Source organism: Paenibacillus artemisiicola, from assembly GCF_017652985.1.
GTDB lineage: Bacteria > Bacillota > Bacilli > Paenibacillales > Paenibacillaceae > Paenibacillus_Z > Paenibacillus_Z artemisiicola.
The window spans coordinates 1-55435 of sequence record NZ_JAGGDJ010000032.1; the positions used below are offsets into that span (position 1 = coordinate 1).

Below are 55435 nucleotides of genomic sequence, written 5' to 3' on the forward strand. Positions count from 1 at the left end.
ATCGCATTCACCTGGCCTATGCTTCCGATGTGGTGATTGCTGACGGCTTCGCCGATTATCGCATTCACCTGGCCTATGCTTCCGATGTGGTGATTGCTGACGGCTTCGCCGATTATCGCATTCACCTGGCCTATGCTTCCGATGTGGTGATTGCTGACGGCTTCGCCGATTATCGCATTCACCTTAATCCAACAAACCGTACTTCAAATGCAGCGGAAGCGCCGCCGGGCGTTCGCTGCGCGGCTCGACCTGGACGCGCCGGCCTTCCTTGGACGACGCCAGAATCGCGAGCTGCAGGTCCAGCACGTCGCTGGCCAGCGCGCCGCTGGCGCGGTGCGGGCGGCCCGTGCGGATGGCGTACGCCATGTCGGCGATGCCGATGCCGCGGCTGTTCTCCGCGAAGCCGTGCGAATACGGGAACGCATGCGTCTCGCCGTTGCGCTGCTGAATCGTGACGGCACCGTTGAACGCGTTCGGGTCCGGCACGATCAGAATGCCTTCCGTGCCGTAAATCTCCAGCCGCGGCGTATAGCCGAAGCTTTCCTTGGCGGCCTGCAGCGTCGCCGTGACGCCGCTTTCAAAATCGATCAGCGCGCTCGCGTGCATCGGCGCGCCGATCGGCACCGTCTCGCCGAACCGCGGCGAGCGCGGATTGGTGACGGTATGCTCCGGTTTCACCTGGCCGACGGAACCGCTGACGCCCCGCGCCGGGCCGAGCAGGTGAATGAAAGCGGTTAAATAATAAGGCGTCATATCGAACAGCGGGTCCCACCCGAACTGCAGGTAATTATGAAAATTCGGATGCATGCCGTCGTATGCGTTGCCCATGAGAATCAGGCCGCTTGCCGCGTAAGGCGTACCGATCCAGCCGTCGTCGATGACCTTCCGGCTCGTCTGCAAGCCCGCGCCCAAGAACGTGTCCGGCGCGCAGCCGACGCGCAGCCCCTTCTCCTCCGCCAGCGCCAATACGCGGTCCGCGTCCTCGCGATTCATCGCGAACGGCTTCTCCGTGTACGCATGCTTGCCCGCGTTCAAGATCTGCAGGTTCACGTCCGCGTGCACCTGCGGCGCCGTCAAATTGACGACGATCTCGATCTCCGGGTCGTCCAGCAATTCCTGAACGGTGCAAGCTTTCGGAATGCCGTATTCCTCCGCGCGCTTGCGCGCCATCTCCGGCACCAGGTCCGCGACCGCGGCGACCTCGAGGTTGCCGAACGTTTTCGTGCAGTTTTCCAGATAGATGCCGCTGATGACGCCGCAGCCGATGACGCCGATTTTCGTCTTCTGCATTACCCTCACCTTTCATCTGCGTATTCGTATTACCTATTCCGCCTCCGTTCGCGTATTCCTCCCCGCGGCGCGAAAGTCTTTTGCCGAAACCTGCCGACCCCTTGCCGCGTTTCGTCTCGAAGAGCCGCATGCGTCTGACCCGCGCGCGATCGTTACGTCTTCGCGTACGCGTAAGCGACGATTCCGTCATACTCGACGACCAAGCCTTGCGCGTACCACGGCTCCGTCTCTTCGTTGCTCAGCGTGAAGGAAAATTGCCGGTCGCCCTGCCCGGCCGCGATCACGTCGATGTCGAGCTTCCGCCCGTTTCGGTCGTAGATTTGCCATAACGGCGCCTGAGCGTAGTAATGATAGCCGCCGCCTTCCTCGAACACCTGGTTGGACAAGAACATGCCCGCCGAACGGTCCATAGCCGGTCGAATCGAGACGGTAAACGTCATGCCCCCGTTCAGGAACGCCGTGCGTTCGAGAACAAAGGCCGTCTGCCGCGATTCCGCCAGCCGAATCCCCCACGCTTTCGCTTCGCGCATCCACGCCGGCTCGAGCGTCAGGCGAATCGGCACGGACCGCTGCACCAGGTCTAATTCGTAGCCCTGCCGGTTCACGACTTGCCGGTATACGCCGTCATCCGCGTGACGGCGATCATGCAACGCCAACGCCGCCGCGCAGCCCAGCAGGATGATGCAAGCGCCTAATGCCATTGCGACGGCGAATTTTCTTTTCATTTGCGAACGCCTACTTTCTTCGGGATCGATTGAGCCCCCCTATAAGCAGGAGCACGGCGCCGACGGCCGCCGCGACGAACAGAACCCCGACCGCGCTTACCCCGGACATCGCCATCCTCTCCTTCCTGCACGTTCATACGCGCCGCGAGCCGCGATCGTTGCTATTCGCTTCCGAATTCCGGCTTTCGGCCTATGAAGATACTCTCGAAGATACTCTCGAAGATACTCTCGAAGATACTCTAATAGAGGCGATAGATCGTGATTTACTTCCAGGAACGAACGTGTATAATACAACTTGTCGAATTTGTGCGAACATGCCGGATTTGTCCGGGAACGATGCGGCCGGACGCCGGACGGGCATGCGGATTGAACCGGGTACCGGCGGCCGGTCCGCACGAATCGATACGTTGCATTTTATCGGGCTGCTGCTCATTTCGGGAGGCTTTATGCTGGCACTTGCTTCGCTTATTTTCATCGTTACCCTCGTCTTCGTCATCTGGCAGCCGAAGGGACTGAACATCGGATGGTCCGCCTGCGGCGGAGCGGTCATCGCCCTGCTATGCGGCGTCGTGGATGTCCATGACGTCTGGACCGTCACGCAAATCGTCTGGAACGCGACGCTCACGTTCGTCGCCGTCATCTTGATCTCGCTGATCTTGGACGAGGCCGGCTTCTTTGAATGGGCGGCGCTGCACATGGCCCGGGCGGCCAAAGGGAACGGCAAGCGCATGTTCGTCTACGTCGTCCTCCTCGGGGCGGCGGTCTCGGCGTTCTTCGCGAACGACGGGGCGGCGCTTATCCTGACGCCGATCGTGCTGGCCATGGTCCGGGCGCTGAAGTTCGACGAACGGCTTATCCTCCCTTTCGTGATGGCCAGCGGTTTCATATCGGATACCGCGTCGACGCCGCTCGTCGTCAGCAACCTCGTGAATATCGTGTCGGCCGATTATTTCGGCATCGGCTTCGCCGAGTACGCGGGCAAAATGATCGTGCCGACCTTGTTCTCCGTCGCCGCCAGCCTGGTGATGTTGTTTCAACTGTACGGACGAAGCATTCCTGCCCGCTACGAGCTGACGCAGCTCAGACCGCCGAAAGAAGCCATCAAGGACATGCGGTTGTTCAAGGCGTCGTGGATTATTCTGGCGGTGCTGCTGATCGCTTACCTGTCGAGCGAATGGCTCGGCGTCCCGGTCTGCCTGATCGCGGGCGCGGCGGCGGCCGTCTTCCTGCAGCTTGCCCGCCGGAGCCGCGTCATTCACACCCGGAAGCTCGTCAAAGAAGCGCCGTGGGCCGTCGTCGCGTTCTCCATCGGAATGTACGTCGTCGTGTACGGGCTCCGCAACGTGGGCTTGACGGACGAGCTCGGCAAGCTGTTCGACTGGGCCGGCGAACAGGGGCTGTTCGCGGCGACGATCGCCTCCGGGTTCATGGCGGCCATCCTCTCTTCCGTCATGAACAATTTGCCGACCGTCATGATCGACGCGCTGGCCATCGAAGGCGCGCACCCGACGGGGATCATCCGCGAGGCCCTGATCTATGCGAATGTCATCGGGTCCGACCTCGGTCCGAAGATCACCCCGATCGGGTCGCTCGCGACCTTGCTGTGGCTGCACGTGCTGTCCGGCAAGGGCGTGAAGATCACCTGGGGCGCATATTTCAAAACGGGCATCGTGCTGACGCTCCCGGTCCTGTTCCTTACGCTGGCCGGCCTGTACCTCTGGCTGAAGCTCGTCGGATAACCGGGCGGCAAGCAACCGGAGGATGACTTTATAACAAAGAACGTCAATCGACCAAACGGGGCCGAAATCGGCCCCGTTTTTTTGCGCTGCCATGATGCCGGATAGCCGCTCTTTCATGGGGCCTTGTCCAATCACGCGAGAACCGTATTTCATAGAATAGAGCATGTCGGACAACAAAGGAGGGGAAATCCATGCCTGCATATTCGACAGGCGTCGTGACCAATACCCGCGACATCGGCACGGCCGCTACCACGATCGTGTTGAACGTCAGCAATATCGATCCTACGGCGACGTCCGTGACGGTCAAAATCGTGGCTTCGGTCGACTCGGATTTCTTTTATACGGCTTACGTGTCCGGATTTGTCGTCCCTGCCGGCGGCTACGAGGTCATGACGTTCAACATTGCCGGCAACGTGGCCTACGAAGTGCAAGTGTCCACGTTATCGTCCAGCCAAGGTCCGTTCGCCCTCGTGTCGGTTTACGGTCTCGATGAATTCGGCAATCTGGTGGCCAATCAACGCTTTGCGCCGGAAGAGCTGAGCAGCATTCCCGCAATCGACCTGGGTGCTTAAGAAAGAATGAAAAGGCTGCCGAATTCAAAGAGACTGCCGGTTCGGCAGCGTCTTTTTTCCGGGCGCCGTTGCGGAGACAGTGAAATGAATCTACGCTCAACGCGAGGATTCCGAGGCACGGAAAATAAAGACGGGGTCCAAAAGCCCCCGTCTTCCTTGCTATGACTTTGATGCTAAACAGGTGGTCCCCAAAAATAGCATCCTGTTGCACTGGACCGACCCCTATCTCCTGTAACGAAAGCAATCGAAAAAAACCTATTATCTCGCAATTCGAGACAGAAAATAAGCATATTCCAATGGCCTAATATAGATCAGATTTTTGAATGTAAACCCAGTAAGCTCTTTGTATAGATCTTTTTGAGGTTTTCCGTTAAGTTCAATAATCCATAGCTTCCTTTGTTCATCCAACACAAAATCAACACTCAGTTCGCCCAATGAACCTAGATGCGTTTCTGCGTCTTTTGCAGCTTGCACGCTTACCTCAACCAGAGAGCGGAAAATGTCTTTCATTTTATCCGGCGAAAAAAATCGCGGAAGAATGTCTGCAGCATCATAAATGGTATCGCACATGCTCGTATTATAATATTTCTTATACGCGACTCTACATGTTTTGGCGGTCACCATCCATTCTCCGAGAAAGCCTTTTTGAACAAGAACCCGAATATCAAAAAACTGATGATCAAGCTGACTCGAGCGAACCCCCTGCTGAACCACGTAATTTTTTTGGCCGAAACGTTCATCCAATTTTTCCTGAATGCTTTCATGCCTTCTGCAAATATATTTTGGCGTCAAGGTGTGCAAGGCGATATGAACGTCTCCATTTTCCTTTAACTCCACCCGATGCACGGATTCCCCCTTAGATCCGTATGCAGGCTTCAGGTAAACGACCTTATATTTCTCTAGCAGCTCCGATACATTCGTTTCGTCATATAAAAATGTGTCCGGTACATAGGATTTAAGATCCGACTGTTTAAACTGGTTATAGAGCTCCCATTTATTAAAAAAATTGATGTGGTTAAAGCATTTGTTCCTGCCGATCGCCTTCTCAAGACGGTGAATGGTCGTCCCTTTTTTGTTGTAACAACGATTATAGACGACCTGAGGGAAAGGGACCACACTTTGTTTCCAAATGCCCTTTTTCAGACTAAGACCGATAATCCGCTTTTCTTTCCAAAGGATATCTGCCGGAGTAAAGGCGAAAAGTTTCATATTCAGATGATTGTAACGTTGTAATAGCTTTAAAATTCCTTTTCTACTGCTTCTGCGACTTACAAGTATACCAACAGATGAGCGCTTTTCCAATCCCGTCACTCCCCGGCTGTCAATCTCTCTATTGTCATATGCCGATAGAGACACAATGGAAGGGAGAAATAACATAGACCAATAGAAAATCAGCGAATATAGCACTCTATTAGCCTATTTTAAGATTACTAGGTAATTGCTGTGTTTCTATGAGTAGGCTTTTAATATGCTGGATTAGTTTAATAAACAAGGAGCTGACAGAATGGGTAGATGTAAATGTCCGCCTGGACCTCCAGGACCGGAAGGACCTCAAGGCCCTCCAGGACCAATAGCGGAAGGACCGCAATTGCTGCAAGGCCTTGCGGGAGCAATCGGAGCAGCAGGGCCTGCCGGACTTGCGGGAGCACTTGGGCCGGCTGGATTAGCGGGACTTGCGGGAGCAATCGGAGCAGCAGGGCCCGCTGGACTTGCGGGACTTGCAGGAGCGCTTGGAGAAGTTGGCCCCGCTGGACTTGCGGGACTTGCGGGAGCGCTTGGAGCAGCTGGATTGGCAGGAGCAACAGGACCGGCAGGACCGGCAGGACCGGCAGGACCAGTTGGAGCAGTTGGACCAACAGGCGCAGTTGGCCCCCAAGGTCCGTCAGGACCAGCAGGGGGAGGATTGATTCCATTTTCAACGGGAATTATCCTTAGCGGCGCAGCAGTTGTATCGGCCTCCCCGATATTGATGGGTTTTGGCAGCAGCACGGTTGAAGTGATTGATGGTTCTGGAGAATCGACCATGCCGCCCGAAGCGGGTGGGTTTGCGTTCCCCATTCCTTTTGCGGGTACGGTTCAAAATTTGCAAATCAGCGCAGATCTATTGGTTGCCTCCGTAGTTTCCATCAATACGCTCGGACTGCAATATGATTTTACCGTATTCCGTTCACCGTCTGCTCCTAACAATGGGATCGACCATCTCTCTTCGCCTTACCTGACAACTCCGTTAACAAGTTCGGTCAGATTCGGGTTTCCGAATAATATCGTTACAGCGGGTACCTTCCGATCCGCGACGAATATTAATTTGGGCTCTCTAGTAGTTGCGCCTGGCGACCGTATCGGTATTCGTGTAAGGACGCTTGCTTCGACGGATCCTTCGGCAGCAGACATCACCCAGCTCTCTTTTAGCGCCAGTCTCTCTTATACTCCTTTTTAATAGCCGCGTTTTACTGCTTTACGCCGTCTCTGCCCATTAACTTCATGATGCTGCCGATGTATTTTCGGCAGCTTCTTTGTTATCTTTTGACAGTGCGGGCACTCTATTTTAATCTATAACCGGTTCCAAAAATCGTCTCTATGAATCTCTTTGCTATACTATATGTTTGTTTTAAACCATGGTGACCAAATTTATCCCAAAGAAACAATAAAAGCTTAGCTGGCTTTTGATTCAGAGACCTCACCATAGAGAAGAGCTACCTTCGACCCGAAGCCGTTGCACGCTTAGCGCGTTACGCGCGTCGTCCGGATTACGGAAGCGTATAGTGATTTCCAGTTTCATACCCGGACAGCACGCGTTGAGAACATGACGCATGGCTAAAAATCAGAACCTGCCCTTCAATGTGCCGAAAATCGGTTTGAGGTTATATCCGCGGAGTTGACAAAAAAGCATGTCTATTGGTAAGGCAAACCTCGTTAAATCACTCACGATGCTCACCAAATAAAAAACGGGGCCCAAGAGGCCCCGTTTTCCTTGCTATTGCTGAGTTTTGGCCAGCGGCTTACATCATGCCGCCCATGTTGGATCCATTCCCACAGCATTTCTGTTCTGTTTTATTTCCTGAAGAAAAGCTTGGATATAGAATGATTAGGTGAATAGTAATCCATTATGTTTCGAACTTAACCGCATAATATGTGGGGATTACCGTGAGGTTTTATAACTTTGTGAGTATTCTTTGCTGGATGCTGCTCCTGAAATAAAACTTAATGATAATGATCATTATTATTAAAATTATTATGTTTATAACCAACTAACTCTAAAAATAATCCTTCAGGTAGTTCATCCTTGTGTTGAGCCAGTTCGTCAAGTTGACTTTCTGAAAGACCTCTAATTCCTATTCGTCCGACTGGTTTACCTTTTGAAATGTACAATCTCATCTCAATCATGTTTTCATTTAAAAAGCCAAATTGATTTGTCCACTGAATAAACTCTTTCTTTTTGGTATTGATTAATTCTTCTTCGGATTTTTCACGCTTATCATCCGTAACGGATTTTCTCCAGGCCGATACACCAATAATTACGAATATGGATAAAGGAAAGACTGTTAAAAACATTATAGGGATAAGTAATTTTTGCTTATCAAAATTTTGTAACACAATAATTATGCCATAAATAAACGATGATAAACCCCAAAAAAAGGGGACTACTCTCGTTATTATTATTTTCGAAAATAAACTCGGGTTGATTGGAAAGCTCATTTTCCAACTTTTTAATCGAATAACGAAAAAGGCGATTGCATACCAAAATATTAATAATCCGACTTGGATTAAGAACCATCTCAGCATACAATCACCTTCTTCACTTAATTATTATTTTCTTCTTCCTCATCCAATTCCTTCATAATCAGACTAATCTCACGAAGGGCTGGAGTTGTATTTCGTGCATCAGTAATAATTAACTTAAATTTGTATTGAAGAAACATCGCGCCAACCGTGAATTCCCCATAAAATATTCCATCCTTATTTATTAACGGAGCAAGCTGTGTATCAGAAACATTCCCTGCTCTAAGCGGATGTAATCTTGCCCGTGGAGCTGTATGTTGGATACGCTCGTTTGTTCTTTCTGTAAGCAACTCGAAACTAAACGTGCAGCTTTGTCCAACCTCAAGTACTTCGGTAGGCGGTTTCACAAAATAAAGTGCATATTTTTCAGCATACATAACGTCAACCTGAATCCAAGAAGCATCTAGGCGGATTCCTTTTACGTCGTCGGGTGCAACTGTTCCATAATCAGTTTTTTGTGTAACTCGAGAGATGAAACTAGGAGTAAAGAGTATGATGTCAAATTCATTGTTATGGAATAGATTATGCCATACAGTTTCTGGTGTTACAATTGAAGGGTTCTCACCCCACATCAAGCCAGGAATACTTCTTAGGGATAATTTAACTGATTTTGGCTGTTCTTCGTTCCCAAATTCGTTTTTTGAATAAAATTGGATTTCCAAGAATTCCTTTGGGTCGATATCCACTCTTCCCCACTCAATAAAGTCAGTTTCTCCAATTCCTATGGGTTTCCATTCATTTTCATGCCTTCCCATTATCCTATAGTAAGTCGATGCTCTAGACCCGAGTGTCTGCGTTTCGAAACTCAACTCAAGTACATCCGGTTTTACTATTGCAAGTAGGCGCGTTTCAGGAAGTATGCTGTCAATATTAAAAATCGTATTTACTGGCTTTACAGGTCGCCCATAAATATCTTTCGCAAATGCTCTAAGAGTATGCTCTCCAGGCAATAAACTGAGGTGCCGGTTTTCTTCTGAGTATTGTACAGGTGGATTGTCATCAACAACAAAATATAAATCATCAATATCAGAGCTATCTGCTTTTATGTCCACAACAACATCACCCGAGAACACCAGACGATGTGAGGATTTCTTTTCACCTCTAGCTGGGTTAACTTTAATTTTCAACTTTGAAAGGGAGGGAAGTTGTTGGGTTAGTGTAGTCATCGGAAGATCCTGTAATCTAAAGCCTAATTCTTCTTGATTGCTCTTCACTAATTTCGCTTCTTCTAAACTTCTTCTTACAGGAATCGTTATTGTAGCTGCTTCTCCTTTTGTTACAGGTAATGGTTCAAACTTTATCTCTCTAGAGACATCAGGGTCAAAATAATCAACAGAAATATCCGCTATACCTGTTTGATACGAATTTACTTTTACAGTCACATCTTCATTTACACTTTCCGGAAAGAATACATATTTCGACTCACCAATCCCATAATACAACACGCCGGTTTCATTAAGAAATGGGCTAACTTGCTCAATGCTTGAATCAAACTCGCCCGCCAAATATTTTCCATCCTGATCCAGAATTGTTGTATCAACGGGGCACTTAATCTTCGCCATAAACCCATTATTCAAGTTTTCTGATACGCGATCCAATAAAGCTTCAGGTTTTTCACCTGTCTTGTTTGAAATTGACCACTTAATAAATTCAATGACGTCATGATTTGATGCCATTTCATGATGTTGCGCAGAAATATAGAAGACATTAGCTACGTGACTTGGATATGCGCTAAATACGGGAACGACACCATCGCCGTTTTTAAAAATTACATCCTTTTTAAATAAAATTCTTTCAATGACAGGAAGACCGGATGTAGGTTGTTCAGGCACTTGATATATAGTTGGGAATGAAGTACCAATTAAACAATCATGAATAATATTATCTGGAATAGGCTTTAGCATTGAATCGTGTACTGGCTTAATATATGTGTTGTACACATCTAAAGGATCGCATCCAGATTCTATATATTGTTTCTGAATGCTTTGCAAGGCGTTTATATAAAGTGAGTCCTCTTCTTTATCATTTGATATAAATTTACCATCCTCATGAGCAAAATAAGCCTCACTCGGTAGCAATTGGTATACGGATGGGAACTGTCTTGCTAACCATTGCGAATCCTTATCAGTAAATAAGTTATGTAAATGATATAGTTTTGGAAAAATGCCAGGTTCCCCATAGGTTAATGCCTTATATGCATCAGCAGAACCAAGCCAAGGTGTACCCAATGTTACAAATCTTTCTATATTTTCACTTAGTCCGAGTTCATCTAATGCAAGAATTGCTAGTTTTGCGAGCATGCCACCCATACTATGGGCAACCAATGTAATTGGACCATAGTCATTGGCGAGCTCAATTATTTTAGCTTTTAACCTATCAATATGTCTTCGAATATCATGACGCCAATCATAAGTAAAAAAAGTCAACTCATCTGGCCCGAATGCATCTAGAACCCCTTTATAAACCTCTACTGTTTGTATTTGAAATGCATTGACAATTCTAATGGGATTTCCAAAGCTTAATTCATTATGAATGGACAAACTTGTAATATCCCCTGGATTTTTAGGAAACCATACTTTTCTGTCCTTCTCAAATAACTCGGTTCCTTTTATGCCTGGTACAAATAAAATCTGTGCCATTGCGACTCCACACTCCAAATCTGCAGATTCATAATCTAGTACTATACTCCCTGATTATGGATTAGATAGCAATTGGAACATATATTCCTATCCCAATTAACTTAATTGATTTGAATTAGGAACAAATGTTCGCATATAATATAGAAAACAAATCTGCTGAGGATGATGAATTTTGAATGGATTTGATCCCATCATTGCTTTAAATGTTCGGATTGCACTGCTTGCAGCTTTGGAAAGTGCTGAGGAATTCGTTGAAGAGACAAAAGGCCTTACCCAAGCAATCGGTAAGATCGTTGGAAAGTGTATTCTTTTTGAGTTGGAGAAGTCCAAACAGATTATGAAGGAAAACAAAATGTGGGCTGATGATACGCCTATCAGGGGATATCGGTATCGGTACTTGCTTCAAGGGAGACGCGGAGAACATGAAGTATCGGAGGCAGAAATAAATTTACATCTGGGAATTGTTCAACGAACATTGGAGCACAAAATAAGTAATCGCAAGTAACTCAACTAAAAAAAAGAGAAGGATACAAAATAGCTCCCGCATCACTCATCGAAGTGAGGAATGATACGGGAGCTATTTTATTATTTGTACAGGTAAACTTTTTGTGTCATTCCATCCCACGACACTTGGCCGCCTAGGAGTTCCGCAACTGAACGAATGCCGACGTAGGTTCGACCATCAATCAACTGGAATGCGGCGACCGCCTTGCCGTCAACGTAAGGCTTTGCTTCTAAGGCGCTCCATTCGACATTCGCACCGAGTGCCTTGCCGAGATCCCGCAAAGGAAGAAAGACGTGGCTGTCGAGCATTCGGCCATACGAAAGAAGCTTGTCGTTAACGACGACCTTAATCGTATCTTCGGCGGTCGGTTGTGGGATTCCGGGAATTCCGGCATATTTATCAAAAAATGCCTTCTCCATGGCATTAATATCGACGTTGCCTTTAATGCCATCAACCTCCCCCGACGATGTGTATTGAAATGCCACCCATTGCGACCAGATGCTATTAGCCATTGGTGTCGTCGCGCCATAATGAGCGATCCAAAGCGACCATTTCCCGAGCGCATTACCGAGATAGGTGCGAGCAAAGCTTCCGCCCGAATAGATCATCGCCGAATGCCCCGTCAAACGTTCGACCTCCTGGAGCCATGCCACGCACCATGTGGTCAACGCCTCCGCGCCGATCTTCGAAGCCTGCCCTTCGACGTCCAGCGCATGCGGAAAGTCCGCCTTGATGTCTTTGACCACGTTCGCAAAATGCGCGGCCTCCGTAACTGCGCTATTAAGCTCTGGATGGGCGTAATGATAGAAACCTGTCTCGAGCCCCGCCGCGGCCGCTCCAAACGCGTTAGCAGGGAAGGCGAGGTCTTTACTAGCCCCGCCCTCCGTCGCCTTGATAAACGCGCCTGCAACGCCTCCGGCCTTGACCATTTTCCAGTCGATTGGTCCTTGATCGTTTTGATGGTGCGAAACATCGATCACTTTGACATTACTTGCCGATCTTGCTTGCATCTTCGCTTCCCCCTTGATTTGGATTGGTCGTCTTCAGACGTCCTGTCGCTCGCTGAATTTTTTGTTCCAGTTCGCTGCGTACCCACTTAAGGACGGGCTCAATGATCCAGTCCGGGAAGTAGTCCGCCCACCCCGCACGCAAAGCGTTTGCGGTCATGCTCTGTAGCGTGTGGTACAGGACGCCGAACGAGAAGATCCCGAAAATAATGCCATCCGCACCAAGCACTTGGTCCAACAGATGGCCGCCGGCGGGAAGCAGTAAAATGAAAAAGGTCCGGAACAAGCCGTCAAGTCCGTACTTGCTGGCGTACGTCATGTCTTTCTTTGCGGCCCGCGTGCCGGAAAGCCAGTCCATTGCGATGAAGAACACCAGCGCGACCACGATCGTTGTGACCGCTCGCCCCGTCCCATACAAGAATTCAAATGTCGGCACGCCAAGCGCGCCGACAAAAGCAGCCAAGCCATTTTGGATTTTAATCACCGATTCCATCCCCTCAAATTTTATAAGGCCCCGATTTCGGGGCCTCTCCGTCTCTTTATTCTGCGGTTTGCGCTTGTGGACGACGCGGCATGTCCGGATTCAGGTTTAAGATTTCCGCATGCTGATCCAGCGTAATCGTCCCCGCAAGCAGGGCGTCGTCGATCGTCTCCACATACAAGCCCGATGGCTGGAGCGCACCACCAACCTCCAGCGTGCCGGCGGCATACGCTTTGACGTCCGGCTGGTAGCTGGCCGGTGCCGTGGATAGCTGCCGGGTTTGGTCCAAGAAAATCGCCTTGCTGTACTGCTTCACGATGCTGAAAATGGTTGTCATGATGGTAATCTCCTTTTTCGTAGGCGCTCCGCTTAGGCGGGCAATGACGTTGCGACGGTTTCGAACAAATCAAGCAGCGCCTGCGTGGTATCGGCGCTGGCTTGCTCCAGTTCACTGACTTTCGTCTCGGTATCGTCCAGTCGTTCGGACAGCTTTGCTACTGGATCTGGTAGCGGAGGAGGCGGTTGATATGTCCCGGGGTCTTCCCTCGGATAATCGATGGACACTCCCAAAGCGTAGCAATCGGCGAAGTATTGCGCCTCTTCCTGTGTCATGAGCACGAAGCCGCTGCGGAACGGATTATGCTCGGCACTCATGCTGACGTCTTCACCGGTGACCACAAAGCCCCATCCGCCGTTCTCCAGCTGGTAGACCTCGATCGATGGCGCTTGTTTTGGCATCGTTTCTTACCTCCTCGCATAAATGGCGTCAGCCGTGAGAGTAGGGCTGCTGTAAAACCAGGCGCCAGCTTGTCCGCCGCCGACCATGACACAAGAGCCGTCGTCGAAGCTTACCCATCGCTGGTCTGTGGAGCCTAGGGTCAGGGCGTTGCTCACAAAGGTGATATTCTGCTTCATGATCGTAACCGGCTCGACGCCCCGCAGGTCGAAGCGTACGAGGCCGACCTGCGTATATCGGTAGACGAACGGGCCGCCGGCATACAGCAGCTCGGAATAGTTGATCGCGGTCGTCCCGCCGTCTGGCGGTGCTGCCAGGACGACCGGCAAGAACTGGTTCGCGGCGATACTGAACGCGACGTCCGACGCATTTGGCTGGACGGTGTCGTTCCGCAAGTAAACCCGGTCGCCGCCGTAGTACTGCATGTCGGAGATATGCGCGCCGCTGAATTGCTGGGTCCGCAGCGTCGTCCAGGTGTTCGTGGAAATGGTGTATTTCAGCATGGAGAACTCGTTATTTACGCCCGTACCGATGACCGCATAGATCGTGTTGCTGTCGATCATGCAAATCCGCATATCCGGGCTCGTGTAGATGCCGGATGGGTACGCGCGGACGGTCCACTGGTTGTTGGTCAGGTCCAGGTATCCGAACGTGTTCTTCGTGTTCCCCAGCTGCAGGTACATCTTGGTTCCAACTATGCAACCGTGGAGGTACCCGCCTGGAGCAGCAGGAAGAACGGCATTCATGACTGTAACGGACCCATTCGTCTTGTCCAGGCGCTGAATCGACGTACTGCCCGGCTGGAGCAAGTACGCGTACCGTACGCGGTCACTGACTAACAGGAAGTTGCTATTCCCGCCAGCAGTCAGCACTTGGGTCAGGCTGCCTACGTTGAAGTTGATATTCGGGCCGCGGGCCGCCGTCAGAGCCTTGACCTGGTTTTGCAGGTAGTTCAGCCGGGCGAAGATGCTAACGCCGGGGCCGGGGTCAGCGCCGGTTTCGTCCGGGTCACCGATGTAGGTCGGCAGATTCGCCGTGCTGTTCCCCAAACTCTTCAACCAACCGAAGATTGTCGTCACGCCTGCGCTGTCCGTGTTCGCCCCAATCAGGTCCGTCTTGCCCTTGATCGCGGCGTCCGTGGTGACGATCTGCGCCAAACGGGCCATGATAGAGCCCGATCCATTCGCGGCGTCTCCGTTAGATCCAAGAAGCCCGACGATCTGGGCGAAGCGCGCGAAGGCTGTCGATGTCCCAGAGGCGTCCGAATTCGCGCCGAGCAGATTGGAGAGGGATACCAGGCGCGAGAAAAGCGTTAGCGGGCCGGCGGTGTCGGAGCTTAGGCCGATACGCTGCGCGTAGGTCTCCGTGTTCTTTAGATGAGCGAAGAGCGTCGGTGCGTTGGGCGCATCCCCGTTTGTTCCGACTCCCGTCTTCACTGTGCCGAGGTCGGCTTCCAACGTGTCGACCGCCGCATAATTTCGCGCGAGCTGCGCAAACACGCTTGCGGCCCCCGCCGCATCTGTTGTGTTGCCAACCTTCGCGGCCAGTGTAAGCAGCTGGTTTAAAATCTCAGCCGTATCCGTCCCCGCAGCTGCGACTTGATCGATCGCCATGGCCAGCGCGTTCATATCTCGTGGCACATCCGCATACATGGATTCTTCAATAAGCGGCAAACCAAGATTCGGTGTCGTACTCACGTGCATTCTCCTTTCAAGCTAAAGATTCGCCGTCTTTAATTCGCCATAGGTGTAGCTGCTCAATTGCGCGTAGGTAAAGCTCTGCAGCTGCTCATAGCGGTTGTAGAGGAAAACGTACACGATCGCGAGGTGGGCCGGCTTAATTTGTTCCAGCGCGGCTTTCACATCGTCCATGCTGCCCGGTACCCCGAGCAGGTCGTTGAACACGATGGCGATCGTCCCATTGGCGAACGAAACGTCGGCGCTGCCATGTGTCCAGCTCGATACGACGAGCTTGATCAGCAGCACATCCACTTTGCCCGCGCCGCGCATCTTCGATTTAATTACGGAGCGCCGATCAAGCAGCGATTTCGAAAGGTCCGTCTTAATGCCGAGGTCCTTCTCGTAAATCACAAGCCCCCATGTTGCCGTGTCAATGTTCAACTGGGCTTCAAAATCCGTGAAGGAAGTATCGATTTGATCGGCCTCGCCGCCAATGGACGCGCAGAGTTCGTTCATGAACGGATCTTGACGCACCAGCTTGTGCAGCTGCCGGAGTAGTTTCACGCTATGCAAGGATAACCCCTCCGACGATCGCGACATGCTTCCCCGGAATGGCGATGTTAGTGGTGCCACCGTTAAGCTGCAGACCGGCATAATCCTCCACACCTTCGCTATTTAAGACCGCCTCGCCGACTTTCGCATAGGACACGTAATCGGCCTTCAGGGCGATGCTCTTCAAATAACTTCCCACGGACGATTGCATATGCTGGATGACATCCGCGTCCGTATAACCCGGCTCTTTTTGGACCTGGACCGTGATATTGACGGGCAACCCTTCCGCGCTGATGACGTAACAGTGCGCTCCTATGGGAGCCTGCCCGTTCCCAAGCCCTTCGCTGTTCGGGTCGATGTACGCTTGCACTTGAGCAATCAACGTTTCGCTCGCCGGCTGCTTGTTCTGGTCGATGATGACGACCTCCACGGTGTTCACCCCGCGCGCCAGCGGATACACATCCACATCCCCGACGCCGCTGATTTCCTTTGCCCATTGCAGATAGTGGAAGACGTTGCCGCTCGTGACCGGCATCTGCATGGCAATGTAATACCGTTCGCGGAGGCTTTCGTCAGATTCGGCCTCAAACCCGTCGTGCGTCGGCGCGCTGTTGTTGACGCCCGTAATGCCCGTCAGCGTGACCGGCATTTGCGTGATTTGATTGGCGGGCACATTCCCGATCGCCCCCGCCGCCGCGCAGCGAACGGGAACCGCGCCGGTGCCGACAACGGCCACGGTTGCGGTCGCCGCGAACTGAATGCCGCTTTTTGTTTCGAATAGGTCCCCGATGCTCACGGTGCCATTACCGGCGGCTTGCACGATGCCGATCGCAAACGTGGACGGCGTTCTGGTAATCCCTTTCCGCTGGAACACAAAGGCGGCCAGCAAATCGCCGATCAGGTTATCGACATCGAGCAGCAGCGCCGAATCGCGCTGACGCTGCTCGAGCTCGCCTAACTGGATCGCAACCGAACTGAGCAGATCGTAAACCAGGTACCCCGGCGTTTTATCGTAGCTGTCGCCTACGGCGTCAAGCAGGCGCTGCAAAAGGCTGTCAGAAGGCTCGGCCATCGATTACCATTCTCCTTTCCATGGTTACAGTTAGTCCCCGCAAGGTTTGCACCTGTAAGGACAAGACCGCTTCGTTCTCCGCCCGCGTGACCATCGCATTGTCAATGCCCGTGATTTCCGGATGGAGCAGCACCTTTTCTTCCAGCTGGCGCCTCAGTTCCGAGTTGATGACGCCAATCGGAATGTCACGCCGGCCGATAAAGTGCTTGAACTGCATGCCGAATCCCGTGTCCGTGTAGATCGGGTATTGGTCAGGCTCGGTAATGAGCAGCATCATCACCCATTGATAGATCGCCTGCTCATGGCTCGCTTCGACCGGCTTGCCGTCCTGCAGGACGAAGCGCCGGGTTTCGAAGTCAAATAAAAACACGCGGCCAAGCGGCGCGGCGCCTGACTGCGTGTTCGGTCCTACGGGAAGTAACGTCACGTTCGGAAACATCATCTGCCCACCTTATCCATGACATAATAGATTTGCCCGCCTTCAGAAGGCAGCACGATCACCACGTCCCCGGCCTGCAGCTCGAGCTCGTACAGCCGGCTGGCGACGATCAAATCCGCCGTATCCAGGATGATGTCATCGGTCAGTGACAAGCTCATTTCTGGCAGCGGCGAGATGACCGTGGCGAGCGCCACCCCGGAAGGCGGCTTATTGTCCCGCTCTTTCAAGAGGCGAGCGACGCCAACCGCCCAGGGCTTCATGCTGTCGCCTCCAATTCCACGCTTACTTTGTGAATGCCGCCGGCAACGGAATGGCTGGCGCTGGTAATCAAGTAGCGGCCCACAATCCCCGTAATCGGTTCGTTAAAATCCATCATTCGGCCGGCTTTGATGTCATCGTGGCCAGGCAAGGTCAGCGAACAGCTTTCGTGGACCCGGTTCGCTTCGGCCAGCGCTGTCTTCGCGATCTGGCGGGCCTGCGCGGCGTTTTTGCCCTCCAAGGTAACGACTTGCGTCAATTGGCCATAACGGACCACGCTGGCGCTGTCTGCTGCCTCCGCGAACACCTTAACGGACTCTTCGTCCTCACTGGCGACGAGGACCTTGTTCTTCATGTCCTCGATGCTCGTCGAACGTGATGATTCGGATATGAGGGCGGAAACCGGGATCAGCGGGGAACGATCGCTTAGGCGGATCATGGGCTTAATCAGCAGGCCCGCCCGCGAGCGCACCGTCAGCGTATCGCCGTTCATCTCCATGTAATACGCTGTCCCCGTCTCTTGCTTCGCCTGATCCAGCAAATCGGTAAGGATTTCGCTCACGACGTCGCCCTTATAAATCTTGGTGACCAACGTCTTGATGCTGACGATATCGTGCTTGATGCCGAACTTTTCGCAGAGCTTGGCGATTGCACTGCTCACGCTGATCTTCTTGAACTGGATCACCGTTTCGTTTTTGTTCAAGTACCAGGCGAAATCATAACAGGTGACGTTTTTCCCGAATCGGCCGGTCGGTTCTGATCCCGTCACGACGTACTGTCGAAGCAGCGTATGTCCATTCAGCAGGGCAATGACGTCCCCTTCTTGGATAAATGTCCGCGAGGGGAAGCCCGCCGCATCATTGGCGGCGTAGCTGAAGCTCAGCTCTTCTCCCAAGGTGTCCATATGACTGGACCAGGCTATATTTCCGGCCAGCTCGGTAAAGTCGAGCAGACGGCCGCCGCGGGTCACTGCGAGCCGGTGTGCCATCTACCTAACCTCCCTCACCGACGGGATGACGAATTCTTTCAGTTCTAGCGTATAAGGAATGTCCCCTGCCCGATCCACCCCATAGGTGAAGTTTTCAATGAGGCAGGCCATGTTCAGCACTTCAAGCCCCTCTTTCGTGGTCACGATAATCCGGATCGGCTGCCGGCTGCTCTTCCAGCGATTAATGATGTTTACGCATCGCCAGCCGATAATGCTTGCCGAAACGAACGAATACTTCCGGACCGGGAAGATGGAAGCCAGCGAAACCGCCTTCAGCCCCCGAAGGCCGGGAAGATTCAGCTTGCCCACGCCGCTTGCGCCGCCAATGACATCGAATTCCTCATTCCCGCCCGGGATCGGAAGGGAAAATTCCGAGGGCGGCATCGGCAGCGTCAGCACTTCGGCCATGTTGTTCATGCTCAGTACCACATTCACGCGTTTCCCTCCCTACATGTTTGCAAGCGCGAGCTTGATTTCCTGATGAAACAAGCTGCCCAGTTCGTCCAGAAATTGCGCATTGCCAATGACATTCCCTTGGATGGTGATCTGGACCTTCACCCCGCCACGGCTGCTTTCGATCATCTTTTCCGACTTGTCAGCCGGGATGACCTGCGAGCCATTCGGCAGGTTGATGATTTCGCCGCCGCGCTCGTTGACCTGCGCCAGGCCGCCTTGGAAATAGCTCGTGCCGAGCGCAAACGTCGAGATTTTAGGGATATTGATCCCGAAGGACTTGCCGCCGAACTTCGGCACCCAATCCGGAATCGTGACCTTGATACCGTTAACCTGGTCGATGAGTGTATTCACCATCGAAATGATGCCGTTGATCGGCGCCTTCGCATAGGTTTTCATCAGGCCGAACGTCCCTTTGAACACTTCCACGATGCCATCCCAAGCACCCTTCCAATCTCCCTTAAACACAGATTTGAAGAAGGTGATGATCCCGCCAAAGATCATCTTGACGTTCGCGACCGCATCGCGGAAGCTTTGCACAATGCTCTGCCCGAGCGGAAAGCTTTCGAGCCAGGCCGCGACCTTCGAAACCGCGCCGGTGATGGTGGTCTGAATCGTTCCCCAGATATCGGAGATGTTCGCGCCGAGTTTCTGCGCCCACGCAATCACCTTGTCCCAGTTCTTGTAGAGCAGGACCCCAGCGGCGACAGCCAGCCCAATCCCGATCGCAATCAGGCCGAACGGGTTCGCGCTCATGACAGTTTTGAAAATCACCTGCACAAGCGTCAGTTCTTTCGTCACCTTCTTGTACGCGTCCAGCATTTTAACGAGCTTGTTCACAGACTGTTGCGCGACAAACGCGGCAGTGAGACCGCCTATAACCGGAATGAGCCAGTTCGCGTTGTCTTTCGCCCAGGACAGTCCGTCCGCGAAATCGGCAATCAAGGACGATCCGAGCGCAAACGCCTGATTGATGCCGGCTTCGATTTCCCCGGAATGGGAGCTGAACCATTGCCCAAATTCGCTCAGCTTCGGCAGCAGTTTTTTCGTAATGGGGACCATGACGGACATTTCGAGCTGACGCCCGATGCCGGTAAACGCCTCAGACGCGCTGTTATACTTGATCTTGTTGATGCCGTCCATGGTGGTCTTCGTCATTTCAAACTTCTTGTCCGCGGTCCCCAGCGCGGCAATGACGTCCTTCTCCATGTCCTCGAACTGTGTGCCAAACAGCGCGACGCCGATCGTGTTCTTCTTGACGGGATCCTTGATCGACGAGATAGACTGTACGATTTGCTTGAACGCTTTCTGCGCGGCCGGGCCGCCTTTTGCGAACGTCTCCGACATCTTGGTTCCATTGAAGCCGAGCGCTTTAAACGCCTGCAGCGACGACTTGGACATGTCCTTGGAGCGAATTTCGAATTCTTTGACCGCATCGCCGACCTTGTCGAGGTTGAACGCGCCTTTCTCGAGGCCCGCCCCGAAAATGTCGAACATTTGGTTAGCGCCGAAGCCGAGGTTCTTGAAATACACGCTGTATTCATTGGCCGTGTCCAGCAGCTCGCCGGACTTGTTGAGCCCCTTCTGCGCCCCTTGGGCGAGCAGGTTATACGCCTGCGTGGACGAGATGCCGAAGTTCTTCATCATGGTATCCGCGACTTTCACGGAATCCGCAACTTCCTCCCCGAATACATCCCGGTAGGTCACGGCCAGCGCCGTCGTTTTCTTCAGCTCGTCCCCGACTTGCCCCGTCACCTGTTTCGTGGTGGTCATGGAGGAAACTAAATCCTTGAAGCTTTCGCCGAGCCCCTTCTTGTACAGGTCCGACGCGCTTTTCTCCATGTTGGCCAGTTCTTGCGCGCTTGCGCCCGTTGCGGCTTGGAAATCGGACATCGTGGCCGAGTAGTCCTTTACGAAATCGATACTGCCTTTCACGGTCTCGATCGCCGCATGAATGCCAAGGAAGGCGGTTGTGGTCACCGCCGCTTTCTTGACGACACTCGAGAAGCTGGAGACGGCCGAGGACTTGAAGTGCTGGACATTGTTGTCCAGCAGCTTCATCGCCCGTGCCTGCTTCTTGGTTTCCTCGCCCGTCCGCCGCATCGGGCCGGAGAACTTGTCCTTCAAGTTGAGAATCGTATTAATTACTTTCTTTGCCAATCCTTCACCCCCCGGCAAGTTGCTTCAGCAGGGCCGCTTCCGCCTCGCGATACTGGTTCATCCAGTGGAAATAGACGGTCTTTTCCATTGGCGTGAGATTGACCAGCCGTTCGTGATCGTGTCCCCGAACGACAAAGAAACCGATCATCGTCAGCTCAGCATCGCCGTCAATTAGTTTTTTACGCCTTTCGCCGCCTCTTCCGGCTTGGCGTAGCCGCCTAGCATCATCGCTCTACCAGCCAATTCGTTGATTTCGTACGGTTCAAGCAGCCTAGCGACGATTTCGAGGTTATCTTTGACTTCGTATGCCGCCAGCAGCTCCGGATCGCGGAACAGCGGAATGGAATTGTAGACGACATACGTATTCGAATAGACGTTATCGGCGGTATCGCCTTGCATATCGATCGCCTTATAGACAACCTCCCTGGCCGGCGCTTGCATCGTCGTGGTTCCGCCCAAGCTGTCGATATAGACTTCCTCCGAGCGGTTTACCCGCTCCGCTTTCGCTGCTTTCGCCGCGATCAGATCCCCTAGTGTCAATTTCGTGTCCCGATGTTGTCCCATGATTCATGTTCCTCCTGGAGGGGAGCGCCGCTCCCCGTTAATTTTTGTTGAATGCCTTACAACAGCTCGAGCATTTCGTAATCGCTGAATGTGAACGGCAATTCTTCCGTCGCGACGGCCTTCGCCTCCGTAGAGGAACCGAATTCCGAGAAGACCACCCCGGTCAAAATCGCCCGCTCCGCTTTGCCCGTTGATTTATTCGCGATCTTGACGACAATCTTGATGTCTGGAAAAACCCCGGTCTTAAATGCCTCGGCGAGAATGGACGCGCCGCGGCTGTGCATCTTGTTCAGCGTGAGAGTCCCTTCGCCCCCGAAGCCCAAATATTTTTTGTATGTGCGGGGATCGCCCAAGAACGTGACGTCTTCAAATTCGCCGGTCAGCTTGTACTCGGCCAATTTGGTGTCGTCCCAGATTTCGTTATTGATCCAAACCGTCAAGTCGTTTCCGCTGACGACATTGTTTCCTTTATTCATCGCGCTTCACTCCTTACTGCAGATAGATTTCAAAGCTCAGATCTTCCATCGCGTCCGGAATCTTGACGTTCCCGCCGAGGAAGACGCTGCTTCCGAAGGCATTGTTTTTGACCATCTGATCATCCCAGCCCGCCGCCTCGGCTTTCCCGCTCTGCACCCAGGCTGCACGCTGCTGCGCGACATTAACGTCCGCCTTATTGGCGAACGCATCATCGAGCAGCGAGTCGGCGGCAAGGCTGGCGAAATACGCGTTCACAGCCGAGATGAACAAGACCTGATTGTCGTATTTGTTCTTGAACTTGCCGAGGTAGCTGTCCTTGAAGGAAGCCGCGATGTCTGCCTTCATCAAGTCCATCGTCTCGACAATGACGATCTTCTTGAAATCGTCCGTCACCCCCGGCGTCAGCGTCACGAGGGAATTGACGCCTCTTGCAATGCGAATCTTCCCATCATCATTGAAGAGTACGAGTTCCCCGTCGCCGATCGCCGTGTCCAGGTCTGCCGGCTCCGTCACCCCAACAAGCTCGGACAGCTCCAAATAGGTGCTGGATTGCGTCAGCGGCAGGCCGGTGAGCACGCCGAGCAGGCGGGCGATGTATTTCTCGCCCGTGACCGTCGTGCCGCCGGCATACGTGACATCCTCGTTCGTAAAATTGACAATGCGCGACGAATCCGGGTCCGCAGCTTGGTATACGACCGCTTTAATCCCTTTCTTGATGCTCGCCGGCAGTTTCGCGAACGTAACGAGGTCGTTTTGCTCGTCCGCATCCCCTTCGGCCAGCCCGATCCAGTTGAACTTGCGCGAGCCGATCGCGGCCACGGCATCCGCGACAGCGGCCGTGCTGGCCGTTGCCACCGGCACGACAATCACCTTGCTACCACCGCCGGCGAGCACGTCCTTGATGTACTTCACGTTCGCCGCGGTAAATTTGGCGGCATCGATGTCGAGCGGCGAGCTGTATTCCTTCACCGCATGCGTCGCATCCGTGTTGTCCTTGACAATTAAAACGGCGATCTGCGCGGAAGAACGCGCAATCACCGTTTGGGCCAGCTTTTTAAATTGCACGTCAATCGTGGGTAACCCAATTGTCACAGCCATCACCCTCCTAATTCAATCGAAATATCCAGCATATCCGGGCCGTTATCCGTTTCCCGGTCGTCCACTTCAAGCGTGTAGACGTCAAACGAGAATTGAAGCACACCATCCACCTTGACGGCATCCGCTTCAAATATTTGAACGACAAACCCGTCCATAATGGGGAAATCCCCCACGAAGGCGACCTCAAGCTTTTCCTGAACGTCCAGCAGCTCGATTTTCACCTTGTTCGGGTCCGTCGGAAAGTAGTAGATGACGACAGGGATGGTACGTTCCCGCAGCTTCGCGCCGGCCATGGAAGCCGTTACGTCTTCAAAATCCACGTAGAGACAAGGCCGCGGATACCCTTCGCGGATATCCTTGCTCTGAATCTCCACATCCGGCAAGATGTCATTCAGCTTCGCATTAATCGCCTTTGAGATCTGCTTGATCGTGACCATGTTACTTCAATCCCTTCTCCAACATCTCATCGATAAAGGCATCACAATCGTCGACGAATTCCTGTTCGAAGGCTTTGCGCGTTTTCTCGAAAACCCGCTTCCCCGGCGTGAATCCCACTTCTTCGCCGCTCTTCGTGACGTTACGATGACCGTATTCGATGAGATGGGCATGCGGCGATGAACCGTACACACGGACGACCGTGGCATCCCCTTCGAACTTATACACCTTGCCGCGCTTGATGCCTTCCACATAGTTGCCGGTCTTCTTTTGCGTCAGTTCCTTTGCCTTGTCGAGCGTCGCGCGCCTGAGCTTGTTCCCTTCGGTCTGGATGAATTTCCGGGTTTCCTTCGGCATCTGCTTTTCAGCCATGACCAGCAGCTGGTCCGCAAAATCAAACAGCTCCGTCACGTCAAAATCCTCGCCCCGGCTCATCCAATCACTTCCTCGCAAAATAGTTCAAGCTTCTCGTGACGCATGAACGGGTCCAGGATGAAACGGATGTTGAACCGCTGGCCGCGGTACAACATCCACATGTCCGGGGTGATGAATTTGCCCGATAAGTACCGGACGATCACCTTGTGCGTCACTTGGCTGAGCACCGTTTCGATGCCCTGCTGCCGCTGCAGGCTGCCGGTTTGCGGGATGATCTCGGCGTGAACCGCCTTCAGCATCCGAGGCACGTAATCCATCTCGTTCAGCTCGTTGGGCAGCTTCACCATCGCCCACACTTCAAGCTTTTGATTCAACCGGCCGGCGTCCATGGTTCACACCTCCGGATTCCCGGCGCTCAGCTGCGTGATGAAATGCAGGATGATCGCCGGGATCTTCAAATCCCCTTCCGCCGCATTGCGGTTCTCATAGAACAGCGAAACCAGCATCTTCACGACGAGGTTATATAGTTCGTTGTCCGACTGCGGTTGAACGCCCGCCTTCAGCAGGAATTGCTTGGCCGCTCCGATCAGGCCCTCGATGATGAAGTCTTCATAGTCGTAATCGATTCGGAGGTACGCCTTCACGACGGATAGGGTAATCTCGTTATTCATGGCCGTCGTCTGCGTGCCCGCTGCCCGCTTCCGGGTTCGGTTCCGGCGGCGTCTCGTCTTGCGGCTCCGCTTCGGCTGCTTCGTTTTCAGCCGCCGCGATCGACACTTCCACCGAGTAGGGGACGAGGATGATTTTCATGCCGCTGTGCTCCTGCTCCTGGCGAATCTTTTCCGCCAGATCGGCATGCTCCGCTGCGTTCAGAGGAACCGTCGCCTTAAAGAGAATGACCGTCTCGCCGGCGGCGTTCTCCGCCTGCAGCGCGTCGATTTTCTCCGCTTTTACTTTCCTTGCCATGGTTACCCGCTCCTTTCATAAGGGGGCCGTTTGGCCCCGTGAATTAGCTTGCTACGCCCTTTTTGATGATGACCACGCCGTTAGGATCGATCAGCTTGCCGTCCGCGATCAGGATGGCTTTATCGACCCATTCGTTCGTGTCATGGTCGAAGTACCGGAACATGGTCATCTGCATATTCGAGTTGAATCCGTAGTTGGCCAGGTTGCAGTAAATGGCGACCACATCGCCCGTCGCGGCATCCGCGAACGGCGAGATGACGTCATCTTCGACCTGAATCACGGCCTTGCCCGCAAAGCGTTCCTGCGCGCCTTCCGTGATGCCGTAGTTCACGCGGCCGATCGGCTGCCCATTTTCATCCGTCATGCCGTTGATATAGCCTTCGAACGTCCCCGACGCCATAAGAAACGTCGCGCCGGCCTTGTACGAAAGCGGCATTTTGGCGAGAACCATTTTGGCCCATTGGCTCCAGTCGGCAAACTCAGCTGGCGTCATGCTGACGACTTGTGCCGCCGGCACGCGCGGGTCCGCGGTTATGCCGAGCATTTTGCCCGTCCCATTGCCCTTAATGACGCCGAGGTCAATTGCCTTGACCATCGCTTCTACGATCAGATCCGTGATCGTCGTTTCGAATCCGTCCAGGGACACCGTGTCAGCCAGCAGGGAAACCGACACCTTGCATTCGAGACCGAAGTACGAGAACGAAAGCTTGGTATTGGCCTGCACCTTCTGTTTGTCGGAGGGGACGCTTTCGCCGATCCACGTCGCAATCGGCTTCAGCGAAAGAATCGGGATGTCCACGCCGCCTTTGACATTCATCTTGCGGACGCGGCTGAAGACCTGGCCGTAGACCGTAATCTTGCGAATGACTTCGTTCAGGATCGTCGTCGGGATCACCGCCGAGACATCCGCGGTCGACGTCATCGCATTGGCGCGCAGCTCCGGCCGGACTTCGCCCGTTTTGGCGAACGCCATGAACGCGCTGCGGTATTCCGGCGTGCCGTACGGATCGGCGTTCTCCTGCGAACGTTGTTGCTGCTGCTGTGCACCCGCTCCCATGCCGTAGGCGGCCAGCACTTGCGCATGGCCCGGGTTTTGAGCACGGAATTCTGGCACTGGCGATGTTACGCCTGGGGTAGCTGCCGACGGCTGCTGGCTGCGATGCTCCTCGTTCTCGTCATCCGGAAGCGCGTCAATCATGCTGCGCAGCTCCGCGATCTCGCTATTGAGCGTTTCCGTCTCCGCGTTGATGCTCCGCAGCTCCGCGATCTCCGTCGCTGCGCCTGCACGGGTAACCAGTTCAGCCTTCCGTGCTTCCTTCTTGCCCAGCATGGTTCTCAGTTTCTTTTTCATGTGCGTTCACCTTAGCCCTTCAATAAAATTTGTGTTCTGAGACGCATGATTTCGAGCTCGTCTGCCGAGTTATCCAACCGGGCCGACCGGGCATTTTCCAATGCCTCTTCGGCGTTATCCAACGCGATCTGGTCACGAGCATGTATGTCAGTTCCCGAATAGGCCGGGAAGTTGACGGCGCTGACTTCAATGACACGGCTGATTTTGGAGATGCGCCGCGTCGGCATTTTGGAATCAAGGTCTTCCCACGATTCCGATCCGATGAAAAAAATAAAAGACATCCCGTCGATGTCTCCGCGTTGTACTGCACTATATAAAGACCGGGACTCCGAATTGTTCTCGACGTCCAGATTCGCGCGAATGTAAAGCCCCGTTTCGTCCGTCTGCAGCTGCATTGTAGAGTTGGCATTGTTGCGCCGGCTTCTGGCCAGCGGGATCTTCTGCAAATCGTGATTGGTACAAAACAAGACGTCATCGAAATTGCAGCCATCGAAAGCCCCGCGCTCGATGACCTCGTAAAACCAATCCCCGATCGTGGTCCGCTGGCCGTAGACCGCGGCATGCCCTTCAATGTTCGTGCTGTCCTCGACGGCCCGGATGTCCTTGACGCCGAAGCTCCGCTTCACCGCGCCGGGCGGCAGCTTAAGTTTTTCCGGCATCCTCGTCCCCTCCTTTTGCAGTTGTATTCTTGCCGGCCATCTGGTACGCGTTGATGAGTCGCGTATCCACGTAGTTCAGCGACTGCGTCCGGCGATCGCCGCCTTCAATCGGCGGGTAGCCGATGATTGCGAGCTTCTGATTGTCTGTCAGTAGCCCTTGCTCGCCGGCCGTCTTCAGTAAATTCAGCTTGGCATTAGTGGACAGGTACATCATGTCCTTGCCGTAGAAGACGACCTCGTTCCCGACGTCCAGCTCCCGCGTGGTGAAGATCGTCTTACTGAACGCTTGGCCGAGCCCGAGCACAATCGGTTCAAGCGTCTTTTCATAAAACGCCTGGTACTGATCGTCCGTATAGTCGCCGGAGATGATCGGCAGCGACACGCCATACCACCGAAGGATTTTGCTGTCCAGGAAATCCAGCGTGCTTTTGTCTATCAGCTTGGGGTCGATGTTCAGCGGCGTGTAATCGCCCTTCATGTCCATTGAAATGATGCCGGAATCGCCGTCTTGAATCGCCTTTTCAAGCCGGGCCCGCTCCGTCTTCTGGCCATCCGTATCCATCATGGTATTGATTTTCAAGATGCCGCGCACGGACATGCTCGTTTTGACGCCCTTCTCCAAGCCCTGGAGTAGGGTGTCATTAATCTGGAGCACTTTCAAGAGTGGCGCATGATCAGGCCCGCCATTCACGCCGCCGCCCATCATATCGTTTGGGCCGAAACGCCTCCGGATATGGATGACATCCGAATAGAGCAGCATGAAGTCCGTCCCCGAACTGAAGGTGAAGCGGATCAGCAGATTCCCGAGCTCGTCATTCAAAAACTCCACGAGCGTCGGATTCAGCGGGTAGAGCGCGCGATAGATGCGCTTTTCGTTGCCGGTGGGATCCCGCGCTACGTCATAAACGGGGAACACGAATGCGTTCTCGTTCAGATACAGCAGCCAGACCACTTTTTCAAGAAACTCGCGCGTCGTCATGAGCGGATTCGGTGCGAATTTAAAGAGCCGGTTAAGCGGACCGGTTGGCGTCGACTGCATGCCCGCATCATCGGTCCGGATATGCCGCGGCTGGAGTTTGCTGATTTCGGTTGCGATCGCGGCGATGCAGTTTTGCACGACATCGGAGAGATAAATATCCTGACCAAACTGGGTGAAGATGGGGATATACCCGTTCAGCATCTTCGCCCGCGTCGCTTCCTTGATTTTGGTGAATAGCCCTTTAAAGTTATCGATAAATGCCATGTCATCACCTCGATTCATTCACCAGCTGAAGGAATTCGGTCCGATTGTCCATGTAGACTTTGTACACGAAGATGAGCGTCAGCGTGCCGTCAATCTTCTTGTCGTCCTTGCCTTGAATCTTGACCGGGCGAATCTCCATCTTCCCGTTCATCTCGACGGCCGTGTTCTCCAAGCACCATCGGTCTATGGGATGCTGGTTGTAATTGATTAGCTTGCTTTGCAGGTCCGTCCGTACCAGCTTCATAGGCTCGCTTAAGCTGCCCCAATCCTGACTGATGCGCACTGTATCAAATCCAAGCTCCTCCATCTCCTTCACCCAATAGACCGCCGACCACTTGTCGTACCCGACCTTGAAGAAACGAATGCCGTAGTCCTGAAACAGGCGGTAAAACCAAGCCGTGACATGCCGGAAGTCGTTCTCGTTGCCGGTGGATACGGTAATGAGGTCCTTCGCGCACCAGGCTTCAAATTTGACGCGGTCCTCTTTCGAGAGCGCCGGGATCTTCGTTTCCGGAATGAAGTAGCGCTGCAGGGTGTATTTCTTGCCGTTCTTCATGAGCAGCGCCCGGGCAGAAGCGAGGTCTCCGGACTTGGACAAGTCAACCCCGCCGATGGCGAAGGCCCCGCGGAATTCCTCGATGTCAAATTCGTCTTCACTCGTGATGTCTTCATCGGTCAGCCAGGCAGCTGCATTGTTCTGCTTGATGTTGAAGTCCTTGGCCAGAACGAACGCCCGCATCTCCTGATTGGTCCGTGCTTCGTCCACCATGCGCCGCGTGAAGCTCCATTTCTTAATGGTTCCGAGGCCCGGGTTGCTCTTCACATGCGTCTTCTCATCCTGCCAGACTTCTTTTTCGCTGTCCTGCGTGTACAGCCAGATCAACCAGCGCGGCCGATCCAGCTCCCCGTTCAGCACCCGGCGTGCTTCAATCATCCGGCCGTCGAGATAACCGTCATTGGTAAATCCTTCAGTTGTCAGCTCAAAATAAAGAGGCTCATCCTGGGTGGATAGAGCCTGACGAATCGGCATGACCGACGTATTGTCTTTCATCTCGTGGACTTCATCGACCGCGCCGACGCCGATATTCCGGCCTTCCTTCGCGCCGGTCTTCGCTGAAATCTTCCGGATGCTTCCCTTGTTTTTGAAGCTGAACTTCCCCTTGCGGGACACGCGTTTTCGGTTTCCGAAGAAGATGCCTTTGATATTCACCCTCGTTACTTTTTCAAGCGAAGGGCTTTCCTCACGCATGGCATTGATCGCTTGGAACATTAAGTCCGCCTGCTCATAATCGTTGCTTGAACAGAGGATTTTAATGCCTTCCGGCCCGCAGAAGAATTCGGCCAAATTAATCGCGCTGACGAGCGGGGTCTTGCCGTTTTTGCGGCCGACCAGGTACAGCACATCTTGATGAAGGCGTATCCAGCGGCCGACCTCTTCGTCATACATCTTGAACGAATAGATCGCTTCGATGAACGCCTTTTGGAAGAGCATGAGCTTGAAGGGCTTTCCGGAAAACGGCGCCTCGTAGTGCTTGCACTGCTCTTCGATGAACTTAATGCGTTTGTGCGCATCCGCCGTTTCAAACCGAATGTCTGGGTTGTTCAGATTCTTCTGGAGGAGCTCGAACGTTTGCAGCAGCTCCTGCCCGACGAGAATTTCGCCGGATCGGCACTTCTCCAAATATTCGATTAAATAACTCATTCAAAGTCCTCCAACTCATCATCATCTTGGGTTTCATTCTTCGACAGGACCCCATTCAGCGTCTTAATGATGACGGCGTAGGAATTGATGTTCTTCAGGTACTGCCGCGCCGCTTCAACCGGCTTCTGAAGGTCCGGATTCTTGGGATGGATCTTCACCATGCCGGTAATCTCCAGCGCTTTCCGGAGGACGTGATTTTCCGCTGAAAGGAACGCAGCATCATCGATCAGGCCGGAGACCAGCTTGCTTTTGGAGGGGTCAACATCAGCGAAGATTTCGAGCAACTTGTCCCGTTCTTGGCTATATACCTCGTTTTTTTCCACCGTATTTTTCACCTCGACCGATTTCGAAATTTTAAGCGTGTACCAAAAACGTGTCCCCTATACGGTAGTGATACTCAACTCATCATTTTTTGAGAGGGGGAGGCATAAAAAAAACGCCGTATCCGGCGTATTTGAGTTACTTATACTTTTGAAGGATTTCTTTTAACTGTTCAAGCTGAACTGAATATTCCTCTTTTGCACTCAACATTTTGATGATTCTAAGTATGGCGCTTTGAATAGAAAGATAAAATCCTATTTGATTCTCATTCATTATGGTTATTAATTCACTTAATAATGGTTTAGCATGTCCTCCTCCTTTTAATATTTCCTCTACACCATCAACATAGCATGTAACAACATTATTCATAACGCCTTTACTTTTCCAATGTAACCCTTCCAGCTGGTTTATTCTCCCACTAAGAACAAAATAATTATTCTTTATATCACTCTCAAGGCTTTCTCCTGCTTCTTTAGTAGAGATTAGACCTGAGGAAATGACCGAAAGCTTCGTGTCAACAATAGCGAATTTCTGGGATACAGCAGTTTCAATATTTTTCATTGAAGCGTCTTTTATATCAGATAAGAATGTAAGCTTTATTTCTTCGAGTTGGTTAGTAAATTGGCTAGATAGCAACTCAGTTTCATTTTTTTTTGCTCTAATATTGTTAAATAAATTAGCACCTAAGAGAAAAGTAATTAATGTGATCGCTAGCCCCAAAGACCAATAAACAGTATTCAATATTTTTTCATTTGCGTCTACTTGAGCCTCATAAAGCATTTTATATGCTTCGGCTTCTGTTAATCCAGCTTTAGCGGAATTACTACTATTTACGTCTATCGGGACTTTTGTAGCAGCTGCCGCTCCAACAATGTTTGAAAATATTGCAAACATCAAAATTAATACTGCACTAGTTAATATGAGTCTTTTAGGTCTTGTCACTTACTCATCCCCCAAAATTAATATGACTAATCATATCTCATTTATCTATATATTACCAACATATCTATTTCGAATATTGGGTAAACCACTTGTCAATGTACCCCTGCCATTCAGCCTTTCGGTACCATCTGTCTTCGTCAGCATCCAGCAAGGCCATGCATTGTTCCCGGCTCATCTCGCAATAGATTAGCTCAGCTCCCATCTCATCAGCTAGCCGTTCCCTCTTAAACTTATCCGCAAATCCACCTACCACCCATGCTGTACCCCACTTGCCTAGTCTTGTTCTGATATTGTCTATCAACAGGTTATGTATACCGATCACATTGCCGAATAGGCTGTCCGGCTTATCGTAATATGGTAGCCCAGAGACTGCTTCGTACAGCCTGTCCATATCTACGACCAAATCGCCACGCGTGAGACGCTGCCGAACAAATTCTTTCATCCCCGCAAACGGTGGTCCGTACACGAGGAACACCTCTTTGTTCCCCTGGTATCCGAAGCGCTTATGCTCTTTATTGTGGCAGTCGTAGCATATTAATTCGACTTTATCCGGGTTCAAGCTAATGTTGTAATCATGCACATTTTCCGGTGTCAGCTCTATTTTGTGATGCCCAATAATATCGACAGCACGCAGTATCGCCTGCCCGCATCGTTGGCATTTGCTGCCACGCTCTAGAATCAGCGCCATTCGAAAATTCCGCCATTTTAATGAGGTATAGAATGTATGAAGGATAGCATGCCTTGCCATGTCACCACGCCTGTTCTTCCATGTTTTTTATTTCAAGTTGCTGCTTCTTGATACGAAGTGCTGCTTCTTCTTCAGCCAGCGCCTTCGCGCTCAGCTTAAACTTCATGTCAATTAGCTTGGCCTTCTTGTCCTGCATGCGCGTAATCGCCTCTTCAATCGACAGAACACGTTCAAGCACTGGATGCTTCTTCGCTTTTCGTTCAACCTCTGCCAAGATTGGTTCAAGAACTGGAACCATGGTCAAACTACCTTCAGCGTCGAATTCTGGCATCTCTCCATGCTTCTTATTTCTAACGATTTGACTGGTCGTCTGCACGGTATCGCCGCCCCAGCCTTCGAGCGCTTTCGCCCGCAATTGAAGTGCTCGTCGAATACGAAGATCGAGGAAGCGAATCTCATTGTTCAGTTGGCCGACAGGATTCGTATCTACCTCGAAGAACAGCTCACGTTCAAGATTTTCCAGGGTGTCGTCCCAGATGGTTGCATAATCGCCATGCTTGACTGCCTTTTCGTTTCTCAATGGTCCTCCAGGACCGCCTCTGTTGCCTTTTGCATTTTGGTTACCCTTCTGACCACCCCGTTTTCTCGGCCCTTGAGGGAGATTTTCCCAGCGATCAACGCTTTTCCACTTTCTCACTTGCTCATTGGATATGCCGAGCGCGCTTGCAATAGCCGATGGCTTGAGTGTCCGATTGCTATCCAGCCAAAGCTTCAACGCTTTTTTTCGCAATGGATTCCGCTCTCTTGACAAGTCATTTCACCGCCTTCACGATATTCGAGTTGGTTTTCACGTTTTTATGTCATTAGTAACGCCTTCTCCTCGTCTGCTTCGTTAATGAAGAGACCTCGAATTGGCTGTCTTTCCCCTAAGTTCTGGTACTTGAGTGAACCATAATGAATATTTTGTTGCACTCAACAAATCGTCAATTCCCTACTCTGCCAAGCCTTATTCGCAACTCAAATAATGAGTGCCACATAGGAACAGTTATGATGCGCTCAAATTAGCGTAACCGCGAAATCGCCGCGTCCATCATGTCTTGCGTCATGCCAATATAGTCTAATGTGTAGGCTGGATCGCGATGTCCATACATTTTCATTAGTAACGCTAGGTTACGCGGATCAGCATTGTAGAGCTGGTAGCCCCATGTCTTTCGAAGCGTATGACATCCTATTTCTTTCAGCTTGAATTCTTTAGCGACTTTATTCAGCATCCGGTATGCCGTGCTCCGATCAATTGGATGCTTTCGGAGTCGCAGCTTCGTCTTCACTTGTCTACTCGGAAAAAGAAAATCGTTATCATCTTTATCTGCTATAAAGCGATCCAAGTCTTGACGAATGGATGGATGAATAATAAACCGCTTGTCATGCGCGTTTTTCCTTTCAATCAATTTCACATGCGTTCCGCGAACCATCCAGACTTTCATAATTAATAAATCCGAAACCCGAAGTCCGCTATATATGCCAAAACAAAAAAAAAGGTAATCCCTGAGGCTCCGTATCCGAAGATATTGTTTTACTCCCTCGATTACAGCAGGATCTCGTATCGGCTGAACAACATTCACATACACCACCTCGATAATGAATTAATAGCTATCTCATAAACCTAATTCGATTCGAGGAAATTCTTTCGCAATAGATGGGACTCGTAGAATACAAATAACCAAATAAGCAATTGTTGGAACTTTTGTACTACGTTATACTAATAATCATGAATAGAGAGATTCGGAAAGTAGCCATTACGAATAATATGACTCAATACAAGATAATGGCATAGAAGGTTCCACAAAGTCGCCTTAAGGAGATATGACATGAGCAACCATAACAATTCTGATCATGAGGATGATCCTGAATTACCAGAAGAACCTGATTTCCCTGACGCTCCCGACGTTCCTGATGAGCCTGACTTTCCTGATGAGCCTGATTTTCCTGATTCTGATTTTCCTGATGATTCTGATGATTCTGATGATTCTGATGATCCTTATGAGGAACCTGAGTTTCCTGAGGACCAAGATGCACCTCCAACCAATACAACAACCGACGACGGTGTAAATCATCCAGAGAAAGGAAGAAGAGTTTACAAAAGTCGGAAACTTACAATTTATAAGAGGGACGATGTTCTAAATTGGATCATTCATGAACCAACTGAAGAAATTAAAGAGGCCCAATCAAAAGTTTTATATCTCCAAAGCTTAATGCTTACAAAGGTGCATAGAATTTTATGGAACAAATGTTGTTCCAATATACTGTCAAGTTTTGTGTCAGCTGCAGCTAACGCTGATTCAAAAAAAGATGTAAATAATATTTTTAAATCCACTACTAATTACATTATTGAACAAACAAAGGATAAACGAGTTTCAATTCACCGTAGCCCATTTATTGAAATATACATGAATCCTGACGGTGATTTATCTCAACATTTCAAAACATCAATGCCTGACGAATGTAAGCCAGCGTATGTTGAATACAGAAGACTAGTTACGATGGCTAAAGTAACACTCTCTGGTAAACAAAGAAGATTAGCAAATACTCAACTAGTCACTGCAATTTCTGCTGTTTTTTTATCACATACAACTGCCCCCATAAATCCAAAGAAGTATTTTAAAGACATTGAAAACTTTATACTTGCCAGGGCAAACGCATCGGCCAAATTGATTTATTTTTTATTTATGACAATCCTTTTTATCTTAATTTCATTAATCTGCTTTCTAGCATACTTTCGATTTTATCATCAAGATATTAAAACCTCACATGCTATCATAGGGTGTGCTGCCGGAGTTCTCGGCTCCTTTATCTCGGTCGTTCAACGGATTGATAAACTTAACATTGATTCAACAGCTCCCAAACGATCCTTCATTTTGCAAGGAGTTGCTCGCCTTTTCTTGGGTTTGCTATTCGGTGGAATTGTGATTTTACTAATAAAATCTAAGCTTGTACCTATGTTGAGTGCAACTTCCCTCTCATCAATGTTCATTTTGGGTATAATTTCCGGTTTCAGTGAAAGGTTTGTCCCTGATTTTTTGGACAAGGTCTCCATTAAAACAAGTGAAGAAAAACCAAAGAAAAATGCTAAAAACCAAGAGGACTATGCTTAAGGGCTAGTCCCTTTTCAACAACATATATAACCCCAATGCTTGTCATATCCTGGGGGTTATGTTAAGTTAATAATGACTCGTGGGAAAGCATCCCCGAGTCATTTCTTTTTTCTGAATCGTTTGTAGAGCAACACGCACACAGCAACAATCACTTCACTTTTCCTCCTTTCACGCATGGCCGCCTACTACATAACTGCTTCACTCCGTCCCAACTTCCCCAAACGCAGCCGCGGCACATAATCGGTTGCAGCTTCTTCAGTTCGCCAATCAACTTCCTCGATTTTGTATGGCGCACCGGTCACGCCCCCTTTCATGCAAAAAGCCGCTACCGGCGGCCAGTGGATACATTGTGCGTAAGTCCCTCATAACAGCCCATGATTCCACTCATGAACTGTTATAAAAAACTTAATGGGTATCGAACCCCGCCCCATCTCCACACGCTTGACGATTAACGTCTAAGGTCAGATGACCCACCGCATGGCCGAGTCCTACATATAATAAGGGTACAGTAGGTATCACCCGGAGCAATTAATGATCGCTCCTTTGTGATTCCACTGTACCCTGTAACAAAACTCATTTATTTCCCGCCATTCACACGGGTTACACTCATTTTCAGCCTTACTCATGCCAAAACTTTAGTGTCTCAGCTACCGACTCGATCCCTTTATTTAACTTCCGGTCGACGGTACTATCGCTCATCATTCCAGAGAAGAAGAGAACGGTTGCCTTATGGGTATTTCCCTTAAGAAACCGAAATTCAACAATTCGCTTCGCTTCATCATCCAGGATAAGGCCCACGGCTTGTTCAACTTGACCAATAAGTCTTGAGGCCTCTAAATACTTTGGAGTCGTGTTTTCCGTGCCATTAACCAGGAGCCGCATTTTCTTATAACTCTCAAGCAGCTTCTTGGTAAATCGTACTTCAATATCCGTCACCGACGGGAACAACTCCAACTGTTCAAACATTGCCAACATTCCCCTCGTCCTCTCCATATGGTATATTTGAGAGAGAAACAAGCGTTCGCCCCTGGTGCCCCGTTCCCCAACGATGCCAGGGGTATTTTAATGTGATTTTTGGAGTATCTCTACGGTAGGAATATCCGCCGGCGCCCAATTTAAGGATGTCAGCTCATCCTTTAAAACCCATCTAAGCTCTTCGTGCTCACTAGCCTGGGGAATCCCCGTTACGATTCGTGCATAATACGTTTTTAGTCGTATATTTAATGCCGTAACGGAATGCACGGCCTCGGTTATGAACTCCCTGACTTCAATCTGACAATTTAGCTCTTCGCTAATCTCTCTGGCAAGAGCTGCCTCCGGTTCCTCGTGCTGTTCAATTTTGCCACCGGGAAACTCCCACATGAAGGGCATACTCATTCGCTCTGATCGTTTGGCACATAGGATACGTTTTTGATCATCGACGATGACTGCACCAACGACATCAATCGTTTTTGTCATACGAGCCAGCCTCCAGCTACCTGCAATAATTTTTGTACATCCGTTTGAAGATCAAGCGCATGCATTTTCCGATGACAATTAGGGCACAGGGCTACCGTGTTCTCAACAGTATCTTCCCCGCCTCTCGATAACCATTTGACATGATGCGTTTCAAGGAATGGTTCGCCTTTTTTATTATGGAAGGGAGCTACATCCCCGCATAGCTGGCAGTGCCCGTTAGCCCTTCGTTTTGCGTACTCCGAGACATATGGATCCCGGTAAAAAACATTCACCGTATTTTGCATCATGGTCGATGACTTTCGAGAATGTAGAGCCCGCTCTCTAAGCTCATCGGATGACAATCTCCTTGCCTGCTTGTCCTGATGCACTTTAACTTCATCAAGAATCTCAGTGGAAGGATAAAATCGTAGGGCCTCATCTTTGAGCTTTACGGGAAAAATCCATACCGTCCTTAAGCTTTTATCACTGTCCAGTTGCTCCTCCGTGTAAGGTGAATCAACTAATTCAACCCGCCCCCTGTAGGTATATTCTTTCTCTCTAAAGACCTCGAACAAATAGACATTTACTCCATTCGTTCTTGATTCGTTTAATGTTTTGTTTTGCATAAAATCCAAGCTTTGGTTCCCCTTCTGCCCCATCCCTGTGTAATGAAAGACCTCACCGGACCATCGATCGTCATACGTAGATTTAAGATGGTTGGAGACTATTACAAGGGAATTTGTTTTCAGCGATCTCCGCATACCTCCTTGCTCTGAACATTGAAATAGCTCAACCAACCGAACATTGTCTATAACATCTCCAGGGTGAAGATTATGAAAGGCCATACTTCCCACCGTCCCGTTTTTCAATATTAATGTCAAAATATCAAAAACGGTCAAAGAAGTATACCCAATTCAAAAAGTACTTACCAATTCAGTTTCTTCATTCAAAAACCAATTCCAGTTGGCCTCCAATTACGTCGTCTACAAAATGGTAAGGTTCAGAAATACCTCCCAGGCTGCCGCGGTCTAAGATGCTGCCCGCCGAACTGCACCACGTATACGCTGCATTACAGAATGGTGAAACAACAAAGGATTTTAATTGGCCGTCGAGCATGCCGGCAAAACGATTGTCTTCGGTCAACGCAACGAGTTCTATTCCTGCATGGCAATTCTGAATAGCCTTCTTAATAAGAGCGTGCTTCTGTTCATACTGGGTCAATTCATTCTCCCCCTAACTGGTATGGTGCCGATCCAACGACACGAACTTGCTAAAGTTCTTCAGGAACGCCAGCTCCACCGTACCGACCGGCCCGTTCCGGTGCTTGGCAATGATGATCTCAATGATGTTCTTCTTCTCGGTTTCCTTGTCGTAGTAATCGTCCCGGTAAAGGAACGCCACGATGTCGGCATCCTGCTCGATGGAACCAGATTCCCGAAGGTCGGACATCATCGGCCGCTTGTCCTGTCTCTGCTCGACTGCCCGGCTCAACTGCGAGAGCGCCACGACCGGAACATCAAGCTCGCGGGCGATCTGCTTCAAGATACGCGAAATCTCGGCCACTTCTTGCTGGCGATTCTCCTTCCGTCGCCCTTTCAGCGTAATCAGCTGCAGGTAATCAATCAGAATCAAGTCCAGGCGGCCCAAGCGCTTCTTGAGGCGGCGGCATTTCGCGCGAATTTCGGATATGGAGATTCCCGGTGTATCATCCAGGTAAATTTGCGACTCTGACAGTGGTCCGGCTCCAAAGGTGAGCTTGTCCCAATCGTCCGATTCCAGCTTTCCGGTTCGCAAGCGAGTCGCATCGATATTGCTTTCTGCACTTAGGAACCGCTGTCCAAGCTGCGTATCCGACATCTCTAGGCTGAACACGGCAACGTTCGCCTTCGCCCTAATGCCGGCATGCTGCGCAATGTTCAAGGCTAGTGCCGTCTTCCCGACCGATGGCCGCGCGGCGACAACGATTAAGTCCTGCCGCTGGAACCCTGCCGTCATCTTATCGAGATCGCCATATCCGGAGGGAACGCCCGTCAACCCATCAGCACGCGGGCTCATAGCCCGGCTTTCAATTTGCTCGTAAGTGTCCATCATGACTTCGGACATTGGCTTGAAATCATTGCCCTTTGCCGTATGATCGAGCATGATGGCGGCGGCCTGATCAAGCTGCGCGGCGATCATGTCGGGGGCTGCACCCTCCAGCAATGAATCATGAAGATCTCGAATCAACTTGTAGCCCAATCGCTGCAGACTAGTCTTCTTGACCTCGTTCGCGTAGTACGCGGCATTCCTTTCGCTCGGCACGCTGGAAGCAAGCCTGGATAAGTAGCCGATGCCGCCGATCTCAGCCAAGTCAGCGCTTCCCAGCCTTCCCGTCAAGAGCACAAAGTCGATCGGCTCTCCCTCTTCGCGCAGCTCGCGGAGAGCAGCATAGATTCTCTCGTTCGCAGGATCGTAAAACGCATCGGACGGCAGAATCGCATCGACCACATCGAACATGTCATTTTCGATCAAGACTGACCCGATGACCGCACGCTCAGCATCCAGGTTGTAGAACAGGGGCATATCAGCGAAGTCGAGATGCAAGCAGCTCACGCACCTTTCGTCGTTGATCCGCGGTCGGCGGAACTCCGGTAGCTTGGATTTGGCTACTCTCATCGACAGCAGCCCTGCCGGCCGTGCGCATGAATGCGTGATAAAGCTCACCCTCAGCAGACTCCGTCGCGACCAATGCGCCCGGATGCGGCGGATATTTGCTTTCAGGCTTGGCCGCGTAGTGCACCAGACTCTTTACCGCCTGATCGAAATGCGTATCCCCCAGTACTTCGTGCCATGACCGCATCTTGACAAGGTCTCCGGCAAACTGCGGATAAAAGCCCACAATCTTGTCAAACAGCATGCCGACTTCCTGGAGCGTCATGATTACCCCTCCCTCGCCATTTCGGCAAAACTCTTTCTCGGCTTCGTTGGTGTTCGCGCAGCCTGCAACGAACTCGAATTTAACCTCCGAGCCTCGAACTGATCATCAATGGCCTTTGCCTGGTCGATCGTCCGGGCGCCCGAGTGGAAATAGTCATCAAGAATTCGGGTTATGAACTTGAAGTTGTATCCCGTCGAAGCAGCTCCAGCTCGTTCAAGCGCCCGAATAATGACGGCCTCTTCAAGCCCATCCTCGTCGATGTACTTCCCCAGCATCTGCGCTTGAAACGGATTGCATGGAAACCCGAATATCCGGTTATGAGCTGCGTAAAACGACTCGTATGCGGAAGATGAAGCAGAAGAAGAAAGATAATTAAATAATGCCGCACCTTTTACCTCATGGTTTACCGCATACTTTGCCTCATGGCTTACCTCAGGATTTACCTCACGACTTACCTCATTATTTGAGGTAAAACCGATGATTTGATATTTCCCCGCCTTCTGCTTCCCTTGGGGCTTGTAGTCGATTCGACTTTTCTGAATCAGATAATTGCGATGTTTAACTAATGTGTTTTCGGAAATGCCTACCTTCGCCTGTAACAGGGGATTGGCCACGGCAAACCACTCTGGATATCCGCTCTTATTTGCAATCATCATGAGATGCATCCACAAAGTTTGTGCGGATGGTTCCAACGGATTTGTTTCGAGCCAATCCGTGAAGGCAAGCAGCTCTTTGGTTAGATCCACGTGCTCACCCTCTCGCCATCGTCGGGATCTCGCTTACATCGAATCCCCCGACGACAAGGGCAATGCCCTTGTCGTCTTGCTAATCCCCAATCACGTTGGCCGCGGGCCGGCCAGTGTCCTTGCGCGGTACGACGGGAACAATCTCCCCTTGCGGGGGCACCACTTCCCGCACGCCAATAATCACGCCGTTGCTGTTGCGCTGCACCCACAGAAGTTCTTGTGTCCAAGCTTGCTTATCCAATTGGCATGTCCCCCTTTGACAAATACTTTCGCAATGATAAAATAGAGAACAAGAGTTCCCTTACCCGGGATCTTTCGGATGTCCGCCCTGGCCGGCGGGCATTTTCTATTTCATAACGAGCAAATTGGATCATCTTCAACAGGTAAGCTTCCATCTCCGATCGCTTATCCGGCTCGTAGCGATTCGGATACTCCCGCATCCACTTCAAGTTGTGCACGGCGTTTCTGCCGGCGCGCCGAGCCTCGGCGGCCAATTGTTCCCGCGTCATGTCTACCTCTCCCCTTTCTTTACTTCCATCTCGTGCCGCTTAATGAGCTGCTTCCGATCAAGCGCGAATTCCTCTTCCAGCACGCCCTGCATGACGGCCGCCTTTTGGCTGACATCCCGTAGCTCCAGGTATACGCGTTCCGCCGATTTCCGGCGTTTCTCAGGGTCCATGTGCTTTGCCATAATGAGCGCCTCCAATGCTGACTCCGCTTCATCGAGCTCTTTCAGCAAGATGTCTTTCAACGCTGCCGGGTGCAAGTCGAGGTTCGGGACGTCCTTCAGGATGTTGCTGATGAAGCCGTCCGTCTCCTCGTCCGCGATCGTAAGGGCCATCCGCCAGGAAGATCGCGATAGGTGCTGACGCATTTGGATCGTCGCTTCCCTCTCGTCGTTTTCCACGCGTGATAGCTGCGTACGATCCAGCGCATACGTGGATGCAAACTGCGCTTGGGTCATGTTCTTAGTGAGGCGATACGCCTTCAAGGCCTGTCCGAATGACATGGCTTCCTCTCCTGTCACATATGTAGTGGATTCTGTGCCAGATTGGCCACAGGAACGACTGGCTTTGTGACAAATTGGCACAAGGAGCGAGCGATATGTGACATTCCAATTTGCTACAATTTAGGTGCCAACAACATTCCTCTTGGCCCGTCGTCCTCGTTGGCGGCGGGCCCTCTTTTTTAGCCGAAGCGCAGCCTAAGTGCTTCAAAGGCCAGCGACTTGTTATGAGGATCCAAGTAATCCATGTCTGAGAGATTTACTTTATGCCGTTCATTGAAAAGATGGAGCGCCAGATTCAACAGAAACTTTTCGCTTTGCGACCATGGGGCGGATATGCGTTTCAGCTTATCTCCCGCAATGCGAGCGGATTGGAGGTCGATGAATTCGTCAGTCAGGAACCGGCTCAGTTTCCCGTGATTCATGAACAGATGCAGAGTTCCTTTCCAATAACGATCATTCATGAGATGCGGAGGAATTGCTTGTGGAGCTTGATTCATAGCTATTACACCCCTTTGAAATTTGAGCTACACCATTACAGCGCTCGACGAAGTTTCTTTACTTGCTTCGTTGTATAAGCGGATCGGCCAGCGTTATCTTTAATCCATTCTGTGTGTTCCTCGCACCATTGAAGTAATAAATGAGTTAGAATTCTTGGATGCCCCAGTTCGCGAATAACCGGGAAATCTTCGCGATTCAGAAGTTCGGCAGCCTTTGTAGCACCGATATCAAGAAGTTCCATGAATTGAGTCCTATTAAGAATTGGTGGTAACGTGTTCATAAGCGAATGCCGTTCTAGAGCAGAATCTACAGCCGAGTTAATAATGCCCTGTAATTGTTCATAGTCGAATTCGAATTTCAACATACTGTCACTACCTTTCATGCAGTCAATGTATGAGATTCTTGGACTTTATGTCGTGAGAACAGTGTACAAACATCGACGCCAAACAAGTCAGCTAGCTCAAGTGCAACATCTAACGGTGGTTGAGAAACGAAGTTCTCCCAGTTACTGATCGTCGATTTAGTACATTTTAATCTCAGCGCCATATCTTCTTGGGTCCAGCCTTTTGCTTTGCGAGCAGCAATTAGTTCTTTGTTTTTCTTATCAGTCACTTTCTCGCTCCTCATATCCAAGTTATTTGAACTTATGATCCGATTATATATCCAAGTATTTTGGACGTCAATATAAATGTTTGATTATCTTGGACTTTATTTAATTAGAGTTTGGCTTGAAGTACAATATAATTGAACTTTATTAGGACGGGTGGGATGGAATGAATGTTATCCCAAAGATTGAGAAGCAGGCGTAAAGAATTGAAGCTAACTCAAGAAAAGCTTGCGGAGATGGTTAATACCAAGAAAACGACAATATCCAATTATGAAACTGGGTACAGTACTCCAAATAACGAAATGCTGAGTGACTTAGCTGATGTGTTAAAAACTACATCTGACTTTCTACTTGGGAGAACCGATGATCCTGCACCCGGGGTGTCTGAAACTGCTACCGAGAAGACTAAGCAAGATCCAGCAAAGGAAGGCAGTGCTTTTTTTGGCGGGGCTGATAAATATACAGAGGAAGAACTTGCAATAGCTGATGCAGCCGCCAGGGCCGCAGTTGAAGCTTATCGACTAGGTAAAAAGAAACGCGAGGAGAAATAGTGACCTCTATTGTCATTGGGCTGGTAATTGTGGTATTGATCGCTTACTTGAAGGTATCAGTGATTACCAGGAAGCAGCGTGTCATAAATGATGCTTTCATAAATAAACTTCACGTTGAGGTCTGGCAAGATGGTAAACTTCATGATACAGGTGGAGTAATTGAAAGCCACAATCAATTTGAGGTAGTAGTTAATGGCATGCACTACATGAAACATGCATTTCAATTTAGAATTAAAAAATAGCCCCGCAGTCTAGGGCTATTAATTTTCACCACAAAACAGAACATACGTTCCTGTAATGGAGGATTGAGAATGGACTACATCGACTTAACGTTATATAAAGAAACAGATCTTGAAAAGTGGATTAATAAGTTTTATCGTGAGAACGGTATTTTTTATGCCGATGATATTGATATTGAACGAATTGCAGCTATCTGGGGAATAGAGGTTCGCACATATGTAGGTCCATCCTTCGCACGTTGGGAAGATGGAGAGTTCGGATTTATATTTCTAAATGACTACCTCAGTGAAGAGCATCGACGTGAGGTGTTTTTCCATGAACTCTGTCATCCATTGCAGCACTCCGGTAACCAGGAACATATGCCCCAAATGTTCATGGAGCTACAGGAAGCTCAAGCAAGCCTATTTCAGCTGTACGCATCTATGCCCATATACATGTTAGAGGAATTTACCTCGATTCAGCATCGTGATTATTTACTAAAAACCATATCAGAAGAATTCGTTCTTCCACTACGAGTCGTTGAGAGGCGCATGGATCAAATCAATCGGCGCATTCAACAAGAACGTTACGATCGGCGCCTCATTCATCACTCACGTTCTATGGCACATTCAACATACAGTGCTTCAACGATGGTCATCCTGGAGCAATTGAACCGGCAGTTACAGACAAAGAAACAGATGACGGCAAATGGCTAAAATAGGAGTCATTTATACGGAAAGTGGTTATTACGGTGAACTAACGCCTGTGTGGATGATTTTTGATTGGTCCGGCTTATCCGATAATATATGGCAAAAGACGCTCTATATTCCGCTCAGCGGCCCTTTTGAGCGGTTGGAGCTTGAAGATACCTATGATGACTTGACGGCCGTTACAGTGCCGCTCAGTGCTTTTACACGTCGTAAAGATAAGGAACATTATATAGGCGTACATATGCCCACAGTGGCTGCCTTTGCCCAAGAACATAGTTTGCATCTAGACGGAAGAAGCATCGACATTGAATTAATCAATCGCCTGGTACTGCGAATCTCAGATATTGAAGATGCCCTTCTTCTTGATGTTCGATTTCATATCCAGAATGGAGGTTTTACGGATGGCGTCATTTAAGAAAATTCAAGCAAATAATAAACAGGGTTATAAATGGATCTGCATTAAAGACGGCCCTCCCGACCCGGTCACTGGAAAACGAAATCAAATTGAACGTCGCGGCGATACCAAAAAAGAAGCGGAAGCGCGCGTTGACGATGTGATAGCTTCGTTAATGGATGGCATTAATATTAAGATGATCAAAAATCTCCCCTTCAACAAAGTTGCCGAAAATTGGATGGAGGTTTATTCGCGCAGTAATGTAAAAAAAAGCACTATCCGAAATCGCAAGAATTCAATTACCCTTCTAAACAAATTTATTGGTGAACAGAACATCGATAAAATTACTCATCGTGCACACCAATTAATTCTAAACAAGCTATTCGATCAAGGATATTCAAGGTCTCATATGGAGGGAGTGCATGTAACAGCCAACTTGATTTACAAATACGCCACCAAAGAAAAATTCATTAAAGATAATCCTGCCAGTGGCGCAACAATACCAATAAAAACAATGACTGTTGAGGAAATTGAAAATAATCCGATCGCGGAAAAGTATTTTGAGAAAAGTGAGTTGACCGAGTTGCTGGAGGCAGTAGTTAAACACGGTTTACCTGATGATAGAGAGATGTTTTACTTAATGGCCTTCTCGGGTATGCGTAGTGGAGAGATGGTTGCTTTAAAAGAAACCGATTTTGATTTTGATTTCAATAAGGTACGAATAACCAAGACGCTTTATAATCCAGACAATAATGCGAAGCAGTATGAGTTAACCCCACCTAAAACAAAACGTTCGATTCGAACCGTAGATCTCGATCCGAGCATCATGAATATGATTAAAGAACGGATCAAGCGGCAGCGGAAAATCAGAATGAGCGTCATGCACTTCAGTCCAGACTATCACGATGAAAAGTTCTTATTTTGCAATGAGGATGGTTACCCCACCATTCAAAAGACTGTGAATCGTCGCTTAGAAAGAATAATCTCCAAAACCACCATTCGAAAAAAAGCAACCTCACATATCTTCCGCCATACACACATCAGTATGCTCGCCGAAGCCGGTGTCGACCTTCCGACCATTATGCAGCGAGTTGGTCATGACGATCCCAAAACCACACTTCAGATTTACACACACGTCACAGATAAGATGAAACAAGATGCCGGTGAGAAGGTAAATCTCCATTTCAAAGACATCCTTCCCACCTCGCGTGTGCAAGAAATGTGAGGATTTCGTGGGGGAATAAAAAAAACGGGGCCCAAAAGGCCCCGTTTTCCTTGCTATTGCTGGGTTTTGGCCAGCGGCTTACATCATGCCGCCCATGCCGCCCATGCCGCCCATGCCGCCCATATCAGGCATGCCTGGCTTGTCTTTTTCCGGTTTGTCCGCGACAACCGCTTCGGTCGTCAGGAACATCGCCGCGACGGAAGCCGCGTTTTGCAGCGCCGAACGCGTTACTTTCGCAGGGTCGACGATGCCGGCTTGGAACATGTTGACCCATTCGCCGGTAGCGGCGTTGTAGCCGATGCCGATGTCTTCTTTTTTCAGACGCTCGACGATGACGGAGCCTTCTTGGCCCGCGTTCGCCGCGATCGTGCGAACCGGCTCTTCTAACGCGCGAAGCACGATGTTGACGCCCGTTTGCTCGTCGCCGGCCGCGTTAACGGCCGATACGGCTGCATATACGTTCACGAGCGCGGTACCGCCGCCGGACACGATGCCTTCTTCCACGGCTGCGCGCGTGGAGTTCAGGGCGTCTTCGATGCGGAGCTTGCGCTCTTTCAGTTCGGTTTCCGTTGCCGCGCCGACCTTGATGACCGCTACGCCGCCGGCCAGTTTAGCCAGACGCTCTTGCAGCTTCTCGCGGTCGAAGTCGGACGTCGTTTCTTCCAGCTGCGCGCGGATTTGGTTGATGCGCACGTCGATGTCGGATTTCACGCCTGCGCCGTCGACGACGATCGTGTTTTCTTTCGTTACGCGGATTTGACGAGCGGAACCGAGTTGATCCACGGTCGTCGCTTTGAGCTCGAGACCCAGCTCTTCCGTGATCACTTGGCCGCCGGTCAGAGCGGCGATGTCGCCCAGCATGGCTTTGCGGCGGTCGCCGAAGCCAGGAGCTTTAACGGCCACGCACGTGAACGTACCGCGCAGACGGTTAACGAGCAGCGTAGCGAGCGCTTCGCCTTCGACGTCTTCCGCGATGATCAGCAATTGCTTGCCGGATTGCACGACTTTCTCCAGCACCGGCAGGATCTCTTGGATGTTGGAGATCTTCTTGTCGGTGATCAGGATGTACGGGTTGTCGAGCACGGCTTCCATTTTGTCCGTGTCCGTGATCATGTACGGGGACAGGTAGCCGCGGTCGAACTGCATGCCTTCGACGACTTCCAGCTCCGTGATGAAGCCTTTGGATTCTTCGACGGTGATAACGCCGTCGTTGCCGACTTTCTCCATCGCTTCCGCGATCAGCTGGCCGACTTCTTCGTCAGCGGAGGAAATCGAAGCGACTTGCGCGATCGATTGCTTGCCTTCGATCGGCTTCGCGATGACTTTCAGCTCTTCGACGGCCGCGCGAACGGCTTTCTCGATGCCTTTGCGGATTACCATCGGGTTAGCGCCGGCCGTCACGTTCTTCAGGCCTTCGCGGATCATCGCTTGCGCCAGGACCGTAGCGGTCGTCGTGCCGTCGCCCGCAACGTCGTTCGTTTTGGTCGCGACTTCTTTAACCAGCTGGGCGCCCATGTTTTCGAACGCGTCTTCCAGTTCGATTTCTTTCGCGATGGACACGCCGTCGTTCGTGATCAGCGGGCTGCCGAATTTCTTCTCGAGCACCACGTTGCGGCCTTTAGGACCGAGGGTAACTTTTACTGCGTTCGCCAGGGCGTCGACCCCGCGCAGCATCGCGCGGCGCGCGTCTTCGCCGAATTTAATGTCTTTCGCCATCGTTGATAACCTCCTGATTTGGTTGATTTAAGTAAAACGAAGCTTACCATGTATGTGGAGCCAAAGCCGCGGCTTAGCCCAAAATCGCGTGGATGTCGCTTTCTTTCATAATCAACAGCTCTTTGCCTTCGTACTTCACTTCGGTGCCGGCGTATTTGGAGAACAGGACGCGGTCGCCTTCCTTGACTTCAAGCGCAATGCGCGCGCCGTCTTTAACCGCGCCGCTGCCGACGGCGATAACTTTGCCTTCTTGCGGCTTTTCTTTAGCCGTGTCAGGCAGCAAAATGCCGCTTGCAGTCGTTTCTTCCTTCGCGATTGGTTCGATCAATACGCGTTCACCCAAAGGTCTGATCATGAAAATAGCCTCCTTGTTAATTGTTGGACAACACCATTGTTAGCACTCGCACTCGTTAAGTGCTAATAACCATTTCTAATAATACCGAAGTCCTTCGGGGATTTCAAGTCTTTCGCGGCCGATTTCATAGGAATTTTACAAGCCCTCCCCTTGCCCGCGGCGGCGGTTGCCGCGCAACGAAAAAAACCGGCTTTCGCCGGTTTCGGTTATGTTCCGTATTCTTCTTCCCACGCCTTGTCGGCGATCAGCTGTTTCTTGTACACGATGCTCGACAGCATGACGCTGATCTCGTACAGCAGGATGAGCGGCGCCGCCACCAGGGAGTCCGAGATGAAATCAGGCGGCGTGACGACGACCCCGACGATGATGAGCACGAAATATGCGAGCTTCCGCATTTTCTTCAGCCGCATCGGGTTCAGGATGCGCAGCTTCGTCAGGAACATGATGACGATCGGCAGCTCGAACAGCAGCGAGATCGGAATGAGAATATTGAACAGGAACGAGAAATATTGAATGACCCCGTACGTCTCCTCGAGGTTCAGATGCTTCGCGACGTCCGTCGTGAAATTGAACGCCATCGGGAAGACCACGTAGTACGAGAAAGCCAGTCCGACGAGGAACATGAGGAGGACGAACGGCACGAACAGGAGCGTCGCCCGCTGTTCCCTCCGTCCGAGCGCCGGCTTGACGAACGCCCACAGCTGGTACGCCGAGGCCGGCAGGGCGAAGACGAGCGCGATGACGAGCGCGAACTTCATGTAGAGGCCGATGCCGTCCCAGAGGGAGAAGGCGTTCAGCTTCATGCCCTTCACCGGATCCTGGCTCACCAGGTAGTTGTAGACCGGGTCCGCGAGGAACAACCCGAGGATCATCCCGGCGACCAGGAAGACGAGCACGAAGATGATTCTCCGCCGCAGCTCGCCGATGTGGTCGAAGAGCGTCATCATTTTATCGCCGCGCAGGGTTTCCTTCGCATCGGCCGAATCCAGGTTGGCCACCGTTAACCGTCACCTCTCTTATCGCGCTTCGTCCGGCGCCGCCAATTCCGGGCGACGCGGTTCGCGCATGCTAAACGCCCCGGTCAAGAAAAAAAGCGGGCCCCACTCACTCTGGGAGCCGCTTGTCGTCGACGCGATCTTCCGTACGGTTCACTTCCACCCGCTTGCCCGCATCCTTGCGGTCCTGATGGTCGTCATCCATCATATCTCTTGCGCCGGCCTTGAATTCCTTGAGCGTCCGTCCGAACGCCCGGCCGAGCTCCGGCAGCTTGTTAGGTCCGAACAGCAGCAGCGCCACGAGCGCGATCAGCAGAAAGCCGGTAACGCCGATTCCGCTAAACATAGCTATTAACCTCCTTCATGTTCAACTACACGAATGCTTCATGCTCCGAATCGGACTTCAGCGGACGTGCAGGCCGCCGTAGCCCATGGATACGATATCCGCTCGCGTAATGGTCTCTCCCGCGAGCACGCGGGGCAGCAACACGTCGAACGAGGTATAGGGATCATGCATCACGCAGCCCGGAAGACCCATGATGGGCGTTCCGTCCAGGTAGCCCATGAGGAGCATGGACCCCGGCAGCATCGGCGTGCCGTAACTGACGATCTCCGCGCCCGCTTCCGCGATGGCGGCGGGCGTACGGTCGTCGGGGTCTACGGACATTCCGCCGGTTACGATAATCATATCATAGGACTGCCGATGGAAGTAGTGTATTTCCTTGACAATTGTTTGTCGGTCGTCCGGCGAGAAGCGCTGCTCGGCGACCTCGGAGCCGAGTGCCTCGACGATGCGCCGGACCGCCGGGCCGAACTTGTCCTCGATGCGTCCCGAGTACACTTCTCCGCCCGTCGTCAGCAGTCCGATCCGGAAATTGCGCAGCGGCTTCAGGCCGAGCGGCCCCTTGCCGCCGCTGCGCGCCCGGTAATCGGCCACGATCGCCTCGACGGCCGCCACCTTCGCCTCCGGCACGACGAGCGGGATGACGCGCGTCGCCGCCAATTGGCCGCCCGGTTTGACGACGGCGTCCGTCCGCAGCGTCGCCAGCGCGATGTCCCCAAGCTCGTTAATGGCGTAAACGACGGCCGGATCGATGACGGCCAGCGCGGGCACGGCCAGCGCCGACTTGACCGCCACCTTGCCTTCGTGCGGCTCCGTCAGCAGCAGCCCGTCGTCCATAAGCGTCCGGGCCATCCGCCCCGCGGCGTCGTCCTCGTGCAGCTCGCCCTCGGCAAGCTCCATAATATAGATGTGCTCCTTGCCGATGTCGAGCAGCTTCGGAATGTCCGCCTCCGCGACGACGTGCCCTTTCTTGAAGAGGCGTCCCTTGAACTGCCCCGGGATGATCTGGGTCAAGTCATGCGCGAGCACGAGGCCGACCGCTTCCCGCACCGGCACTTCCTTCAGCCGCGTCCGCAGCCCGCTCATTCGGCGTGCTCTCCCGTCCGTCCGGACAAGATGTTGAGCGCGTGCGGCAGCTGGTCCATGATGGCCATCAGGTTCTCGTGCACGCCCTTCGGGCTGCCCGGCAGGTTGATGATCAGCGAGCGCCCGCGGATGCCGCACACGCCGCGCGAGAGCATGGCCCGGCGGGTCCGCTGCATGGCGCCGAGGCGCATCGCTTCGGCGAGTCCCGGCACGATCCGGTCGACGACCTTCAGCGTCGCCTCGGGGGTCAAATCCCTGGGGGCGAGCCCGGTGCCGCCCGTCGTAATGACCAGGTCCGCTTGAAAATAGTCCGTCATTTCAATCAAAGCCGCCATGATTTCGTCCTGCTCGTCGGGCACGATCCGATAATCGACGATTTCGCCGCTCAGCTCTTCCTCGACGAGCTCGCGGATCACCTGCGCGCTCGTATCCTCGCGCTCGCCGCGCGAGCCCTTGTCGCTTGCCGTGAGCAAGGCCACTTTCCACCGCATTCGCATCTCCCCCAATCGCAATATGTTAGCCTTCCCATGCCGTACGGCACATGAAAGTTAAACGCCGTTAACGCGATAATCGCCGTTCTTGCCGCCGCTCTTCGACACGAGCATCGTCGGCCCGATGACCATGTCCTTCTGCAGCGCCTTGCACATGTCGTACACCGTCAGCGCGGCTGCGGACACCGCCGTCAGGGCTTCCATCTCCACGCCGGTCTTGCCGGTCGTCTTGACCGTTCCTTCTATATAAAGTTCGTTTAAGCCGTTATCGCCGAACGCCAGGTTGACGCCGGTCAGCGGCAGCGGGTGGCACATCGGAATCCAGTCCGACGTCTTCTTCGCCGCCATGATGCCCGCCACCTGCGCCACGGCGAGCACGTCGCCCTTGCCGATCGTGCCGGCCTTGATCCGCCGCAGCGTCTCCTCGGCCATCGTCACCGTCGTCCGGGCCACGGCGGTCCTGGCCGTGACGTCCTTGTCCGACACGTCCACCATGCGCGCGCGTCCCTGGTCGTTAAAATGCGTCAAATCCATGCTGCGTTCCTCCCGTAAATCCGCGTTCCGTCAAGACGGCGTCGACGCGGACGTCGTGCGCGTCCATCGGCACCTCGTCCACGAGCTGCGCCCCGTACCCGAGGGCGATCCACGGCGGCAAGGCATCGCCCGCCTGCCGCGTCTGCGCTTCGAGCCGGTCGCGAAACCGGTCGTAGTAACCGCCGCCGTAGCCCAGCCGTCCGCCGTTCCGGTCGAACGCCAGCCCCGGCACGAACACGACGTCCGGCACGTAAGACGCCTTGCAGCGCCGCGCGGTGGCCGGATCCGGCTCGCGGATTCCGTAGGCCCCCGGCGCCAGTTCGTCCCACGCCTCGATGGTATACAGCTCCATCGAGCGGTCCCCGCGTACGACGCGCGGCACGACGACCTGCAAGCCCGTGCGCCAGCACCATTCGATCAAGAGCGTCGTGTCGAGCTCGGAGCGGAACGGCACGTACGCCATGACGTTCGATACCGGCCGGCCCCGTTCGTTGCGCCGGCGGATCCAATCCACGGCGAGCTGGCACACCGTGTCCGCCCAAGCCATTCGCCCGTTCTCGGAAAGCCCGTCGCGCAGCTCCCTTGCCGCGAGGCGCGCCGCCTGCTTCAGTTCCGTCCGGTTCATCCCATTCCCCTTCGCTTCGTCGTTTTCCGTCCCCGTCTGCGGTCCGTCCATAGTTGTAATTTAGTTTACCACTGTTGCCCATATTTCGCCAACACGCCCAAAGCGGGATACGGCATGGGCTTCCGGTCGCGAAACGGTCGCGCGGCGGCCCGATTTCATGTACACTGGTACAAAGGCATTTTTCTTCAGGTTGGAGGTAAACGGGAACCATGCTTCTTCAAGTATCCGATGTATCCAAAAGCTACGGCGTCAGCAGCGTGCTCGCGAACGTGACGTTCCAGGTGCTGCCCCGCGAGCGGGTCGGCCTCGTGGGCGTGAACGGCGCGGGCAAATCGACGCTGCTCCGGATTATCGCCGGCGAACTGAACGCCGATTCCGGCACCGTCTATAAATCGAAAGAAACGACGATCGGCTACCTGGCGCAATCCAGCGGCCTGCAGTCGGACAAGACCATCGAAGCCGAGATGCGCGCGGTATTCGCGCATCTGACCGACGCCGAGCGCGAGCTCCGCGCCCTGGAGCAGCAAATCGCGGACCCGGCGCTGCACGCCGACGAGAAGCAGTACCAGGCGGTGCTCGACCGGTACGCCAAGCTCTCGGACTGGTTCCGGGCCAAGGGCGGCTTCGAGATGGAGACGCGCATCCGCAGCGTGGTGCACGGCATGGGCTTCGGCAGCTTCCCGCCGGAGACGGTCATCTCCATGCTGAGCGGCGGCCAGAAGACGCGGCTCGCGCTCGCCCGCATCCTGTTGCAGGCGCCGGACCTGCTGATGCTCGACGAACCGACGAACTACCTCGACATCGAGACGCTGACCTGGCTCGAGGATTATTTGCGCGGCTACGAGGGCGGCATTCTCGTCGTTTCCCACGACCGCTACTTCCTCGACGCCGTCGTCGGCACGATCGTGGAGATCGAGCGGCACCAGGCGAAGCGGTATACCGGCAATTACAGCCGCTTCATCGACATCAAGGCGGCCGAGTACGAGGCGCAAATGAAGCAATACGAGAAGCAGCAGGAGGAGATCGCCAAGCTCGAGGACTTCGTGCAGCGGAACATCGTCCGCGCCTCCACGACGAAGCGCGCGCAGAGCCGGCGCAAGACGCTGGAGAAGATGGATCGCCTCGACAAGCCGCTCGGCGACTTGAAGAAGGCGCATTTCTCCTTCGAGATCGAACGCCAAAGCGGCAACGACGTGCTCGACCTCCGCGACCTGTCGATCCGCTTCCCCGAGAAGGACGCCCCGCTGTTCCGCGACGTGACGTTCCGGCTCGAACGGGGGGAGAACGTCGCGCTCATCGGCCCGAACGGCATCGGCAAATCGACGCTGCTGAAGGCGCTCGTCGGCCAGCAGCCGCACGAGGCCGGCTCGATCCGCTGGGGCACGAACGTGAAGATCGGCTACTACGACCAGGAGCATACGGGCCTGAACCGCAACAACACGGTGCTTGAAGAGCTGTGGAGCGCGTATCCGGGCATCGAGGAAGCGCGCATCCGCACCATCCTCGGCAATTTCCTCTTCAGCGGCGACGACGTGAAGAAGAAGATCAGCACCCTGAGCGGCGGCGAACGCGCGCGCGTATCGCTGTCGAAGCTGATGCTGGCGCAGGCGAACATGCTGATTCTCGACGAACCGACGAACCACTTGGACCTGTACAGCAAGGAAGTGCTCGAAGGCGCGCTGATGGATTACGACGGCACGCTGCTGTTCATCTCTCATGACCGGTACTTCTTGAATAAGATGGCGGAGCGCATTGTCGAACTGAATCCGAAGGGCACGGAGCATTTCCTGGGAAATTATGACGAAATGATCCAGAAAAAGCGGGAAATCGAAGAGCTGAAGCTGGAATTGCAGACGGCCGCGCAAGGAAAACAGAGCAAATCCGCGCAAACGCCGGAACCCCAGCCCGTCTCCTCGTACGAAGCCGACAAACAAGCGAAGCGTGACGAACGGAACCGGCAGCGCAAGCAGGAACAGCTGGAATCCGACATCGCGCGGCTGGAGGGCGAAATCGCGGAGCTCGAAGCGCTGCTCACGGACCCTGAAGTCTTCAATGATTACGTGCGGGTCGGCGATATTCAAGCCGACGCGGACAAACGCAAAGCGGAGCTGCAGGCCGTGTACGAAGCCTGGGAGGAATTGCTCGCGTAAGCGATCGGGATCGATCGGAGAGGCGAAATCCAAGCTCGCGATCGCGCGGCGCCTCGCGATCGGCTTCGTCCGATACGCAATTCGCGTCGACCCGAGACGCGTTCGGCCCGCTCCGGCAATAGCTTCAACCAACCTCAACCAGCTCAACACCGATCGGAATCGCGATAACGGCCGTAAATGCTGCTCGTACGCAGGCATTTACGGCCTTTTTGCGCATTTGCGGCCCCAGCCGTCCCGCGCCCTCCCGCGGCGCCGCCGTTTCTGACCGCGCCTTGCTTAAGCCGCTCCTTCGGCCAGCTTGATTTCCGCCATGATCCGGCGGCGCTTGACGGCGTAAAGCAGCAGAATCGCCCCGATGCCGAAAGCCGCCAGCACGGCCGCGGTGCGGACGATCGCCGTCCCTTCGCCGATGGAGATGAGCTGGCGCAGCCCCTCGACGACGTACGTCATCGGCAGGTACGGATGGATGAACCGGAAGAAGCCCGGCTCGAGCCCGACGGGATACGATCCCGAGCTCGACGTCAGCTGCAGCATCAGAATAAGCACCGCGACGAACCGTCCCGTATCGCTCCCCAGCATCGCGATCAGCATGAACAGGATCGCCGTGAAGACGAGCCCGACCGCGACCGCGTACATCGCGATCGGCGGGACGACGGTCGGAATGCCGAGTCCCGTATGGAGGACGAGTACCGACACGAGCGACTGGCAGACGCTGACCGACGCGAGCGCGAGGTACTTGCTGCCGACGTACGACAGCGGCCCGTGCGGCCGCTCCGGCACCCGCCGGACGTCGATGACGAAAAACAGCACGAGCGAGCCGACCCACAGCGACAGCGCGATGAAATACGCGCGAAGCCGACGCCGTTGCTCGGCACGGGGTGCCGGTTCGTCTCCGTCATGCGCACGGGATCGCCGATGACGGCCTGCCGCTTTTCGGCCTTCCCGTCCTGCGCAGCCACGCCCGCGGCGTCCGACAGCTTGTCGGCCAGCTGCGCCTGCCCCTGATGAATGGCCGCCAGCCCGTCCCGGAGCGCGTCCGCGCCGTCCGCCAGCCTCGCGTTGCCGACGCGCAGCGCCTCCGCGCCGCCGCCGAGCCGCAGCAGGCCGTTCATCAGCTTCGTGCTGCCCGTCTGCAGGCCGTTCACCCCGCTCGCGACGTCCTTGACCCGCTCGCCGACGGACGCGAAGGACAGCCGCTGCCGGTCCAGCGCGGCGGAGACGGCGTCCGCGTCCCCCCGCAGCGCGTCCAGCCGCGAGCCGAGCTCATCCAGCCGCGGCTGGATGGCGCCGGCCAGCTTCGCGGCGCCGCCGGCGGCGCCCTGCACCGACGCGGTCCGCGCGTCCAGCTGGCCCAGCGTATCCGAGACGCCGCCGTCGGCGTCGGCCCGCGCCGTCTCCGCCCCGGCCAGCCGATCGGACAGCCGCTTGTAATCCGCGTCCTGCCGCAGCTCCGGATAGCGGCCGCCGAGTCCGTCCAGCAGCGTGCGCCCCTGCCGCAGGGCATCGCCGGCGTCAGCGAGACGCGCCTGCGCCGGACGCAGCGCGCCGCTCGGATTCGACAAGCCGGCCGCGGCATCGTTAACGGCTTTAAGTCCGTTCGACAGCGCGGATAATTCGCCGCGCAAATCGTTAATGGCGGCAAGCAGCGATGTCCGGTCGCCGCTCAGCCGCGCGGCCGCGTCCGCGGCGCCGCCGTTCGACGCGGCCTGCATGCCGCTTGCGCCGGCGGCGATGCCGTTCAGGTCGCGCAAGCCCGACGCGACGATGCCCGCCATCGCG

General features: G+C 52.7%; 69 protein-coding genes. 13 read left to right on the forward strand and 56 right to left on the reverse strand.

Annotated elements, in window-relative coordinates; translation table 11 throughout:
- Window positions 1-183: 183 nt before the first annotated feature.
- Window positions 184-1290: a Gfo/Idh/MocA family protein gene (locus I8J29_RS24395; RefSeq protein WP_208850036.1), complete on the reverse strand. Its 1107-nt coding sequence runs from the start codon at window positions 1288-1290 to the stop codon at window positions 184-186.
- Window positions 1291-1442: 152 nt separating this feature from the next.
- Entirely contained in the window at window positions 1443-2015 is a 573-nt protein-coding gene (locus tag I8J29_RS24400) for a hypothetical protein (protein WP_208850037.1), read from the reverse strand.
- A gap of 446 nt (window positions 2016-2461) precedes the next feature.
- Here I8J29_RS24400 and I8J29_RS24405 point away from each other — a divergent pair, with 446 nt between their 5' ends.
- Both I8J29_RS24405 and I8J29_RS24410 read left to right on the forward strand, forming a co-directional pair.
- Entirely contained in the window at window positions 2462-3754 is a 1293-nt protein-coding gene (locus tag I8J29_RS24405) for an arsenic transporter (protein ID WP_276316332.1), read from the forward strand.
- 191 nt (window positions 3755-3945) lie between these two features.
- Complete coding sequence (locus I8J29_RS24410; RefSeq protein WP_208850038.1) at window positions 3946-4326, forward strand: hypothetical protein; 381 nt, start codon at window positions 3946-3948, stop codon at window positions 4324-4326.
- Between the two features lie 258 nt (window positions 4327-4584).
- Here the strand turns inward: I8J29_RS24410 and I8J29_RS24415 are convergent, their stop codons facing one another.
- Window positions 4585-5628, reverse strand: coding sequence for a YheC/YheD family endospore coat-associated protein (locus I8J29_RS24415; protein WP_240546457.1), 1044 nt, complete (start codon window positions 5626-5628; stop codon window positions 4585-4587).
- A 371-nt stretch (window positions 5629-5999) separates the two neighbouring features.
- Between I8J29_RS24415 and I8J29_RS33945 the strand changes: the two genes are divergently transcribed.
- A complete protein-coding gene (locus I8J29_RS33945) occupies window positions 6000-6233 on the forward strand; it encodes a hypothetical protein (RefSeq protein WP_240546458.1) in 234 nt (77 codons plus the stop codon).
- The gene (locus I8J29_RS33950) at window positions 6230-6763 is read left to right on the forward strand and encodes a hypothetical protein (protein ID WP_240546459.1); all 534 of its coding nucleotides are present in this window, start codon (window positions 6230-6232) and stop codon (window positions 6761-6763) included. Before I8J29_RS33945 ends, I8J29_RS33950 begins: the two co-directional genes overlap by 4 nt.
- A gap of 764 nt (window positions 6764-7527) precedes the next feature.
- Here I8J29_RS33950 and I8J29_RS24425 read toward each other — a convergent pair.
- On the reverse strand, window positions 7528-8109 hold the full coding sequence (locus I8J29_RS24425; RefSeq protein ID WP_208850040.1) for a hypothetical protein: 582 nt from the start codon (window positions 8107-8109) through the stop codon (window positions 7528-7530).
- Between the two features lie 17 nt (window positions 8110-8126).
- Complete coding sequence (locus tag I8J29_RS24430; protein WP_208850041.1) at window positions 8127-10745, reverse strand: lipase/acyltransferase domain-containing protein; 2619 nt, start codon at window positions 10743-10745, stop codon at window positions 8127-8129.
- Window positions 10746-10917: 172 nt separating this feature from the next.
- Here I8J29_RS24430 and I8J29_RS24435 point away from each other — a divergent pair, with 172 nt between their 5' ends.
- Window positions 10918-11250 (forward strand): hypothetical protein, encoded by a 333-nt coding sequence (locus I8J29_RS24435; protein ID WP_208850042.1) that lies wholly within the window; start codon window positions 10918-10920, stop codon window positions 11248-11250.
- Window positions 11251-11330: 80 nt separating this feature from the next.
- Here I8J29_RS24435 and I8J29_RS24440 read toward each other — a convergent pair whose 3' ends face one another.
- From I8J29_RS24440 to I8J29_RS24495, 12 genes are read right to left on the reverse strand one after another with little or no spacing between them, the layout of a single operon-like run.
- Entirely contained in the window at window positions 11331-12260 is a 930-nt protein-coding gene (locus I8J29_RS24440) for a GH25 family lysozyme (RefSeq protein WP_208850043.1), read from the reverse strand.
- Window positions 12238-12750: a phage holin family protein gene (locus tag I8J29_RS24445; RefSeq protein ID WP_208850044.1), complete on the reverse strand. Its 513-nt coding sequence runs from the start codon at window positions 12748-12750 to the stop codon at window positions 12238-12240. Before I8J29_RS24445 ends, I8J29_RS24440 begins: the two co-directional genes overlap by 23 nt.
- Before the next feature lie 46 nt (window positions 12751-12796).
- Window positions 12797-13075 carry a hypothetical protein gene (locus I8J29_RS24450; protein WP_208850045.1) on the reverse strand — a complete coding sequence of 93 codons (279 nt, stop codon included), beginning with the start codon at window positions 13073-13075 and terminating at the stop codon, window positions 12797-12799.
- Between the two features lie 32 nt (window positions 13076-13107).
- Window positions 13108-13476 carry a hypothetical protein gene (locus tag I8J29_RS24455; RefSeq protein WP_208850046.1) on the reverse strand — a complete coding sequence of 123 codons (369 nt, stop codon included), beginning with the start codon at window positions 13474-13476 and terminating at the stop codon, window positions 13108-13110.
- A gap of 6 nt (window positions 13477-13482) precedes the next feature.
- On the reverse strand, window positions 13483-15171 hold the full coding sequence (locus I8J29_RS24460) for a hypothetical protein (protein WP_208850047.1): 1689 nt from the start codon (window positions 15169-15171) through the stop codon (window positions 13483-13485).
- Window positions 15172-15189: 18 nt separating this feature from the next.
- Window positions 15190-15717, reverse strand: a complete 528-nt coding sequence (locus I8J29_RS24465; protein ID WP_338113279.1) for a putative phage tail protein — start codon at window positions 15715-15717, stop codon at window positions 15190-15192.
- A 1-nt stretch (window position 15718) separates the two neighbouring features.
- Window positions 15719-16777 carry a baseplate J/gp47 family protein gene (locus I8J29_RS24470; RefSeq protein ID WP_208850049.1) on the reverse strand — a complete coding sequence of 353 codons (1059 nt, stop codon included), beginning with the start codon at window positions 16775-16777 and terminating at the stop codon, window positions 15719-15721.
- Window positions 16761-17219: a DUF2634 domain-containing protein gene (locus tag I8J29_RS24475; protein WP_208850050.1), complete on the reverse strand. Its 459-nt coding sequence runs from the start codon at window positions 17217-17219 to the stop codon at window positions 16761-16763. Before I8J29_RS24475 ends, I8J29_RS24470 begins: the two co-directional genes overlap by 17 nt.
- The gene (locus I8J29_RS24480; RefSeq protein ID WP_208850051.1) at window positions 17216-17476 is read right to left on the reverse strand and encodes a DUF2577 family protein; all 261 of its coding nucleotides are present in this window, start codon (window positions 17474-17476) and stop codon (window positions 17216-17218) included. The genes I8J29_RS24475 and I8J29_RS24480 overlap by 4 nt, the downstream gene beginning before the upstream one ends.
- Window positions 17473-18462 carry an XkdQ/YqbQ family protein gene (locus I8J29_RS24485; RefSeq protein WP_208850052.1) on the reverse strand — a complete coding sequence of 330 codons (990 nt, stop codon included), beginning with the start codon at window positions 18460-18462 and terminating at the stop codon, window positions 17473-17475. The genes I8J29_RS24480 and I8J29_RS24485 overlap by 4 nt, the downstream gene beginning before the upstream one ends.
- A complete protein-coding gene (locus I8J29_RS24490; protein ID WP_208850053.1) occupies window positions 18463-18897 on the reverse strand; it encodes a hypothetical protein in 435 nt (144 codons plus the stop codon). It lies immediately after the preceding gene.
- Between the two features lie 12 nt (window positions 18898-18909).
- Window positions 18910-20976, reverse strand: a complete 2067-nt coding sequence (locus I8J29_RS24495) for a phage tail tape measure protein (protein WP_208850054.1) — start codon at window positions 20974-20976, stop codon at window positions 18910-18912.
- On the opposite strand from I8J29_RS24495, the gene I8J29_RS24500 reads away from it, so the two are divergent.
- Window positions 20960-21250, forward strand: coding sequence for a hypothetical protein (locus I8J29_RS24500; protein ID WP_208850055.1), 291 nt, complete (start codon window positions 20960-20962; stop codon window positions 21248-21250). The genes I8J29_RS24495 and I8J29_RS24500 overlap by 17 nt on opposite strands.
- Here the strand turns inward: I8J29_RS24500 and I8J29_RS24505 are convergent.
- Genes I8J29_RS24505 through I8J29_RS24560 form a run of 12 tightly spaced genes read right to left on the reverse strand, consistent with a single transcriptional unit; the run spans window position 21247 to window position 29690 of the window.
- Window positions 21247-21639, reverse strand: coding sequence for a hypothetical protein (locus I8J29_RS24505; protein WP_208850056.1), 393 nt, complete (start codon window positions 21637-21639; stop codon window positions 21247-21249). The two genes, I8J29_RS24500 and I8J29_RS24505, sit on opposite strands and share 4 nt — an antisense overlap.
- Before the next feature lie 56 nt (window positions 21640-21695).
- The gene (locus I8J29_RS24510; protein WP_208850057.1) at window positions 21696-22115 is read right to left on the reverse strand and encodes a phage tail tube protein; all 420 of its coding nucleotides are present in this window, start codon (window positions 22113-22115) and stop codon (window positions 21696-21698) included.
- A gap of 13 nt (window positions 22116-22128) precedes the next feature.
- Window positions 22129-23208 carry a phage tail sheath C-terminal domain-containing protein gene (locus I8J29_RS34280; RefSeq protein WP_208850058.1) on the reverse strand — a complete coding sequence of 360 codons (1080 nt, stop codon included), beginning with the start codon at window positions 23206-23208 and terminating at the stop codon, window positions 22129-22131.
- A 5-nt stretch (window positions 23209-23213) separates the two neighbouring features.
- The gene (locus I8J29_RS24520) at window positions 23214-23651 is read right to left on the reverse strand and encodes a phage tail terminator family protein (protein ID WP_208850059.1); all 438 of its coding nucleotides are present in this window, start codon (window positions 23649-23651) and stop codon (window positions 23214-23216) included.
- Between the two features lies 1 nt (window position 23652).
- Window positions 23653-24084, reverse strand: a complete 432-nt coding sequence (locus I8J29_RS24525) for an HK97 gp10 family phage protein (RefSeq protein WP_208850060.1) — start codon at window positions 24082-24084, stop codon at window positions 23653-23655.
- Window positions 24081-24413, reverse strand: coding sequence for a phage head closure protein (locus I8J29_RS24530; protein WP_208850061.1), 333 nt, complete (start codon window positions 24411-24413; stop codon window positions 24081-24083). The genes I8J29_RS24525 and I8J29_RS24530 overlap by 4 nt, the downstream gene beginning before the upstream one ends.
- 3 nt (window positions 24414-24416) lie before the next feature.
- Window positions 24417-24695, reverse strand: coding sequence for a head-tail connector protein (locus I8J29_RS24535; RefSeq protein WP_208850062.1), 279 nt, complete (start codon window positions 24693-24695; stop codon window positions 24417-24419).
- Window positions 24688-24990 (reverse strand): hypothetical protein, encoded by a 303-nt coding sequence (locus I8J29_RS24540; protein WP_208850063.1) that lies wholly within the window; start codon window positions 24988-24990, stop codon window positions 24688-24690. The genes I8J29_RS24535 and I8J29_RS24540 overlap by 8 nt, the downstream gene beginning before the upstream one ends.
- A gap of 43 nt (window positions 24991-25033) precedes the next feature.
- On the reverse strand, window positions 25034-26341 hold the full coding sequence (locus tag I8J29_RS24545) for a phage major capsid protein (protein ID WP_208850064.1): 1308 nt from the start codon (window positions 26339-26341) through the stop codon (window positions 25034-25036).
- Window positions 26342-26352: 11 nt separating this feature from the next.
- Window positions 26353-27000, reverse strand: coding sequence for an HK97 family phage prohead protease (locus I8J29_RS24550; RefSeq protein WP_208850065.1), 648 nt, complete (start codon window positions 26998-27000; stop codon window positions 26353-26355).
- Window positions 26984-28243, reverse strand: coding sequence for a phage portal protein (locus I8J29_RS24555; RefSeq protein WP_208850066.1), 1260 nt, complete (start codon window positions 28241-28243; stop codon window positions 26984-26986). The genes I8J29_RS24550 and I8J29_RS24555 overlap by 17 nt, the downstream gene beginning before the upstream one ends.
- A gap of 4 nt (window positions 28244-28247) precedes the next feature.
- Window positions 28248-29690: a terminase large subunit gene (locus I8J29_RS24560; RefSeq protein WP_208850067.1), complete on the reverse strand. Its 1443-nt coding sequence runs from the start codon at window positions 29688-29690 to the stop codon at window positions 28248-28250.
- A 33-nt stretch (window positions 29691-29723) separates the two neighbouring features.
- Between I8J29_RS24560 and I8J29_RS24565 the strand changes: the two genes are divergently transcribed.
- Complete coding sequence (locus I8J29_RS24565) at window positions 29724-29936, forward strand: hypothetical protein (protein ID WP_208850068.1); 213 nt, start codon at window positions 29724-29726, stop codon at window positions 29934-29936.
- A gap of 5 nt (window positions 29937-29941) precedes the next feature.
- Here the strand turns inward: I8J29_RS24565 and I8J29_RS24570 are convergent, their stop codons facing one another.
- From I8J29_RS24570 to I8J29_RS24590, 5 genes are all read right to left on the reverse strand, one after another.
- Window positions 29942-30268: a hypothetical protein gene (locus I8J29_RS24570; protein WP_208850069.1), complete on the reverse strand. Its 327-nt coding sequence runs from the start codon at window positions 30266-30268 to the stop codon at window positions 29942-29944.
- Window positions 30269-30404: 136 nt separating this feature from the next.
- Window positions 30405-31208: a hypothetical protein gene (locus I8J29_RS24575; RefSeq protein WP_208850070.1), complete on the reverse strand. Its 804-nt coding sequence runs from the start codon at window positions 31206-31208 to the stop codon at window positions 30405-30407.
- 64 nt (window positions 31209-31272) lie between these two features.
- Window positions 31273-31896: an HNH endonuclease signature motif containing protein gene (locus I8J29_RS24580; protein ID WP_208850071.1), complete on the reverse strand. Its 624-nt coding sequence runs from the start codon at window positions 31894-31896 to the stop codon at window positions 31273-31275.
- A gap of 61 nt (window positions 31897-31957) precedes the next feature.
- Window positions 31958-32707, reverse strand: a complete 750-nt coding sequence (gene terS, locus I8J29_RS24585; protein ID WP_276316331.1) for a phage terminase small subunit — start codon at window positions 32705-32707, stop codon at window positions 31958-31960.
- Window positions 32708-32957: 250 nt separating this feature from the next.
- A complete protein-coding gene (locus I8J29_RS24590; protein WP_338113277.1) occupies window positions 32958-33527 on the reverse strand; it encodes a tyrosine-type recombinase/integrase in 570 nt (189 codons plus the stop codon).
- Between the two features lie 237 nt (window positions 33528-33764).
- Here I8J29_RS24590 and I8J29_RS24595 point away from each other — a divergent pair, with 237 nt between their 5' ends.
- Window positions 33765-35048 (forward strand): hypothetical protein, encoded by a 1284-nt coding sequence (locus I8J29_RS24595; protein WP_208850074.1) that lies wholly within the window; start codon window positions 33765-33767, stop codon window positions 35046-35048.
- Window positions 35049-35666: 618 nt separating this feature from the next.
- Here the strand turns inward: I8J29_RS24595 and I8J29_RS24600 are convergent.
- The 13 genes from I8J29_RS24600 to I8J29_RS24660 all read right to left on the reverse strand — a co-directional run bounded on the left by I8J29_RS24600 (window position 35667) and on the right by I8J29_RS24660 (window position 42267).
- Window positions 35667-36014, reverse strand: coding sequence for a hypothetical protein (locus tag I8J29_RS24600; protein WP_208850075.1), 348 nt, complete (start codon window positions 36012-36014; stop codon window positions 35667-35669).
- 96 nt (window positions 36015-36110) lie between these two features.
- Entirely contained in the window at window positions 36111-36506 is a 396-nt protein-coding gene (locus tag I8J29_RS24605; RefSeq protein ID WP_208850076.1) for a (deoxy)nucleoside triphosphate pyrophosphohydrolase, read from the reverse strand.
- Window positions 36503-37330, reverse strand: a complete 828-nt coding sequence (locus I8J29_RS24610; protein ID WP_476703916.1) for an HNH endonuclease — start codon at window positions 37328-37330, stop codon at window positions 36503-36505. Before I8J29_RS24610 ends, I8J29_RS24605 begins: the two co-directional genes overlap by 4 nt.
- A 97-nt stretch (window positions 37331-37427) precedes the next feature.
- A complete protein-coding gene (locus tag I8J29_RS24615) occupies window positions 37428-37706 on the reverse strand; it encodes a hypothetical protein (RefSeq protein ID WP_208850078.1) in 279 nt (92 codons plus the stop codon).
- A 12-nt stretch (window positions 37707-37718) separates the two neighbouring features.
- On the reverse strand, window positions 37719-39047 hold the full coding sequence (gene dnaB / locus I8J29_RS24620; RefSeq protein ID WP_208850101.1) for a replicative DNA helicase: 1329 nt from the start codon (window positions 39045-39047) through the stop codon (window positions 37719-37721).
- 1 nt (window position 39048) lies between these two features.
- Complete coding sequence (locus I8J29_RS24625) at window positions 39049-39402, reverse strand: hypothetical protein (RefSeq protein ID WP_208850079.1); 354 nt, start codon at window positions 39400-39402, stop codon at window positions 39049-39051.
- Between the two features lie 2 nt (window positions 39403-39404).
- The gene (locus I8J29_RS24630; protein ID WP_208850080.1) at window positions 39405-40148 is read right to left on the reverse strand and encodes a DnaD domain protein; all 744 of its coding nucleotides are present in this window, start codon (window positions 40146-40148) and stop codon (window positions 39405-39407) included.
- 79 nt (window positions 40149-40227) lie between these two features.
- The gene (locus tag I8J29_RS24635) at window positions 40228-40389 is read right to left on the reverse strand and encodes a hypothetical protein (protein ID WP_208850081.1); all 162 of its coding nucleotides are present in this window, start codon (window positions 40387-40389) and stop codon (window positions 40228-40230) included.
- A complete protein-coding gene (locus I8J29_RS24640) occupies window positions 40382-40657 on the reverse strand; it encodes a hypothetical protein (protein ID WP_208850082.1) in 276 nt (91 codons plus the stop codon). Before I8J29_RS24640 ends, I8J29_RS24635 begins: the two co-directional genes overlap by 8 nt.
- Before the next feature lie 2 nt (window positions 40658-40659).
- A complete protein-coding gene (locus I8J29_RS24645) occupies window positions 40660-41157 on the reverse strand; it encodes a helix-turn-helix domain-containing protein (RefSeq protein ID WP_208850083.1) in 498 nt (165 codons plus the stop codon).
- Window positions 41158-41336: 179 nt separating this feature from the next.
- Window positions 41337-41654 carry a hypothetical protein gene (locus I8J29_RS24650; protein WP_208850084.1) on the reverse strand — a complete coding sequence of 106 codons (318 nt, stop codon included), beginning with the start codon at window positions 41652-41654 and terminating at the stop codon, window positions 41337-41339.
- Between the two features lie 35 nt (window positions 41655-41689).
- Window positions 41690-42019: a DNA-binding protein gene (locus tag I8J29_RS24655; protein ID WP_208850085.1), complete on the reverse strand. Its 330-nt coding sequence runs from the start codon at window positions 42017-42019 to the stop codon at window positions 41690-41692.
- 14 nt (window positions 42020-42033) lie between these two features.
- Window positions 42034-42267, reverse strand: coding sequence for a helix-turn-helix transcriptional regulator (locus I8J29_RS24660; protein WP_256252995.1), 234 nt, complete (start codon window positions 42265-42267; stop codon window positions 42034-42036).
- Window positions 42268-42432: 165 nt separating this feature from the next.
- Here I8J29_RS24660 and I8J29_RS24665 point away from each other — a divergent pair, with 165 nt between their 5' ends.
- The 4 genes from I8J29_RS24665 to I8J29_RS24680 all read left to right on the forward strand — a co-directional run bounded on the left by I8J29_RS24665 (window position 42433) and on the right by I8J29_RS24680 (window position 45361).
- Entirely contained in the window at window positions 42433-42813 is a 381-nt protein-coding gene (locus I8J29_RS24665) for a helix-turn-helix domain-containing protein (RefSeq protein ID WP_208850086.1), read from the forward strand.
- 311 nt (window positions 42814-43124) lie between these two features.
- Window positions 43125-43748 carry an ImmA/IrrE family metallo-endopeptidase gene (locus I8J29_RS24670; RefSeq protein ID WP_208850087.1) on the forward strand — a complete coding sequence of 208 codons (624 nt, stop codon included), beginning with the start codon at window positions 43125-43127 and terminating at the stop codon, window positions 43746-43748.
- Window positions 43741-44157 carry a hypothetical protein gene (locus tag I8J29_RS24675; RefSeq protein ID WP_208850088.1) on the forward strand — a complete coding sequence of 139 codons (417 nt, stop codon included), beginning with the start codon at window positions 43741-43743 and terminating at the stop codon, window positions 44155-44157. The genes I8J29_RS24670 and I8J29_RS24675 overlap by 8 nt, the downstream gene beginning before the upstream one ends.
- Entirely contained in the window at window positions 44144-45361 is a 1218-nt protein-coding gene (locus I8J29_RS24680; RefSeq protein WP_208850089.1) for a tyrosine-type recombinase/integrase, read from the forward strand. The genes I8J29_RS24675 and I8J29_RS24680 overlap by 14 nt, the downstream gene beginning before the upstream one ends.
- Window positions 45362-45439: 78 nt before the next feature.
- Here I8J29_RS24680 and groL read toward each other — a convergent pair whose 3' ends face one another.
- From groL to I8J29_RS24720, 8 genes are all read right to left on the reverse strand, one after another.
- Window positions 45440-47077, reverse strand: coding sequence for a chaperonin GroEL (groL, locus tag I8J29_RS24685; RefSeq protein WP_090644101.1), 1638 nt, complete (start codon window positions 47075-47077; stop codon window positions 45440-45442).
- A 73-nt stretch (window positions 47078-47150) separates the two neighbouring features.
- Window positions 47151-47432, reverse strand: coding sequence for a co-chaperone GroES (groES, locus tag I8J29_RS24690; protein WP_090644098.1), 282 nt, complete (start codon window positions 47430-47432; stop codon window positions 47151-47153).
- 206 nt (window positions 47433-47638) lie between these two features.
- Window positions 47639-48379, reverse strand: coding sequence for a twin-arginine translocase subunit TatC (gene tatC, locus I8J29_RS24695; protein WP_090644442.1), 741 nt, complete (start codon window positions 48377-48379; stop codon window positions 47639-47641).
- 157 nt (window positions 48380-48536) lie between these two features.
- Complete coding sequence (locus I8J29_RS24700) at window positions 48537-48773, reverse strand: twin-arginine translocase TatA/TatE family subunit (RefSeq protein ID WP_208850090.1); 237 nt, start codon at window positions 48771-48773, stop codon at window positions 48537-48539.
- Between the two features lie 57 nt (window positions 48774-48830).
- Window positions 48831-49856 carry a molybdopterin-binding protein gene (locus I8J29_RS24705; protein WP_208850091.1) on the reverse strand — a complete coding sequence of 342 codons (1026 nt, stop codon included), beginning with the start codon at window positions 49854-49856 and terminating at the stop codon, window positions 48831-48833.
- Entirely contained in the window at window positions 49853-50347 is a 495-nt protein-coding gene (locus I8J29_RS24710) for a MogA/MoaB family molybdenum cofactor biosynthesis protein (RefSeq protein WP_090644091.1), read from the reverse strand. Before I8J29_RS24710 ends, I8J29_RS24705 begins: the two co-directional genes overlap by 4 nt.
- 57 nt (window positions 50348-50404) lie before the next feature.
- Window positions 50405-50881: a cyclic pyranopterin monophosphate synthase MoaC gene (moaC, locus tag I8J29_RS24715; RefSeq protein WP_208850092.1), complete on the reverse strand. Its 477-nt coding sequence runs from the start codon at window positions 50879-50881 to the stop codon at window positions 50405-50407.
- Window positions 50862-51506, reverse strand: coding sequence for a 5-formyltetrahydrofolate cyclo-ligase (locus I8J29_RS24720; protein WP_208850093.1), 645 nt, complete (start codon window positions 51504-51506; stop codon window positions 50862-50864). The genes moaC and I8J29_RS24720 overlap by 20 nt, the downstream gene beginning before the upstream one ends.
- Window positions 51507-51715: 209 nt before the next feature.
- Between I8J29_RS24720 and I8J29_RS24725 the strand changes: the two genes are divergently transcribed.
- On the forward strand, window positions 51716-53656 hold the full coding sequence (locus tag I8J29_RS24725) for an ABC-F family ATP-binding cassette domain-containing protein (protein WP_208850094.1): 1941 nt from the start codon (window positions 51716-51718) through the stop codon (window positions 53654-53656).
- A gap of 276 nt (window positions 53657-53932) precedes the next feature.
- On the opposite strand, the gene I8J29_RS24730 is transcribed toward I8J29_RS24725, so the two are convergent.
- Window positions 53933-54466, reverse strand: coding sequence for a YhgE/Pip family protein (locus I8J29_RS24730; protein ID WP_338113278.1), 534 nt, complete (start codon window positions 54464-54466; stop codon window positions 53933-53935).
- Between the last annotated feature and the right edge of the window lie 969 nt (window positions 54467-55435).

Excerpts from the sequence above, each read along its gene's own strand:
- I8J29_RS24645 (WP_208850083.1), bottom strand. The coding sequence starts at position 41,157 with ATGTCATTCGGACAGGCCTTGAAGGCGTATCGCCTCACTAAGAACATG.
- I8J29_RS24450 (WP_208850045.1), bottom strand. The coding sequence starts at position 13,075 with ATGACAACCATTTTCAGCATCGTGAAGCAGTACAGCAAGGCGATTTTC.
- I8J29_RS24520 (WP_208850059.1), bottom strand. The coding sequence starts at position 23,651 with ATGGTCACGATCAAGCAGATCTCAAAGGCGATTAATGCGAAGCTGAAT.
- I8J29_RS24655 (WP_208850085.1), bottom strand. The coding sequence starts at position 42,019 with ATGTTGAAATTCGAATTCGACTATGAACAATTACAGGGCATTATTAAC.
- I8J29_RS24705 (WP_208850091.1), bottom strand. The coding sequence starts at position 49,856 with ATGAGCGGGCTGCGGACGCGGCTGAAGGAAGTGCCGGTGCGGGAAGCG.
- I8J29_RS24605 (WP_208850076.1), bottom strand. The coding sequence starts at position 36,506 with ATGACAAAAACGATTGATGTCGTTGGTGCAGTCATCGTCGATGATCAA.
- I8J29_RS24495 (WP_208850054.1), bottom strand. The coding sequence starts at position 20,976 with ATGAAGCTGCTGGACAACAATGTCCAGCACTTCAAGTCCTCGGCCGTC.
- I8J29_RS24625 (WP_208850079.1), bottom strand. The coding sequence starts at position 39,402 with ATGACGCTCCAGGAAGTCGGCATGCTGTTTGACAAGATTGTGGGCTTT.
- I8J29_RS24425 (WP_208850040.1), bottom strand. The coding sequence starts at position 8,109 with ATGCTGAGATGGTTCTTAATCCAAGTCGGATTATTAATATTTTGGTAT.
- I8J29_RS24475 (WP_208850050.1), bottom strand. The coding sequence starts at position 17,219 with ATGATGTTTCCGAACGTGACGTTACTTCCCGTAGGACCGAACACGCAG.
- I8J29_RS24480 (WP_208850051.1), bottom strand. The coding sequence starts at position 17,476 with ATGAAGCCCTGGGCGGTTGGCGTCGCTCGCCTCTTGAAAGAGCGGGAC.
- I8J29_RS24440 (WP_208850043.1), bottom strand. The coding sequence starts at position 12,260 with ATGCAAGCAAGATCGGCAAGTAATGTCAAAGTGATCGATGTTTCGCAC.
- I8J29_RS24600 (WP_208850075.1), bottom strand. The coding sequence starts at position 36,014 with ATGTTTGAACAGTTGGAGTTGTTCCCGTCGGTGACGGATATTGAAGTA.
- I8J29_RS24410 (WP_208850038.1), top strand. The coding sequence starts at position 3,946 with ATGCCTGCATATTCGACAGGCGTCGTGACCAATACCCGCGACATCGGC.
- I8J29_RS24580 (WP_208850071.1), bottom strand. The coding sequence starts at position 31,896 with ATGGCGCTGATTCTAGAGCGTGGCAGCAAATGCCAACGATGCGGGCAG.
- I8J29_RS24510 (WP_208850057.1), bottom strand. The coding sequence starts at position 22,115 with ATGAATAAAGGAAACAATGTCGTCAGCGGAAACGACTTGACGGTTTGG.
- I8J29_RS24485 (WP_208850052.1), bottom strand. The coding sequence starts at position 18,462 with ATGGCACACCGGCTCGCAGTGACCCGCGGCGGCCGTCTGCTCGACTTT.
- I8J29_RS24525 (WP_208850060.1), bottom strand. The coding sequence starts at position 24,084 with ATGAGCCGGGGCGAGGATTTTGACGTGACGGAGCTGTTTGATTTTGCG.
- I8J29_RS24725 (WP_208850094.1), top strand. The coding sequence starts at position 51,716 with ATGCTTCTTCAAGTATCCGATGTATCCAAAAGCTACGGCGTCAGCAGC.
- I8J29_RS24455 (WP_208850046.1), bottom strand. The coding sequence starts at position 13,476 with ATGCCAAAACAAGCGCCATCGATCGAGGTCTACCAGCTGGAGAACGGC.
- I8J29_RS24400 (WP_208850037.1), bottom strand. The coding sequence starts at position 2,015 with ATGAAAAGAAAATTCGCCGTCGCAATGGCATTAGGCGCTTGCATCATC.
- I8J29_RS24680 (WP_208850089.1), top strand. The coding sequence starts at position 44,144 with ATGGCGTCATTTAAGAAAATTCAAGCAAATAATAAACAGGGTTATAAA.
- I8J29_RS24650 (WP_208850084.1), bottom strand. The coding sequence starts at position 41,654 with ATGAATCAAGCTCCACAAGCAATTCCTCCGCATCTCATGAATGATCGT.
- I8J29_RS24665 (WP_208850086.1), top strand. The coding sequence starts at position 42,433 with ATGTTATCCCAAAGATTGAGAAGCAGGCGTAAAGAATTGAAGCTAACT.
- groL (WP_090644101.1), bottom strand. The coding sequence starts at position 47,077 with ATGGCGAAAGACATTAAATTCGGCGAAGACGCGCGCCGCGCGATGCTG.
- I8J29_RS24445 (WP_208850044.1), bottom strand. The coding sequence starts at position 12,750 with ATGGAATCGGTGATTAAAATCCAAAATGGCTTGGCTGCTTTTGTCGGC.
- groES (WP_090644098.1), bottom strand. The coding sequence starts at position 47,432 with ATGATCAGACCTTTGGGTGAACGCGTATTGATCGAACCAATCGCGAAG.
- I8J29_RS24535 (WP_208850062.1), bottom strand. The coding sequence starts at position 24,695 with ATGAATAACGAGATTACCCTATCCGTCGTGAAGGCGTACCTCCGAATC.
- I8J29_RS24470 (WP_208850049.1), bottom strand. The coding sequence starts at position 16,777 with ATGGCCGAGCCTTCTGACAGCCTTTTGCAGCGCCTGCTTGACGCCGTA.
- I8J29_RS24395 (WP_208850036.1), bottom strand. The coding sequence starts at position 1,290 with ATGCAGAAGACGAAAATCGGCGTCATCGGCTGCGGCGTCATCAGCGGC.
- I8J29_RS24710 (WP_090644091.1), bottom strand. The coding sequence starts at position 50,347 with ATGCGGTGGAAAGTGGCCTTGCTCACGGCAAGCGACAAGGGCTCGCGC.
- I8J29_RS24670 (WP_208850087.1), top strand. The coding sequence starts at position 43,125 with ATGGACTACATCGACTTAACGTTATATAAAGAAACAGATCTTGAAAAG.
- I8J29_RS24640 (WP_208850082.1), bottom strand. The coding sequence starts at position 40,657 with ATGACGCGGGAACAATTGGCCGCCGAGGCTCGGCGCGCCGGCAGAAAC.
- I8J29_RS24595 (WP_208850074.1), top strand. The coding sequence starts at position 33,765 with ATGAGCAACCATAACAATTCTGATCATGAGGATGATCCTGAATTACCA.
- I8J29_RS24540 (WP_208850063.1), bottom strand. The coding sequence starts at position 24,990 with ATGGCAAGGAAAGTAAAAGCGGAGAAAATCGACGCGCTGCAGGCGGAG.
- moaC (WP_208850092.1), bottom strand. The coding sequence starts at position 50,881 with ATGGATTTGACGCATTTTAACGACCAGGGACGCGCGCGCATGGTGGAC.
- I8J29_RS24700 (WP_208850090.1), bottom strand. The coding sequence starts at position 48,773 with ATGTTTAGCGGAATCGGCGTTACCGGCTTTCTGCTGATCGCGCTCGTG.
- I8J29_RS24505 (WP_208850056.1), bottom strand. The coding sequence starts at position 21,639 with ATGGGACAACATCGGGACACGAAATTGACACTAGGGGATCTGATCGCG.
- I8J29_RS24430 (WP_208850041.1), bottom strand. The coding sequence starts at position 10,745 with ATGGCACAGATTTTATTTGTACCAGGCATAAAAGGAACCGAGTTATTT.
- I8J29_RS24545 (WP_208850064.1), bottom strand. The coding sequence starts at position 26,341 with ATGAAAAAGAAACTGAGAACCATGCTGGGCAAGAAGGAAGCACGGAAG.
- I8J29_RS24675 (WP_208850088.1), top strand. The coding sequence starts at position 43,741 with ATGGCTAAAATAGGAGTCATTTATACGGAAAGTGGTTATTACGGTGAA.
- I8J29_RS24555 (WP_208850066.1), bottom strand. The coding sequence starts at position 28,243 with ATGGCATTTATCGATAACTTTAAAGGGCTATTCACCAAAATCAAGGAA.
- dnaB (WP_208850101.1), bottom strand. The coding sequence starts at position 39,047 with ATGCCCCTGTTCTACAACCTGGATGCTGAGCGTGCGGTCATCGGGTCA.
- I8J29_RS24610 (WP_476703916.1), bottom strand. The coding sequence starts at position 37,330 with ATGGCCTTTCATAATCTTCACCCTGGAGATGTTATAGACAATGTTCGG.
- tatC (WP_090644442.1), bottom strand. The coding sequence starts at position 48,379 with ATGATGACGCTCTTCGACCACATCGGCGAGCTGCGGCGGAGAATCATC.
- I8J29_RS24720 (WP_208850093.1), bottom strand. The coding sequence starts at position 51,506 with ATGAACCGGACGGAACTGAAGCAGGCGGCGCGCCTCGCGGCAAGGGAG.
- I8J29_RS24530 (WP_208850061.1), bottom strand. The coding sequence starts at position 24,413 with ATGGACGCCGGCCGGTTGAATCAAAAGCTTGAAGTGTGGGCGATGGTG.
- I8J29_RS24550 (WP_208850065.1), bottom strand. The coding sequence starts at position 27,000 with ATGCCGGAAAAACTTAAGCTGCCGCCCGGCGCGGTGAAGCGGAGCTTC.
- I8J29_RS24405 (WP_276316332.1), top strand. The coding sequence starts at position 2,462 with ATGCTGGCACTTGCTTCGCTTATTTTCATCGTTACCCTCGTCTTCGTC.
- I8J29_RS24560 (WP_208850067.1), bottom strand. The coding sequence starts at position 29,690 with ATGTATGACGAAGAGGTCGGCCGCTGGATACGCCTTCATCAAGATGTG.